We start from the raw sequence: 57,671 nt of genomic DNA on the forward strand, positions 1-57,671 counted from the left end.
AAATTACAAACGAGAATATAGTAAAAAATATAATGCGTCTGCCCTGGCACTTTATAAAAAGACGAATGTCACCTTATAGGGTGACATTTATCATTCTATAAGGTGACTAGCTATCCTCAAAAGGATGAAAATTACTAAAGATACAAAATTAATTAGTGAAAAGCAATAGTAGGGTAAGAAATTTATCTGTATTGCAAACAGGCTTAGAATTCAAATCCGAATCTAGCTCCTACTCCATGTAACTCCCATGTATCATTCCAACTGTTATGATAATAATGCCCTCCATAGCTGTAACTATAATCTGTTGTGGCGTCATAATCTTGGAAGTTATACATCAAAGCTAAATTCAAGGCCTTTTTCCCTTTTAAAGAAAAACGTACTCCTACTCCTATTGAAGCATACGCTCCTTCTATGTCTCCTACAGCATATCCGGCTTTTACGTCGGCGAACGGAGTCACTTTTTTGTTGATGAAGTTAGCTCTGAAGTTAGCATAGATGGGGGCTGCATAAAGATCTGCATCGGTATAGTAGTTGAAAGCAACGCCACCACCTACAAAGAAATAATTGTTGAATTGATAACCATGTGTGGTTGATAATTCAATTTTAGAGGCATTGTAGTCGCTCACATCGCCAATATATGCAAAGTCTACGAAACCCTTATAGCCTTTTAATGTATTTCTTGCGGCTTTGCGGTCGTTGGTATCCTTACGATAATCTCTTGTGTACCGCTCTTCTTTTGTGATTTTAGTCACATCACTCATCTGACAGATGATGAGGCTGCCATCACCTGTTTTGATTTTTAAAGAGACATTGGGCACTTGTTCAATGATTACTCCTTTAATAATGCTGCCATTCTTTAAATACACTACTTCTGTGTAATTCTGTGCTGCGACATACGTACTGATACTTAATAATAAGGTCAGTACTAATAGTAGTTTTCTCATACTTGTATTTTTATTGTTTATAGTTTCTTGAGTGCGCTATAGATAGAGCCTGCCCAATAGTTGCGTAATCCGAAACCACGTGCCTTGCCGTCGGTAATCCATTCTTCAATGATTTCCTTTGTTTCGGTATTGAAGAATACGACTTCATACGTACCTCTATTGTTTGATTTGTCCAGGAACTGTGCGATAAACACCATACCTACTCCGGGTGTTTTCTGGATAGGCAATGCGTTGATGGCTGCTTTGATTTGCTCTTTACTAAGAGTATATTCTCTTTTAGCAGTCATTAGCTCGGTCAGGTCGATGTTTTCGTTCACCTGATTAACGGCATCCCGTGAAATCTCTGTCACTTCTTTTTTCAATTGTTTTCCTACGTTATACTTCTTAGCTTCTGTGATGAACAGTTCATTGATACGTCTGAAAGCATCTTTGAATTGTGCCGGTGATTCATCTGCACCGAAAATTTTTACTTGGGAGTAGTCTACCCCATAGAACTTAATAGACTGAATGTCTTTCAATGCACTCTTGCCTTGTCCGAAACAGAACAGGCTCGTGCTCAAGAATAAGAATAGAATAAGTTTTTTCATATACGTTAATGTTAAAGTGATATAGTTGGTTACTAACTTCCAAAAGTAGAAAATAATTATCGTAAATCAATGAATTTTATCGTTTTTCGACTCATTGGAGGCATTTGTATCTTGGCAATGTACTCTGCCGATTCAAAATTGATGCTTGGCGCCACTCTGACTTTCGAACGGAACAGATCTTTAATCTCTTTGGCAAAGGCTTCGCTACGGTTCTCGCTTCCGATACGAATCAGAATCTCATCCGTTCCCAATTCATTGGTATAAACTTCAATGATATAGTTTTTTACCGAAGGTATATTATCCAGAATGTCGAATAATGCAGGCGGATACAACGTCGTTCCTTTGTATTTAATCATTTGTCCTTTCCGGCCGAGGATGGAGCTTAGGCGGATGGTATTTCTCCCGCAACCACAGGGATCGGTGTGGTGGTAACAAATATCACCTGTTTTGAAACGGAGCAACGGCATACCTTTGACTCCGAGCGTCGTGATCGTCACTTCCCCTGCTTCTCCCTCTTCCACAGGACGATTGTTATCATCCAGAAACTCTACAATGATAAGTTCCGGTTGCAAATGCCCTCCGTGGAATTCATTACACTCGGTAAAGGACGACTGCATTTCGGTGGAGGCATAAGTGGAATACAACTGCAAGGCAGGCCATTTATCGTGTATTTTCTGTCCGAGCGTATTCAACTGGAATTCCTGATTGCGCAATGCTTCTCCGATACAGATGCACTTCTGCATGGAACAGGTATTATGGTTGATATGATTCTTTTCGGCAAACTCTATCAGTTTGATAAGGAAAGAGGGGACTACCATTCCACAAGTCGGATGTATCCGTCGAATTGTGTCCCATTGCAGTTCCGGGATGCCGTTGCCTACACGGATCACTCCCATACCCAGTTCGCGGGCTCCCATATAATATGCCAAGCCTGCCATGAAACGGCGGTCGATGGTAGTCATCAATTGAAGAATATCTTGCTTGGTGCATCCGGTGGTGGTGAAAGATAAGTATTCGTTGTAAGAAAGACGGTCCAGGTCTTCAGAGGTGAGAACGAAAGTGACCGGATCTCCCAATGTGCCCGAAGTCGTCACATAGTCGATAATTTCCTCTTTGTCTACGCAGATGAAATCATCGTTATGGAGTTGCAGGTCCGTCTTGGTAGTGACGGGGATCTGTTGCAAGTCTTCAATCGTCTTTATTTGATTGATATCAATGTGATGTTCGGCAAACATCTGTTGATAGAACTTGGAATGTGCTTGCAGGTAGGCTAACACTTTGGCTAACTGTTCTTCCTGATAGCTTTTGATATCTTCCGGTGAGCGGAACTGAATTTCAGGATTCTTTTCCATCTTTGGATTGTTTTTGAATTTTCTGTTGGATACGTTCTTTCTCTTGCAACTTGGGAATGGATTTCTTCAATGCCTGTTGCCAGTATGCAATGGCCTGTTTAGATTGCTGCATGGCCTCGTAGTAATCTCCTATTACTTCATATACATAGTATAGGGAAGGATTGGAGGCTTGGTATGTTTTTAAAACAGATTCCTCTATCTGTTCCTTTTTTCTGATTTTCTTCAATAAAAGCGGAGTCAGTTTCTTATACGTGAGAAGATGCTGGAACTCCGGTGTGTCGATGAATTTATCTTCCGGAATGGTCAGGTCGGAACTGTATATTTCGTGTTGCCAATCAATCGTGTCTTTGAATATCTTATTCAGGTCATAGGCTACGTATTTCCCACATTGCCAGGGAGAGGTCGATACCCACATCAGCCGTTTCTCCGGTTGGAAGATGACGGAATGATGGGCAATAAACTGATTGATGGCCATTTCGTTGGCCAGTCCCAGGTCTGTGTTTTGCAGGCCTTTGTGGTCACGCAGGATAGAGGCGGCTTTGGAGACATCGATCGGAAGATCCTCATTAATGAGTTCCGTTAATCGTGCAAAACGGTATGGGCTGTCGGAAGTGCGGATATTTTCCATGTTTCGTTCGTCCTTGCTGAATTCTTCCGATTGGTAATGGTTGGTGCAGATGAGCCGATTGGCTTCTTTTCCGGTGAAAAGCACAGTTTTCTCCGGAGATTTCTCGATAATCGCGGCTTTGCCATCTTTGGCAGAACCTATCAATATGGATTCGGAGACGAATGTTTCCCGTTTTTTGGCGATGGCAAAGGCTTCATCAATAGTGGCTGCATATTGCAGAATCTCTCTGGTCAGGATGGAAATGGGGGTGGCGGAACCTGTGGGGACAGCAGATTTGGCAGCATTAATTGTCACGGTAAGACCTGTCTCGTTCATGCCGGATAACACTCCTATCATACCGGGCCATCCGACGGAAGCAAACCTGTATCCTTGCTCCGGTACATAAAAAGCCACCTGCTTGTTCTCTGCGAAGGCATCTCCTACATAGAAATCGAAGTTACGTCCGATCAGCAGGGATGAATCTGCACTTTGTGTTCCCCAAGTGGCGAACGAACTGCATCCCACTAACATATAATCTTGCATGGCATGTCCCAGGTCGTGTGCCGAATGGTAATTCAACTGGCGTTCGTAAGGAGTGCCGATGAAGTCGTATTCATGCGTACATGATAGCGAGATTCCGTAGATCTCGTCGCGGTATTCTTCGAGGACGTTCTCACCCAGATTACGGTTGAATAATACAATGAAGAACCGGAGGAATTTCAGATAACTGTCTGAAGGAACAATCTCACGAATCTGATCCACGAACACTTTCTCTTGATGGTGGAGCAGGTCGGAAGACAGTTGCCCGATAGCTTCTCCTCTCTGGAAAGCATCCCCTTTCACAAACAATTCCCATAAGCCGCTGTCGCTGTGCCGGAGAAAGTTATCTCCATAATGCCGGAGGTGGAGACTGTCTATATCAATCACTTTGTCTGTGGTCATGCTTTGCTCATGTTTGGGCGTTTGCATATCCGCAGAAAAGTAGAGATAGCTGATTCCGGCTATCAATAGAACGATGAGCGACAGGAAAAGGAAGCCCGTGTATTGGAGTGTCTTTTTGACTATTCTATGCATTTCCTACTTTTTTAGCCAGATATTCTTGTCCTACAAACTCCGCACAAGTCAGCATGGCAGTTAGTGTTACCCCTAATGCACCATGCACATTCAGGTTTTGCCCGGTGAGAAAGAGATTTCCCAAGCGGCTTCTTGTAGATACGAAACCAATTTGCGGACATTTATAATCTTTGATAATCCCATACGCGGAACCATCCACTGTTCCTGTATAGTCCCGATAGCTTAATGGAGTAGTGGTATACATCTCTTCTATGTTTTCTGAAAGGTCAATGCCATGTCCTCGGATGAAGCGGAGAATCTGTTCTGCTTTCTCCTTTTTGAAGGATTGGTAGTCTTCTCCCCGATGTTCGGGAGTCGTGTCCTTCCAGGCAGACAGTTCATCTATATACATAGGTGTCAGGATGGAAATGACACTGGCATATTGACTGTCCTCGGAAGACGCTTGCATGGAAATCATACAGTTGGTGGTCCGTCCCGGATAGAGCAGTTTGTCATACCACACTTTATTGTTCGCATGCAGATACAGGTTGCGGTTCTGATAAGGAGTGCTTTTTTTCTTCATTACCAGGTAGAGCGTAAAAATGCCGTAGGTATTTTCCAACGAACGGATGCGGGAAATATAGGCATTCTTGATGCTACGGTTTTTATCCAGTATCTCCAATGTCCGTTGGGGATGCATATTGGAGATGACGAAGTCGCTTTCCAGTCGCTCTTCTCCATTGATGATAACCCCTTGTACCTTTTCGTTTTCAACGATGATGCGGGTGGCTTCACTGTTATTGAGCACGGTCCCTCCGTTTGCCCGGATTACATTGATTAGCTCCAGACTGACTTGCATACTTCCGTCTACAAAACGGTAGGCGCCTTCAATATAGGAGTGATTAATCATGGCATGCTGGTAGAAAGTGGAGACATCTTTCAAACCTCCGTAGAGTAAAGCTGAACCTGCCAGTACATTTCGTAAGGCGGGGTCCGGAGTGATATCCGCAATCAGATGGGCGGCAGAGGTACAAAAGTATTTCATACCCTCCAAAGCGAGTGTGCCTTGTTTCAGGTGGTCTACGCTAATCAGGTTTCCGACAGCCTGAAGCTGTTCGGCATAGCATTTCAAGTTTTCTTTCTCATGCGGGAAGGAACGGCAGATGGTTTCAATAAACTGCGGGTATCCCATTGCATAATCGTATGTTTTTCCTTTATAGTAGATCGTATCAAAAGCAGCATCGTCCAAGCGTTTTATTTTCAGCTTGTCCATGATACCGAAATAGCGGAAATACTGGTTCATCACTTGACCCTCATCCAGGCTTCCTACATAATGAATACCCGTATCCAACAGATGCCCTTTTCGTTGGTAAGTCTGGAAGCATCCGCCGAATTGCGCATTTTTTTCTACTACGCATACGTTGAATCCCTCTTTGCTAAGAATCGCTCCGCATTCCAGTCCGCCAAGGCCGCTGCCGATAATGATGATGTCATATTTGCTCATACTAGTTCGGTTTTCTAAATATGTAAATGGTGTTTGATGTATATTTGTCATTAGGAATGATTTCGACAGCCATTCCACAGGCGACTGCTATTTCCCGTAATTGGGTTTCAGTGGTGAAATACAGCTCTCCGGTTGTCCGGTTGAAGTTGAAGATACGGGTGGATAGTAATTCCGTGAACCGGGTTAACCGGTGCTTGGAAGCGTTGGCTGAATTTCCGTCGCGTATGATAATCATTCCTTGTGAACGCAAGCGACCGGCACATTTCAACAATAGGGTTTGTTGATGTTCGTAGCTCATATAGTGAAGCATGTCGTTCAGGATAAAGACATCACTTTCCGGCAGGGGATATTCCAATGCATTGCCATGCTTGAACTGGAGATGCTCGTTGCGTAACCATCCGTGCTGCGCCAGCGCTATCTTGTCTTCATCGTAATCAATACCCAGGATTTCCCGGTCCTCGGAAAGCAGAGACAGCATATAGCATAACGGGCCGAAGCCGCAACCGATGTCTGTGATTTGCCCTTGGACGGGAATCAACCGGTTGAATAGCCGGTAATTCTTTTCCATCTTTACTTTAATACGGATATACCATTCTACGACGGGACCTTTATAGATATAGTTCTGGATAAGAGCTTCGTAGAACGCCGGATTGTCCGTCGTGTTCTGTTCACGGCAGATACGGGCATAAACCTCTTTCATGTAAGCGGATATGCGTTTGGTACGCTCCTGATAAGTACTTCCGAAAGACAGATCGTCTAGTGGTATACGGGGAAGTATTTCTGTATAGATGATTCCTTTCCGGATATTGAAAGGCTGTGCTTTGGCAATGATTTTGTTATTACCGTAAAGCAGGATCGGCAGAATATCCAGTTTCAATGCTTCTGCCAGATAGAATGCTCCTTTGTGGAAACGTTTCATCTTTCCGTTATAGGTACGTGTGCCTTCCGGGAAAATGGCGATGGAGTAGCCCTCCTTCACTTTTTTCCGCATCCGTTCCATATATTGCTCGTATCCTTCGCCTATATAATAGAAGTCGACATAACGAATGATGGCTCCGAAGAAAGGAGAGTGCCATACCCAATGGTTGGTTACCATCAGGATTTTAGATGAAAGAGACAGCAATACCAGAATGTCGATGAACGACTGGTGGTTGGCAATGATAATTGCCGGATGCCGGAAGCGTTCGTTGGCTTTGTTGATATGTTCTTTTTTGACGGCGGTGGCCAGTAGCAAAATTCCTTTGCAGGTGATTTGTATCAGGCGGCACACCAAACGCTGCTTGCTGCTTTTGCGCACAGGCACCGGATAAAGCAGGATAATCAATATACGGAGGACGATGCAGCCGATAAAGAAAAGCAGGAAGAGCAACACGGTACGTATCAATCCGATAAGCGTATAAGGCGGTAATCCTTTGGAAGCGGGGCCTGCGATGAAGAACCGGAAAATGAGTGGCTGAATGGTATAGGCCACCAGTACTACTGCTATCATACCCAGAATGGAAATCAGGGAAATGGATTGCAAAGCCGGGTGTTTGGCAAACACAAGTGCTCCCATACCGACCACTGTGGTGAAGGCGGAGAAGAAGATAGCCGTTTTATGGGAATTCAACACCTTCTGACCTGTACGGTATTTGTTTTGTAGCCCGTCCATAATGAAGATACTGAAGTCATCTCCAATGCCAAAGATAAAGGTGGACAGGATGATGTTGATAATATTGAACTCAATCCCCAGAATTCCCATCAATCCCAAGATGATTACCCAGCTGATTAGCATCGGGAGAAAGCTCATTAGGGTAAGTTCGATACGTCCGTAGGAGAACCATAGTGCAAAGAATATGAGGAAAGAAGAGATGTACAGAATCAGGTAAAAGTCGTCATTGATGGCCGATACCCATTTGTTGGCAAAATAGGAACGGTCGAAGATGACTACATTCGGGTCTTTATTAAAGTTCTGGTACACAGCTTCCTTATTCGGTTCGCTGATCCGTATCTGGCTGATAAGCATGGTGATGGAATCGGCAGAGGTTTGCCATTCATTCAATAGCTTGCCGGATAAATCGTCTCCTTGTGCGGTGTAATGATATTCACTGAAAGGTTGGTTCATCCATTGATAAAAAGAATCAAAGCTTCCCGGACGGAAACGATATTCGGCGGCGGCTGTTTCCAGCTGTTCACGGACTTGTTGCAGTTTTTCATCCGTCCAGTAATCTTTCCATTTCTTCAGGCGTTTCTGCTGCTCTTGCGGAGAGATCAGAAACTGTGAGGCGGAGGCATACTCTTTGATGAGTCCCTGCTCTTTCAGTGCCGATAACTTCTGATTGGTCGTTGCATAAATTTCGGTAGCCTGATTCATGTCTTTGCCCACACTGACAAAAAGCACGGTCTTTTCGTCGTTGTCGAAGAGTTGCAGTAATTTTTCTTCCGATTGTTGGAGATGGCGGGGCTCATAGTTGAGACTCATCATATCGTTGTTGAAGCCTACCTTTTGCGAAGTAAACAAACAGATCACTGTAATGAGGAGGATGCCGCCTACCAGCCATTTATTCTTTTCGTAAGAATAAGCATTTATTTTCTCGATGATGCGTAGTATGCGTCCCTGTTTGACGTCTGCCTGTCCTTTCAGAAAATGAGGCAGGTAAATGAGACAGAAGAGGGTGGTGCCCACCAATGCCAGAGAGGCAAACAATCCGAAGTCGCGTAACAGATCGGAACTGGTGAATATCAATCCCAGAAATGCGCCGATAGTGGTGAAACTACCTACCGTAAGCGGATAGGCTATCTCTTTAATAAGTTGTTGAACGGTGGAAACATGGTTCTGGTGTGCCAGCATGTGAATGGAATAGCTTAGTGCAATACCCATCACTGCCGAACCAGCTCCCACTGCAATGGCGGAGATACTTCCTTTGATAAAGAAAATGAGAAACAGGGCAAATAATCCTCCGAACAGTACCGGAGTAATAATCAACGGTATCGATCTCTTTCGTTTAAAAACGAGTGAGATAAATACAATGATGATAAGCAGTGCCAGGGAGGAGGTCAGGATGGTATCTTTCTTAATCTGACGGGCGTTGTAGACTCCCACGGAGGGACCGCCGAAGTATTCAGCTCGAATGGTAGGAGATTTTTCCTGTACGTGCTTGAGCTCTTCTTCGAGTATCTTTATCAGTTCGTCGTTCTTTCCGGTGCTGCCTGTACTGAATACCGGGGTAATGAACATAAGTAAGGTGGAACCGTCTTTGGAGAAGATATGTTCGTCATAAATCTCGTAGTTGGCTTCCAACTGGAAATCTTGCAAATGTTTCAGGGTTTCGCTTCCCAGTCCGAGCGGGTCCCGGAGAATATAGTTTCTTAATGCAATTCCGGCAGGAGAGAGGAGGTTGGTATAATTCTTCTGCATGGTAGCCTGTATCCCTTTATCCGTCAGTAAGGAATCGAAGCGTTGATAGTCCGTATCTGTCAGGAAAAGCGGGAGATGTTCATAAACGAAGTCCGTGGCTCCTTGGATGAGGCTTTGGTCTACCTGTGCGAAAATTCCTTTAATCAGTTTTCCTCCGGCTTTTTCTGTCAGGTTTTGTTGCAGTTGTCCGGCTGCTTCTATCAGGGAGTCGGGTTCTACGCGGTGGCAGGTATCTGCAGAGGATAACATGATGATAATCTTATCCTTAATCTTGAGATTGTCGAACACTTTGATTGTGTTCTGGGAATCTTTAGTGTCGGGGAAAAATTGTGTGATGTTCTCTTCGAACCTTACTTGTAGTGCAAAGAATCCCATTAACAGGACACAACTGATGAGTGACAAATAGAACAGAATCTTGTGCCTCTCGAAATAATCATATAGTCCGATAAAAAACTGGGTCATATCTTTTTTTTCCTACACGCCGTGAGCAGAATGAACGCGATGGTTCCTGCCAGTATGCTGCATACGACTGCAAAGATAACACTTCCTATTAAATATTGCTCTATGACTGATTTTACATTTTCAAAAGAAAGTTCGTTTAAATGCAGATTGACAGGATCTCCCAGCACTTTACAGCCGGTTACGTAACTGCCGTACAGCAAAAATGGAATCATCGGAGGGATACTAATATTGGCTGCTACAATAGCTATGACTTTATTCAGTCTGAACAAATGTGCCAGAAATAACGTGATTAGCATTTGATATCCCCACATCGGAACGATACCCATGAATACGCCGAGTGTGATGGCAGCCGTGATCCGCAGATTAGATTCGGGGGAGTGGGTGACATGATCCGAGAAAAACTGCTTGCAGTTCTTCCAGGTCAGTTTACGGAAAAAGTTCCGGGGGATGATCCAAAGGAAAGTGACGAGCACCAGTACTGTGTTCAGGATACTGATACGGGTGAAATCGCGAAACGGTCGGAAATGAGAAACCCGTTCTTCCTGTGGCGGATAATAAACATGTACCGGAATGTTTTTAACGGTAATGCCTCCCCAGGCTGCAAAGACAAGTGCTTCCAGCTCAAACTCGTATTTGGCGGTGTAATACCACTTGTCCACATTCATTCGTTGGATGGGGTACAGGCGGTAGCCGGATTGTGTATCTTGCAGTTTGATACCTGTTTCGAGGGTAAACCAGAAGTTGGAAAACTTATTGGCAAATGTATTCTTTCCCGGCATATTGTCCGAGGCGAGGTTACGGGCACCTACCAATAATGTGTCCGGTTCCTTTTCTATGGCTTCGATCAATGCAGGGATATCCGAAGCGAAATGCTGTCCGTCAGAATCAATGGTGATAGCATACCGGAATCCTTGCTTTTTGGCAAAGGATAGTCCATGTCTCAAAGCTACTCCTTTTCCTTGATTGACAGGGTGGGTGATGGTATGTAAGTTAGATTCCCGGCTAAGTATTTCGGCAGTTTCATCTGTAGAACCGTCGTTGACAACAAGGATATCGGGGGCGTAGAAACGTACACTTTCTATGACGTCCGCCAGTGTCTTTCCATTGTTGTAACTTGGGATGATAACGATGATCCCTAATTGTTTCAACTTCTCGTGCCAATAGGCTGTACTTATTTGTTCCTTCATACTGTCGGGGTAAGTGCAGCTTTTAGTTTGATGAAACATTCGTTCTTTACGGTATTTTCCTCTACAGTGCTCTCTTTCACAGTACTCTTTTTTACAGCTTCCTTCTTTATAGTCCCTTCCGCTTGCAACTGAAGTGTACCTTCTTCTGTCTCTTTAAAAGTCAGTGCCACCGAAATATGCGGTGTTTCTATAGGATTGATAGCCGAAAGAAACTTGCAGGAAGACACTTGTGTTACTTGCAATTTTTGCTGGCGAATGTCTTCTACACATTCCTTGATAAGTTGTAACAGGCAAACTCCCGGAACTACCGGATGTCCGGGGAAATGTCCCTGATAAACAGGATGCCCGGGATTCAACTTTACCTGGATAGTCCAGATCGTTGAGTCCGATGATTCGGAGGAAAGGATGGTATAGAAGTTATCAAGTAGCATATATTAAATCTCTTTAGATAGTTTGTCCAGACGGATCGTTAACCGAATCCACGGATGTTTGATTTTTATTTGTGCGGGATCGCCCGGAGTATTGCCAATGATGTAGACCACTGACTTTCCAAAGCCTTTTCCACTGGTTCTTTTTTCAGTAGCACTGTCTTTAGTCGTTTTCACACGAATATCTTTCCCACTTAAGAACAGACGTCTGAAATCCATCTCCAGAAGTTTCAGCACCTTTTCCTTTTTCATGGGTTCAATGCAACTGTTGACAGTAAACTGATCGTTGCGTAGAGAAAAATCGAAAAGGCTTAGTCCGAAGTAAGTAGACGCTACGATCCGGATTTCGTTATCAGGCATACGGCGTACTATTAGCATACCGCTCATGTGATGTTTCATGAAATCCAGTTGGATATTGTATTTTTGCGAGCTTTCTCCTTGTGTTAGTTCGATAGCGGGGAGCACAGTACTTCCTTCCCCGCTCATCCGTGGAGAGCAGGAAGTCTGGATCTGTATCCATAAGAACAGCAGAACCATCAGACTAACGAATCGCAAACTTCGTCTCATTCTTCAGGGAGTTGAACTTTTTATTATAGAATTCGTATTCTGTATAGTTTGTGGCTGTTTCGGACAGACGGAGTTTGTGTACCGACATATCTTTCTTGTCCAGATAGATTTCTATACCGGCAATATAGGCTTGTACCGCTTTGTTGGTCGGTTTTATTTTAACCAGATAGTATCGTGCGTCTTCAAAATACTCCAGCAGGTAGTTGGACGACATTTTAGACAGGTCGCCTATCATACACGCGGTCAGCATATCCTGCATCTGTGCCATCATTTTGTTCGAACTAAGATTCATGATACTTTTCTTGCCATCCGAAACGATTTTGAGCTTACTGCCGTTTATCACGATGAGATAATCCATCGGGCGGAAATATTCCATGCAGATTTTATGGGTCTTCTGGTAGTAGAACTTCCCTTTGGAAGTAACCTTCTCATCGAATACATCGAGATATTTCACTTGGGTGAAATCGCTTTCGATGGACTCTACGGTTTGCGCCTCCTTTGCCAGGCGGCTTTCAAACTCTGTCTTTTGCGCCATCTTTTTCATGCTCTGGGCATGGATAGAGGCTATTGACAAGAAGAAAAGCGATAAATATATTAATAAAGTTCTCATACCTTTTTTTATTTTATGCCAATAGTTTGTCCGGACGGACAACGGTATATCCTTGTTCTTTCAGCAAATCCAAGATTTGTTTCACTAGCTGGTCGCTGTCAGGCATCCGGTCGTGCAACAGAATAATGGCTCCCGGTTCAAGATGTTTCCGAATCCTGGCAAGGACTTTATCCGGTGCTTGTTGTGTATCCAGTGTACGGATGCTCCATCCTATAGGGGTATATCCTAACTGTCGAACGGCTTTCGCAATCGTTGGATTAGTGACACCGAACGGCGGACGAAACAAACTAACCGGCTGCGAAGTTACTCGTTCTAGTTCACACTGACAAGTTTGCAAGTCTTTTTTCATCTTGGAGAGCCCGTATAGCGGGAATAAACCGGAATGGGTATGCGAATGATTTCCAATCAGATGACCTTCTGCCACCATTTTTTGCAAGATTGCTTCATTCCCTTTTACCTTATGACCGATACAGAAGAAACAGGCGGTTACCTGATATTCTTTTAGTACCTGCAGAACTTTGGGAGTCTGTAGGGAGTCGGGGCCGTCATCAAAAGTCAGGGCGACAATCTTTTCCGCAGTATGCTTTTTGCAAAATGACCGGAGGTAAATTCCCGATTGAATGCTATAAGAGGCATAAACGAGAAAAGACAGGAGCAAGAGCAAGCAAAGAAGGAGGCAAACGATTATCATACGCTTTTCCGGATTAGAATCAATGAATGATTGATGGAGTGGTGATGATTATAAATCAATATATGGGTCGAGGTAGTGCAGTTGGCCGATTCGTTCACTGCTTTCCATACCGCATACGATGTTGCGGTAGGATATTCACCACATTCATTCTTAAAACTAAGATGAACACTTTCCGGGAAAAGGTTTGTTTCAAGCTCTTCATAAATAGAGTTGCCATTGTCAACAGTTTGCTCGTGAGAGTCATCTTGATTGTGTGGCTTCTTGTTTTTCCCGGTAACCAACCACTGAATATCCTGACATTCTAAACCATTTCGTTGCAAAAAACGGATGATTCGGGAGCTGATTTCTTCTGTAGTCTGTTTCCCTATGAAAGTTTCGATTCCCTGTATTTCAGCCAACGGATGCTCTCCGGCTTCCCGACTTAACAGGAAGAATTGAGCACCTTCTCCTGCTGCTATCCCTTTCAGCACTCCCAGCCGTTGCTGAATCGTGTAACTGGTTTCTGTCATTTCATCGATGGCTCCCACAAGTATATTCTCGCTTCCTTCTCCTATTTTCATCATAGCGTCCAATAAAGCACTTTCAAAACTAAGACCACGGTGGACATAAGTCATGTTGTAGGCATGTATTTGATGAATCAGAGCTATTTGTGCACCGATTGTATTGAATGTCGACTGGATAAAAGGAGTAGGATTCAGCATCCGCTCTTCATTATCCAATAGGTTGTTCAGGAATTTTTCCGTATCTGTCAAGCAGCCCAATCCTGTTGCTGTGATGATTCCTTGTATCTTTTCAGGAGATAGTTCACCCATACATTCCAATCCGCAAGCCACCCCCATTTTTACGATACGGCTCATGCGTCTGCGCAAGGTCGCATTGGTGATAATATCCTTATAATCGGGTTCGCAAGCCTGAAGATAAGGGCGATTATTTCCTGGTGAATGATCCTTTGGCGGATGAATGGAAGCGATGCGTTGAATATAAACTGGCTGCATAGGCTTAAATACTTAAAGGTGCGTTTATGCTGGAAAATTCGTTGCGGAAAAGAGGAGCGATGAATCGTTTCCTCCGAAACCGAAAGAGTTGGATAACACATGTCGGATGGGGATTCCTTCTTGAAAAGAGGTTTCCGGTATCAGTCCTGTTTCCGGCATCGCATCCGTAAAGTTCAGGTTGGGATAAATCAGCCCTTTATCTATTGAAAGAACGGAGTAAACAGCTTCAATTCCTTCGGAAGCTCCTAAGGTATGTCCGATAAAAGCTTTTACCGAACTAAATGGCGGAACGTGTTCTCCAAAGATTCTTCGGAGCGCCATGCCTTCTGACGCATCATTGCCGGGAGTACCTGTTCCATGTACATTGATATAATCGATTTTTTCAAGGGAAATACCACTGGAAGCGATAGCTTCACTCATTGACAGAAAGGCACCGTCCCCTTCAGGAGAACTTCCTGTTTGATGATAAGCCTCATTCGTATTGGCGTAACCGCTAAGTTCGCAATAAGGAGTTCTTTGGAGTGAACTTTCCGATTGAAGCACTAAGTAACCGGCACCTTCTCCCAGATTTAATCCGGTACGTGAGCGGTCAAAGGGACGGCAATGTGTTTTGTCCAAAATCATCAGGGAGTTGAATCCATTGAGCGTAAACCGGCAAAGTGCATCCGTACCTCCCACGATAGCAGCATCCAGTAGCCCGTGTTTAATCATTCTTGCTCCCAGCATGATGGCATTGGCTGCTGACGAGCAGGCTGTACTGATGGTGGTTATAAAATCATTGATACCCAAATACGAAGCAATCAATTCTGTACTGGCTCCGCAGTCGTGTGAAATTACTTCCCGTAACCGTCCCTGTCCCGGGTTTTTCTTGAAAGATTCATAGAAGTGCTCGCTCAAATCCATGCCGCCAACGGAAGTGGCGGAAATAAAACCGATACGTAATGGTGGTGTGAGTCCCGCATCTTTCATTGCTTCTTTGGCTGCTATCATTCCCAACAAGGCCGTACGTGATACAGTGCGTTGCGGAGGTAAAGAGATCAGTTGCTTTAGTTCCTCATTGCTACGTTTCACTTCGGATACGGGCACATCGAGAGCAGTCGGAAAAAGAGTTACTTTTCCGATGCCATGCTTTCTTTGTCTCAACGCTTCTATATTTTCGGAAACTCCGATACCGATGCCCGAAACAACTCCCAATCCGGTGACGTATATCTTCATCGGTTAAGCTTTGCGATTAGCAATGATGTAGTCTGCCAGTGTACGTACCGAGTAGAAGATTTGTTTTCCTTCACTGGGGTTCTCTATCTTTATACCGTATTCGCGTTCCAGAATCAGGATGATTTCGAGTGCGTCAATGGAGTCAAGGCCAAGACCTTCGTCGCCAAACAGAGGGGCTTCATTGTCAATATCTTCCGGAGTGATTTCTTCAAGGTTCAACTCTTCGATTAGTTTCCCTTTCACTTCGTCCATCAGTTCTCTTTTGGTTTGATCTAAATTATCCATAAATCGTTGATATATTATTAAGTTGTTTAAATTCTGCTTGATAATGTCCGTCCAGTAGTTCGCACCAGCCTATGATACAGGTGCGTAACTTGCCTTTTGCCATCACAATCCTTGCATAATCCTCTAATGAGGCAGCATCGGATTGCCGACGGACAAAGAATGTATTCTCTCCCTGAATCTTGTGCCGGATACAGATTTCTCCCAATACTACATTGGGGAGAGTGTAGACAAACACGGCAGGACTGGCTGCTTTGTCCCCTTCTTTACTGATGATTGCCTGATGTTTGCAGTCCGTATCCAGAGAGGAAGAAGCATTGGCAAGAATGATTCCAATCTCTTCCGGACGGTGGTGTGTATTTTTCAGTAAATATTCGGCAGCTACATATCCCAGCTTACAGAGGTTGTCCATCTTATAGAACTTCATATTGTTTTCTCCCAGATGCTTGTATGCTTCCCGGATGAACGGTGCAAAGTCAGTTTCCGAAGAGCTGAATACAGTTGTTCCTTTACTTTCTACTGCTCCTGGCCTGATTGTGACCATGTTGCCCGATTCCACCACTGCTTTGCAAACTGACGGAGCACTCGCTTTGTCGGTTGCCTGCAAGTTTACTTTCTGTTTCAGGTGAGCATCGGGGAGGGATAATACCAGTGCGGCATTACAGCCTCCGAAACCGGAAGCGGTTTTGATGCAGCATTTCATCGGCATCGGCTGATGAGTGGTATAGACAGTGATAGGCATGGGAACACCGAGTGTTTCATACCCTAAAGTTCCGTAGTATCTTCCTTCTTTTAGTTGCTCTATGCAAAGTATGGTTTCGATAATGCCCGAAGCTCCTAATGTATGACCGAAATAGGGCTTGAGGCTATTCACCGGAACTGCAGCTAATCCCGCCAGATGTATGGCTTTGGATTCCATTTCATCATTGTAAACCGTAGCTGTTCCGTGTGCATTGATAAAGCTAATGTCTTCGGGGAGTGCTCCGGCTTCTTCCATTGCCTGATTAATGGCTAGAGCTAAACCGTCCCCTGTTCGGGAAGGACCGGATATATGGTTGGCGTCATTGCTGATTGCTCCTCCGGAGAGAATAATATGATTCGCGTTTCCTTGAGTTTCTAAAAGAACAGCTCCACAGGCTTCGCCCAGACTTAATCCATCCCGTTGTATATCGTATGGTCGGCAAAGGTGTGCGCTGACAGATCGAAACGATAGAAAGCCGCTGGTAATGAAATGAGAAAGAATATCCCCACCTGCCACAATCACTCGTTTGTAACGTCCTGATTCTATCCATCTCTTAGCGACGATTAGTGCCGAGACTCCTGATATACAGGCATTGGAGATGACCTCTACCTGATTTGTCGCTCCAAAGAAATCTCCGATTCGTTCCGCCATTTTCCAAAGAAAAACCGGACTGTCAGCAGGTAATTCACTCAATAAATCTATATTTCCTTTAGTGGTAGATAATAACAAGGTACAATCCGGCTCCCGCAAGTCGGCTCCCGATTGAGAAATAACCTCTTGGATAGCCAGTATGAATAATTGCTCCATTCGGGTATAATCCGTAATCTGCATCAGCTTCGCCCGTTTTTCCAATTCCACAGAATCAATCATTCCCGCCAATAGGGGATGATCGGAAATTAGGCCGGCTTCTTGCATACGGATTCCGCTTCGGTAGTTATGGATGGCCTCCAGGTTTTCCGGGATGCCGAAACCTAACGAACTAATCAGCGTATGGGCTGTGATGTATATATTTAAAGGATATTCCATTTCTTTTTCCATTCCAGATAAAACGGAGGATTCATAAGCTCCAATTCTTTATTCAGGTTCAGGAACACTTGTATGGTGCTTCCGGTGGCTACTATACTCTGGTCGGTAGCCCGGTAGATAATGTATTCAAATTTTATCTTGGCTGCTTCACAGGCAATATAGCGCGTTTCGACAATCGCTTCTTCACCAAAAGATAGTGATTGTTTGAACTGACAGGTTAAATCCACGATAGGAACCATGTATCCCTCCCGGTAAATACTCATATAATCCAAACCATACTGTTTGCCAAAAGCTTCTCTTCCATCTTCAAAATAGCGCACATACTCACCATGCCATACAATCTGCATGGAGTCTATTTCGCTGAACCGCACTCTGAAGGTAGTCCGGTTAGTCAAAGCTGCAACCTGTTGATTCGTTTTCCGTTTCATTCTTTTTTTATAAATATTTTCATCCTGCATTCAGCTATCAGCTTGTCTTCCACTTTCACTTGTGCAGAAATCAATGTAATGTCGAATACCTCCTGTACAACGGTAATCTCCGTAAATAGTTTCATCCCGTTCTTTGGCAAATCGTAGATTTTAAGTTTGTCTACCGAGCCGATAAACCCTAACGGTACTTTTTCACCCTGCCGGGTATAAAGAAATCCGATACGTGCCGCTGCTGATTGAGCGATGTGTTCAATAATTCCTGCCTCTTGCAGTTTTCCGGTTTCGTAGAAAATATTATCAGCAGTAACAGTCAGTCCGGAATAAGAATGATTCTTTTCGATACCAAAGAAACTGTCCACCATCACGATGGGCGGACGCTGTGGAATCAAATTGAGTATTCCTTCTCCTTGTATGATAACTTCCCTGTTGTTCATTTCAATCTGCATTGTACAATGCTGTGTCCCATTCCTAAATGGTCATCTATCTTTTCAACTTCCAATCCCGCTGCTTTGATGCACCGTTCCATATCATCCGAATGATACATTTTGCTGTTACCATTTGCCATGGCTGTGAAATAAAGACTGATTTGTGTCAGGCAATAAGCGGCTGTGTCAAACTTTTGCCGGTTCCAGAAAGTTTCCATGATATAGAGGCGACTCTCCCCACTCATAGAACGGGCTGCACGGGTCAGTATGCTGGTTACTTCTTCTTCCGAGAAACAATCAAGGAACTGGCTCATCCAGATAGCATCGAACCCTGTCGGGAAAGGTACTTCGGGATCGAGCAGATTGGCGCCATACCCGTGAATACGCATTGCTCCGGGTAGGTCTTTAGTTTGTTGACGCATCATCTCCAATTGTTGCGGAAGGTCCATAATAGTTACTTCCACTGCATCGTCATAGCTTACGCATTTGGTCGCCCATCGACCGGTATTACCTCCCACATCCAGTAAAGTCTTGGGATGACGGGCGAAAACAATTGCCAAAGCTTCGTCAAACGAGCAATCCGAGTAATAATGATCGAAACCGAACCAGCTCTTTTGTACCTGTGAGGGCAAGCTTGACAGCCCTTCATAGATAGTGCTCCATTCGCCGAATACTTTCAGCCCTCCGGGACGTCCGTTGGTGAGAGCCTCTTCGAGATGGAACATTCCCAGATAGTTGACATCGTGGTTGAAATCCATATTGACACGTACCATCCTGTCGTTGAGCAGGAACCATCCGGCTTTGGCAAGGCGGTAAAGGTTTTCGTGCCGCAATACGGTACCGATCGTTAATGAGGCTTCCAGCAAAACTTGTGTTGCATAAGAAGACAGGCCACAAGCCTTGCTGATTTCTTCTTGTGTCATGCCTGCACGTTCGTCGGCTAGTAACTGGAAAATACCGAATTTGAGCATAAGGCGTGATACCTGAAACACGATGGGCCCGAAAGCTATTTCTTGTGCCAAGCGTTGTGCCTCTACCGCGGTCAACGGTTCCTTATCATATTGATTCTGTTGCATCTTTATTTTGTTATATCTTTATTTCAATCCTTTGGAGGGCGAACCGTCACTCGTGGTTTTCCAGAATGAGTAATAGTTGAACCATTGTTCCGGATGGCGTTTCAGTATTTGGTCCAAAGCGGCCGTATATTGTTCGAGCAGAGCGATCTCTGCTTTCTTTTCTTTGGTTCGTATGACTGGTTCCGTCCTTATAAAATGAAAACGGTAGGTTCTGCCCGGCTCTCTCATGGCAAAGTAGAATACCACCGGAACTTTCATTCGCGAACCAAGCAAGAAAGGACCGGCAGGGAAAGGAGCTTTCTGTCCCAGGAGTGTTCCTGTCAGCAGTTTCTCTTTATTCAGATAACGGTCGCCCTGGAAGCATACATATTCTTTCTTGTTTAACGCCTCGGTAATACGGAAAACGTGTGTCAGGTTATCTTCGTTGACGGGGATAATCTTAAAATCCTTGTCCTGACCATTTTTCTCCAATATCTCTTTGATTCTACGATGTTCGGCATCATACATCACGATATTGATTTTCTTTCCGTAATCGTCGAAGAAAGGAACGCCTATTTCCCAGTTTCCCACATGGGCACCAATCATAATTACTCCCTGTTCGCTGTTCAGCAATTGCAGAAATTCCGGATACCGTTCGAACTCAAACCGGTATTGATCGACTTTTCCGTTACCAATAGCTACTTTGTCAATCAGGATTTGCCCTAACCGGTAATAGTTGCGCAGCAACATACCCAAAGAGCGTATTCGGTTGTATTTCAGAATGTGGCGGGCATAAAACCAGGTGCTTTTAGTGGCTTTCGGAGCAAACGGTACGAAGTACAATACTACCAGACTTAGAAATATATAAGCGGCAGTAATGCCCAGATACTTAATCAGGTAAATAAAGAATAAGTATCCGAATGTTCCTCCCCGGGTTTTGCCTTTCCACGTCGACATATTTACTTGGCTTCCTGCATACGGGTGATAACGAGATCGTAGAAGTCCTGGAAGGTTTTGATACCCGCAAAATCTTGTCCGGTTACGTTGAAGCCGAAGTTCTTTTCTACCAGTACCACCATATCGACCAAGTCCAGGCTGTCCAGTTCAAGAGTTTCCATTAACGGTGCATCCGGCTGGATGACGTCGATGTCTACTTCAAACTCTTCTGCCAGAGTGGTTCTTATCTTCTCGATGATTTCTTCATTTGTCATATATCTGATTTCTTTAGTAAATTATGGATTGATTTTACGTATGATTAGCGTGGAATTGGTTCCTCCGAATCCGAATGAGTTGGAAAGGAACGTATCAAATTCCAGGTTTACCCGTTGGGTAGGTATATTTAATTGTGCAGAGGCCTCGTCCGGTTCCTCGAAATTGAGGTTGGGAGCGATGAAACCGTTGTTCATCATGAGGGTGGAATAGATCACTTCACTGGCACCGGCCATCCACATTTCATGTCCTGTCATAGACTTTGTGGAGGTCACATACGGGTGATGCCCTTCAAATACTTCCGCAATGGCTTTCGCTTCGTTCAAGTCACCTACCGGAGTTGAAGTGGCGTGTGCATTGATATAATTGATCTGTTCGAGTGCAATCCCTGCATCTTTGATAGCCATTTGAAGAGAACGTTTCGGACCGTCCACATTAGGCACGGAGATGTGATCTCCATTGGATGAAAAACCGTAACCGATGACTTCGGCCAAAATGGGAGCTCCTCTTTTTACAGCCGATTCATAACTCTCTAATACCAGACTGGCGGCTCCTCCACTCGGAATCAGTCCGTCACGTCGTTTATCAAAAGGTTTCGAGGCTTTCTCGGGGACTGCTTCCTGGGTGGAAAATGCGCTTAGTCCGTCGAAACTTCCTACTGCATAAGGATTGACTTCTTGTGCGCCACCGCAAAGAATACAATCCTGTAATCCCGATTTTATAAGCAGGTAACCCATACCAATAGCGTGAGAACCGCTTGCACAGGCTCCGGCAATGGTGAAGTTGACCCCTCTTAGTTTGAAAATAACTGACAGGTTCATTGTCACGGTGGAATTCATCGACTGGAAAATAGAACCGGAACCTACCAGTGCAGTGTTTTTCTTTTCACGAATGATGTCCACTGCATTAATAACAGGAGCGGCACTACTATCATTGCCATACAAAATACCCACTTCATTGGCTTCGAGAAAATCCTCATTAATACCGGCATTACGGAAAGCTTCTAATGTAGCGAGATAAGCATATTCTCCCTGCTCCGGTAGACAGAGACGTTTACGGCGGTCCAACAACTTCTTCAAGTCGGGACGTTCCAATATCCCCGTTAATGCAGAAAAATAACCCAATTCTTTCCGTACTGGGTCTATGCCAATTCCCGATTTCCCATTATATAGTGAGTCTTTTACTTCATCCAGATTCTTGCCGATGCAAGAGTAAATCCCCATTCCCGTGATAACAACTCTTTTCATTATTTTGTCTATTCTATGCTTTTATTTTAAGTATATAGTCCTCCGTTGATGGAAATCACTTCTCCTGTGATGTAGGATGAGGCTGGAGATGCCAGGAAACCGACCAGGTCGGCAACCTCTTCCGGAGTGCCGAAACGTCCCGCGGGAATATGTTTCTTCCATTCGTTCTCATCAATTCCTTCCGTCATATCCGTACGGATGAATCCCGGAGCTACTGCATTGACTGTTACTTTCTTCTTGGCAACTTCCTGTGCCAGTGCTTTGGTAGCAGCTATTACGCCACCTTTGGCTGCGGAGTAATTGGCTTGGCCGGGCATTCCCTGAATGCCCGACAATGACACGATATTTACGATACGTCCATAACGTTTGACCAGCATATTCTTCAATAAAGGCTGTGTCACGTTGAAGAATCCGTTCAGGCTGATATCGAGCACTTTGCTCCATTCTTCTCCTGTCATCCAGAGCATCAGGTTGTCTTTGCGGATACCTGCATTGTTTATCAGTACCTCGATATATTCGTCAGGGTGTTGGGAAGCCCAGTTGCCCAAAGCAAGGGTGATAGCGGCAGGGTCGGTCACATCGAACTTCATCAACTCGCCATTACTTCCTTTTTCCTGTACTAACTGCAACGTTTTCTCCGCTTCTGCGTCATTATTCTGATAATTTATCAGTATAAAGTAGCCCATTTCCGCCAGTTTACAACTGACAGCACGGCCGATACCTCGGCTTCCTCCGGTTACTAATGCATATTTCATTTTATTTATCTTCTTTTTTGAGATAGTCTATCATCATTTCTATCTCTTTATATTTAGGTGTGTCATTGGTAAATACAGGGAAGAAACTGCGTATTTCTTCATAAACCTGCCTGCTTTTGGAACTTAGGCGATCCTGTATTTTCAGGTAGTCGATAGCTTGTGCCATTCCCATAAACTGGATAGCCATCACCTGATAAGAATTCTCAATGACTGTTTTTGCTAATAGAGCCGAGTTGGTTCCCATGCTGACAATATCCTGATTATCATTGTTGTTGGGGATACTGTGTACATACATCGGATTTGATAATGTCTGACATTCCGCTGTGGTGGAGGTTGCAGTGAATTGTGAAGCCTGTAAACCATAGTTCAATCCAAGCACTCCCAAATTTACAAACGGAGGCAGGATGCCATTGATACGGTCGTGGAACAGATAGTTAATCTGTCTTTCGCAAAGCATAGTCAGCTTGGTCACGGCAATTTTCAACTTGTCCATTTCGAAAGAAATGTAATCTCCGTGGAAGTTGCCGCCATGATAAATATTTTGTGTATCCGGATCGACAATCGGATTGTCACAGGCGGAATTTATTTCGTTTATTAATACTTCTTCCGCATTCTCCAGTTCATCGTAAATAGGACCGAGTATTTGCGGAACACATCGCAAGGAATAATAGGGCTGTACTTTGTGTTCGAAGATTTTCTCTTTATGCACCTGGTTGTATAGCTCGTTCTCTCTTTGAAGCACGCATTTACTGCCTGCCACCCATTCTCTCATCATAGCAGCTATCTCTTGTTGACCTTTATGATGCTTGGCCTCGTTTAATGACTGTGCCATAAAATCATCATAAGAGGCGGCAATCTCATTCATCATTACAGAGGCAGCCACCGACCAACGGAGTAGTTTTTTTGCATAAATCAGATTGACAATACCGATGCCTGTCATTACAGAAGTACCGTTTGTAACGGATAAACCTTCACGAATACGCATGGAAAAAGGTTTCAGGCCGTTTTCCTGAAGCACCGTAGCTGCGTTACACAATTTACCCTGATAAAAAACTTCCCCTTCCCCTATTAACGTCAGGGCGATATGGGCCAGTTGTACGAGATCGCCGCTGGCACCTACACTTCCGTGTTCGGGTATGAACGGATAAATTCCGCGGTTGATAAATTCACAGAGGAGAGAAACCAGTTCCAGATGCACTCCTGACTTCCCTTGTAGAAAAGTGTACAAACGGGCAATCATAGCTGCTTTTACATAAAGTTCGGGAAGCGGTTTGCCGGCACCGGTGGAATGGCTTCGGATGATATTATACTGAAGGTCGATCAATGACTGATCTTCTATTCTGTATTGTGCCATTGGGCCGAACCCCGTATTGATACCATAAATAATCTTATCGCTGGAAAAGGATTGCAGAAAATCGAAGCTTTCCTCTACTTTTCGAATACATTCTTCAGAGAGTTCCAGCTTCTCATTATCAAACAATACTTTATGAAGGGTATCTAAATTTATACTTTTGTCAGCTATCATTTTCTGTACTAGATATTTTATGCCTTAATAATAAGGTGCAAAAATAGGCAATTTCTGTTATATAGCGGACATGAATCAGGATAAAACTTTTTCTAAGGAATTGGTTTTGCTTGTTTTGTTTCTTATTCGTGGGAGATTTGTTCCCCGGTACCGCTCGATGCTTTCATTGGTGCCGGAGGGTGTCTTCATCGGTGGGGGGGAATCAATCTATGCTTTTTGCAAATCCCGTCCTTCATACTTGCAGATCGCTTCTATCCATTCCTTGGTTAGTGGCATGGACTCATGTCTTTCAAGATTGAAAGTAACCATGATGGACTTGCAAACACATTTCACCTCATTGGTTTTCGTGTCAATGACTTGTTGAACCAGATGAAAGCTTTTGGTACCTATCTTAGAGACGGCGGTTTGTACAGCGATGTGGTCCGATGCGAAAATTTGCTTAACGAAATTCGCTTCAATATGAACAACGACAATGCCAATCTTTTCCCAATCTACTCCCGGACATACCGAACCGAAGTATTCAGTCTTTCCCAAGTCGTAAAAGGAGAAGTAAACTGTGTTGTTGACGTGACCAAATTTGTCTACATCATTGAATCGCAATTGGATAGGTAATGTGTGATGAAATACGATTTCTTCCATTGTTTTCTCTTAAACGTTTTAAATTCGACACAAAAATAGCACTTTTGCTTTCTTGCTTGAAATTGGGGCAAAGATAGATATTTCTGATGATTCTGTTCTCGGAGACGGGGGAGAAATTAGTTAATAATCGTTTAAACTGGAGTTTTGGAACGTTTATTCTGACTTCTGATATGTGGAAACAATCAGAAGGATGGAAAGGAACTTTTAAATACGGATTATTCTTAACTTATTATCTTGTGGAATATGTCCACATTTCTGTGGAATTTTTGCACAGGATCGTGCTTGAAACTTAATCTGGTTATTAATGCTTTTTTTCTTTATTGCAAATTGTTTATGTATTTGAAAATTAGTGATATAATCTCTTTTGTTAAACTTGATAAGTCTCGTTGTATCAGTCTTTTGTTATGCTTTTGGCACATAAATTGCCCAATATTGATGGTAATCTATCCTAATAACTATTCTAATTTTAGAACAATAATGGAAGTAATAATGAAAAACAAATGGCTATTATGCATTCTTTTAATGCTGTTTCTGCCTTTCGGATTATTCGCGCAGGTTGCTCCTCCTCTTGAAAAACAGAAGACAGAAACACAGGAAGCCCCGGAAAATAACAATGAAGTTACGACAAACAGCGATACTAATACCGACGGGGATGCTGGAAAGACAATCAAAGGAGTGATTAACGACGAACAGGGAGAGACAATCATTGGTGCTTCCGTCATTATCAAAGGTGAAGACACCGGAACTACCAGTGATATGGATGGTAGGTTTACTCTCGAAGCTCCGGAAGGAGCGATTTTAGTGATCTCTTACATCGGCTATCATACGCAGGAAGTGAAAGTCAGAAAGAGATCTCTTCTTCGTGTTGTGTTGAAAGAAGACAATCAGTTATTGGATGAAGTGGTAGTGGTAGGATACGGAACCGTCAAAAAGAGTGACCTTACGGGTGCTGTGTCCGGTGTATCCAACAGACAATACAAAAATCAACCAGTACAACGGGTTGAAAATATACTCCAGGGTCGTACTCCCGGTGTAGAAGTCACTGCTACGAGTGGTATGCCCGGAGCAAGTATGAAGGTGCGCGTTCGTGGAACTACCTCTATTAATAAAAGCAGTGATCCTTTATATGTGATTGACGGTATCATCTCTTCCAGTGGCTTGGACGGTATTAACCCTTCTGATATCCAGTCGATGGAAATATTGAAAGACGCTTCCTCCACTGCCATTTACGGTTCCCGTGGTTCGAATGGCGTTATCCTGATAACCACCAAACAGGGTAGTGAGGGAAAAGCACAGGTAACATTCGATGCATCGATCGGGCTTTCGACTGTCAGAAAACAGTATGACCTGCTGAACGCCTATGAATATGCAACTGCACTGAATGATATTCGCGGATCGTCCACTATCTCTGCCGAAGACCTTGAGGCTTATAAAAATGGAACGAAAGGAATCAACTGGACTGATCTTCTGACTCGTACAGGTATCACTCAGGATTATCGGCTTGCCATATCCGGAGGAAATGAAAAAGTGAAATACCTTATTTCGGGAAATGTGCTTGATCAGGAAGCCATCACGATCATGTCCGATTATAAACGCTATGGAATTCGGGCAAACATCGACTCGGAAGTGAAACCCTGGTTGACAATCTCTGCAAAATTAAACGCATCCAGTCTTCACAAACACAATGAAGGTGGGGCGAACTGGTTGCATGTCACTAACTTTTCGCCTACCATGGAGCTGAAAGATCCCGAAACCGGCGTGTACAATACAGACCCGTATAATATGATCGGTTCCAGCCCTTACGGTGAAATGATAGTGAACAATAGCGATAGCTATAGCTATAATTTAAACGCCAACCTGACATTGCTGTTTAAGATCATGAAAGGACTGACGCTTTCCGTTCAGGGAGGTTATGACTACGATAATAGTCCTTCTTATTCTTTCCGGTCGAAACTGGATTCACCGGGTGCTATCAATAGCGCAAGCAATACCAACGCATTGCATAACTATTGGCAGAATACTAACAATCTGACCTGGCAAAAGCAATTCGGAGATCATAGCTTCACTGCCATGGGTGTATGGGAAATAAGTCGTTCGTGGGACTCACAACTAAAGGGAACCGGTTCCAATCTGAACAATGAAAGTGTTGGGTACTGGAATCTTGGCAATGCTGCTATCAGAGATGCGAGCAATTCATATACGGAATTTTCTTTGGCTTCCGGCATCGTGCGTGCTAATTACGATTATAAGAAACGATATTTTATTACTGCTGCATTAAGAGCTGACGGTTCTTCTAAATTTCAGGGAGACAACAAATGGGGATATTTCCCTTCCGCAGCTGTGGCTTGGGATATTGCACAAGAATCTTTCATGAGCAACCAGCACGTGCTCGATCAGCTGAAGCTGCGTGCCAGCTTTGGTGTCACCGGAAATCAGGATATTGCTGCTTACAGCACATTAGGTATGTTGTCGGGGGCATCTTACGGCTGGGGAACTTCCACTTCCTCTACGGGATATTGGGGATATCAGTTTGCTACACCCGGCATTACCTGGGAAAAAACTTACCAATATGATTTGGGATTGGATATGAGTATCGGAGGCTTTAATATTACAGTGGACTGGTTCAAGAAACAAACGAAAGATCTGCTTTTTCAGAAACAGGTGCCTAAATATAACGGAGGTGGTACTTATTGGGTGAATCAAGGAAAACTGAACAATACCGGAGTCGAATTATCCCTTACCACTTTCCCTGTAAAGGGGGCTGTGACGTGGGAAACCAGCCTGAATGCTTCTTATGTGAAGAATGAAGTAGCAGATCTCGCAGGAGATGACTTTGTACTCACTGCTAACTATAGCGATTTGGGAGGTCCTATGCAGATTATGAAGCCCGGTTATCCTATGGGATCTTTCTATGTCTATCAATGGAAAGGATTCGATGATAAAGGCACCAATCTTTATCAGAAAGCAGATGGTAGTCTGACAACGAATCCGACTTCCGATGATTTGGTTGTGAAAGGACAGGCAAGTCCCAAATGGACAGTAGGTTGGAACAATACTGTTACTTGGAAAAACTGGACGCTGAATGTCTTTTTTAATGCTGCCACCGGATATGACCGGTTGAATATCAGCCGTTTTATGGCGGCATCCATGACTGGCGTCTCTCGTTTCGTAACCTTGCGTGATGCTTACTTCAAAGGATGGGATCATGTTGCCAACAAAGCGGACGCTCTTTATCCGAGCCTTACCAATACCGACAACAAGAGTTATGCCAATTCAGATTTCTGGCTTGAAGATGCTTCTTTTATTAAGTTGAAGAATATCAGTCTCTCGTACCGCATTCCTCGCCGTGTATTAAAGTTTGCAAGTGTACAATTGTCTGTCAGCGCACAGGATCTCTTTACGATCACCCGCTATAAAGGAATGGATCCCGAAGTGTATACCAGTTATGACGGACTGGACTATGGCGCTTATCCGATTCCGCGGACGATTACTTTCGGTGCTAAAATCAGATTTTAAACCACCTATTAAGACAATAACCGTATGAAAATAACATATACCTTTATAATGAAAGTTTTGCCTGCTCTTCTGGCAGCTTTGTGTTGGACTTCGTGTAGTGATTTCCTGGAAGAAGATCCGAAAGGACAATTGCCTTCGGATACCTATTTCAGCAACAAGGAAGATTTGGATGCTTCACTGACGGCTCTCTATTCCGTGATAGCAAGTTCACAGGCTAGTAATAACCTTTGTGGTACGAACTTCTTGGTGGGAGACGATATTTCCACTCATCCTTCAAGTAATAAGCAGCCTCTCCGTGAGCATGATCAGTTTGATGTGAAAGACAATAACTCGTGGTTGTCCAGTATGTGGGAACAGCGTTTCAAAGTTATCAAGGCCGCTAATTTTATCATTAATAATGCGGAGCGTACGCCGGAGGTGTCGAAAGAGGATATTAAGGTGGCTATTGCACAGGCGCATTATTGGAGAGCCTACTCTTATTTTTATCTGGTGACGACTTGGGGACGAGTTCCCATTATGCTGAAAGAAGAAATAGATTATAATGCTCCCTTAAAGACAGAGGAAGAAGTGTACGAACTGATCCTGTCTGACCTGAAAATAGCCGAAACCGGTTGTCCCGCAATGTATACAAAAGAACCTTATGCCAGAAACGGAATGAATATTGCCGTAAGTGAAGGAGCTGTGAAAGCAACAATGGCTTATGTTTATATGTGTATGGCGGGGTGGCCGCTTAATAAAGGAGTTGAATATTATAAACTGGCTGCCGCTAAAGCCAAAGAAGTGATAGACGGTGCAGATAATGGCACTTATTATTATAAACTGCTACCGGAATATAGTCAGGTATATTCGTGGGAGTACAATAATAAGAATACGGAGCTGCTGTTAGGTATCTACTATAACAGGGATGCGATGGGGCAGGCCGCTCCTTTAACTGATTTCCTTCAGGATATGAAACAGGCCGGTTGGGGAGATACGAATGGGGAAATCAAATTTTGGAAGAACTTTCCTGAAGGCCCTCGTAAAGATGCTACGTATTTCCCTAAAATCATGTTTAGCGACGGGAAACTATATGATTGGTGGTATGATACCGATCCTGCTTCTCGTGAAGTAGTCGCCCCCGTCTTTATGAAAACTGCAGAAGGAGCGGTGCGTGGAACAGAATTTGATTATACAAATCCTACCGTAGTCAATGCGTCGGGTGAGAAAACATTCCAGTTGTTACGTCTTTCGCAAGTATATTGCTGGTATGCCGAAGCGACAGGGCGTGCGGGAGAGATCAATGATCAGGCGGTCAAAGTTCTAAACGAGGTACGCAACAGGGCAGATGGTGAAGATACTGATAAATATACGACGGATATGTCTCCTGATAAACTGGCGGAAGCGGCTTACGATGAACATGGCTGGGAAATGGCGGGATACTATTGGGGAGGAATCGCCAGCAGAGCCAGGGATATGTTTAGAATGTACCGTTATAAGGATCATTTTGAATCCCGTAAGCTAAATGAGCCTATTGAGGTGGCGCACGATGTTTTCAGGAAAGAAGCTGTAGCAGTCACCGGAACTTGGGATGACAGTAAGATGTATGTTCCTTATCCTTATGAAGACGTGATTTTAAATCCGAACCTGGATAACAGTTGGAAAAACTGACAGTATTTAGTATGACTTATTGAATGATCTGTTTTTATAGAACGATGTAGATTCTCACAATGGATTACATCGTTCTTTCTTTTTGTATGGCTTGTGGTATCAACCTATATCATTGTTCGATAGTTAAACTCTTGTCTTGTGTGCGAATAGCTGATTTGAAAGGGGAATTTAAAAACGTCGGGCTAGATTTCACTAAATGGAATAAAAGTGTTATTTTTGCATCTTGTTCTTAACGGAAATTAATCAAGAAATGATAGAAGATATTAAAAAAGCCTGTCAGGTGATGAATGAAGGAGGAGTGATCCTTTATCCCACCGATACCGTATGGGGTATAGGCTGTGATGCGACTAATGAAGAGGCTGTACGCCGCGTGTATGAGATTAAGAAACGCGCTGACAGCAAGGCTATGCTGGTCTTGGTAGACTCTCCGGTTAAAGTAGATTTTTATGTACAGGATGTGCCTGATGTTGCATGGGATTTGATTGAAGTTGCCGACAAGCCGTTGACGATTATTTATTCCGGAGCACGTAACTTAGCATCGAATTTGCTGGCCGAGGATGGCAGTGTAGGGATTCGGGTGACGAATGAAGACTTTTCCAGACGACTCTGTCAGCAGTTTCGTAAAGCAATCGTTTCTACTTCGGCTAATGTCAGCGGGCAGCCGGGTGCGGCTAATTTTAGTGAAATCAGTGATGAAATCAAATCGGCGGTAGATTATATCGTTGGCTTTCGCCAGGACGATATGAGCCGGCCGAGACCCTCAAGTATTATTAAGTTGGAAAAAGGTGGAGTGATAAAGATAATTCGCGAATAAATGAAGGGAGAAAAACTTAGTTTATTACAGCGTTGCATCAAATGGCGGGAAGCGAATATAAAGGAGAAGCAATTTATTCTGATATTAAGTTTCCTGGTCGGAATTTTCACAGCGTTTGCCGCATTAATATTGAAATTCTTTATCCATCAGATACAGAATTTCCTAACTGATAATTTTAATGCAACGGAAGCTAACTACCTGTATTTGGTATATCCGGTAGTCGGGATTTTTCTTGCAGGTTGGTTTGTTCGTAACATTGTTAAGGATGACATCAGTCATGGAGTCACCAAAATTCTATATGCTATTTCCCGTAGACAGGGACGTATCAAGCGACATAATATCTGGTCCTCTACCATTGCCAGTGCGATCACCATCGGGTTTGGTGGATCGGTTGGAGCAGAGGCTCCGATTGTACTGACAGGTTCGGCAATCGGTTCCAATTTAGGGAGTGTATTCAAGATGGAGCACCGCACGCTGATGTTGCTCGTCGGCTGTGGCGCGGCAGGTGCGATTGCCGGCATTTTTAAAGCTCCGATTGCGGGATTGGTATTTACATTGGAAGTCTTGATGATCGACCTGACCATGTCCTCTTTACTTCCCCTGCTGATTTCTGCCGTGACAGCGGCAACCGTTTCATATATAATCACCGGTACGGAGGCTATGTTTAAGTTTCATCTGGATCAGGCATTCGAACTGGAGCGTATTCCTTTTGTTATTTTACTGGGAATTTTTTGCGGACTGATTTCATTGTACTTTACGCGTGCCATGAATTCGGTGGAAGGTGTCTTTGGTAAACTCAACAACCCTTATAAGAAACTGGCTTTCGGTGGTGTGATGTTGAGTATATTGATCTTCCTTTTCCCGCCTCTTTATGGTGAAGGATATGATACCATTAATCTTTTGCTGAATGGAACGTCTGCGGCAGAGTGGGATACGGTCATGAACAATTCTATGTTTTATGGCTATGGCAATTTGCTGCTGGTTTATCTGATGCTGATTATTCTGCTGAAGGTCTTTGCTTCCAGTGCAACGAATGGTGGCGGTGGTTGTGGTGGTATCTTTGCACCTTCGCTTTATCTGGGATGTATCGCCGGGTTTGTCTTTTCTCATTTTAGCAATGACTTTGCTTTCTCCGCTTATTTGCCGGAAAAGAATTTTGCATTGATGGGGATGGCGGGAGTGATGAGTGGCGTTATGCATGCTCCGTTGACAGGGGTGTTCCTGATCGCCGAATTGACAGGGGGATATGACTTATTTCTTCCGTTGATGATTGTATCTGTAAGTTCATATCTGACCATTATAGCTTTCGAACCTCATAGTATCTATTCGATGCGTTTAGCTAAGAAGGGACAGTTGCTTACACACCATAAGGATAAAGCCGTGTTGACGTTGATGAAGATGGAGAATGTGGTGGAGAAAGATTTCGTTGTCGTACATCCGGAAATGGATTTGGGCGAATTAGTGAAAGCAATTGCTGCTTCCCATCGAAATGTCTTCCCGGTGACAGATAAAAAAACGGGTGAATTGTTAGGTATTGTACTTCTTGACGACATTCGTAACATTATGTTCCGGCAAGAACTTTATCACCGTTTCACTGTTAATAAATTAATGACATCTGCCCCTGCCAAGATATTCGATACGGATGGAATGGAGCAGGTGATGCAGACGTTTGATGATACGAAAGCCTGGAATCTTCCGGTAGTGGATGAAGAAGGGCGATATCAGGGGTTTGTTTCTAAATCGAAGATATTTAATTCATACCGGCAAGTATTGGTACATTTCTCTGAAGACTAACTGACAATCGGCAAGATGCCGGAGCCGGGTTTATGCAGATAACAGGTTGCTATGCAGATTATAAGACGATTATGAAAAAAGAAGATTTAAGAATAGTATATATGGGGACTCCCGATTTTGCGGTAGAGGCCCTGCGTCAATTAGTAGAAGGCGGTTATAATGTAGTGGGTGTGATTACAATGCCCGATAAGCCTGCCGGACGTGGACATAAGATCCAGTATTCTCCTGTAAAGCAATATGCGCTTGAACAAAATTTACCGTTACTTCAACCGGAAAGGTTAAAAGATGAGGTTTTTGTAGAAGCATTGCGTGAATGGAAGGCGGACTTGCAGATTGTAGTTGCTTTTCGTATGTTGCCGGAAGTGGTATGGAATATGCCACGACTGGGTACGTTCAATCTTCATGCTTCTTTGCTTCCTCAATACCGTGGAGCTGCCCCCATTAATTGGGCGGTTATCAATGGTGATACGGAAACAGGAATTACTACTTTCTTTTTGAAACACGAGATAGACACCGGAGAAGTCATTCAGCAAGTACGTGTACCTATTGCAGATACGGATAATGTGGAAGTGGTACATGATAAGTTGATGGTACTGGGAGGAAAACTGGTTCTTGAAACGGTAGACGCTATATTGAATGGAACGGTAAAACCGATTCCTCAAGAAGAAATGGCGGTTGTCGGTGAACTTCGTCCTGCTCCGAAGATCTTTAAAGAAACCTGTCGGATTGACTGGAATCAGCCGGTGAAGAAGATATATGATTTTATCCGTGGATTATCACCTTATCCTGCTGCTTGGAGTGAACTGATTACTTCTGAAGAAGGAGCAGCAGTGGTCGTGAAGATATTTGAAAGCGAGAAGATTTATGAATCACATCAATTAGCTACAGGAACAATTGTGACCGATGGAAAGAAATTCATGAAAGTAGCTGTACCGGATGGATTTGTATCTATTCTTTCTTTACAGCTTCCCGGTAAAAAACGTCTGAAAATAGATGAATTGCTTCGTGGATATCACCTGGAAGATGGTTGTCTGATGAAGTAATTAATCGGATGAGCAGATTAAAACGAGCAAGCCATTAGATTATAAATAGAATAAAGCGTCTCGAATAAGAGATGGCTAGAACCTAAAATAAAAGAATTATGAAACCGATTATCGCTCCTTCCATTCTTTCTGCCGATTTTGGATATTTGGCAAAGGATATTGAAATGGTAAACCGCAGTGAAGCGGAGTGGGTACATATTGATATTATGGACGGAGTATTTGTTCCGAACATTTCATTTGGCTTTCCGGTACTGAAATATGTAGCGAAGTTAAGTAAGAAACCGTTGGATGTGCATTTGATGATTGTGAATCCGGAAAAGTTTATTCTGGAGGTAAAAGCGTTGGGCGCTCATACGATGAATGTACATTATGAAGCTTGCCCGCATCTGCATCGGGTGATTCAACAAATCAGAGAAGCCGGGATGCAGCCTGCTGTAACTATCAATCCGGCCACTCCTGTAGCTCTTTTACAAGATATTATCCGGGATGTATATATGGTGCTTGTCATGAGCGTGAATCCAGGATTTGGCGGACAGAAGTTTATCGAACATTCAGTAGAAAAAGTTCGTGAGCTGCGTGCCCTGATTGAACGGACAGGTTCGAAAGCGCTCATTGAAGTAGACGGTGGGGTGAATCTGGAAACAGGTGCCCGCTTGGTTGAGGCGGGAGCCAATGCGCTGGTGGCTGGAAATGCTGTCTTTGCGGCACCCGATCCGGAAGCGATGATTAGTCAGTTGCACGAACTGTAACTCATCAGTTGAGTACTTTTTACATCCATCGATATCCCTATATACGCCTGATTATCCCTTGGATAACAGGCGTTTTTTGTGGAGATCATTTTTTTGACCGTTCATGGGAACTTTTTTGGAGTATTCTAGCCCTTGGATTTTGTATTGCTTTATTATTTGTGCTTTATTTCCTGAAACGCCATTCTTTGCGATGGTGTTTTGGATTAGCAGTCTCTATCCTTTGTTTTATAGGAGGATGGCTTGGAATAACTTGGCAATTACAACACGCTGTCTACTCTTTTCCGGAAGAAGAAACAGTGTATCGGGTTTTAATAACGGATGCACCTCAAGCGAAAGAACATACCTACCTCTGCCAGACATTATTAAAGGAACGTCGTGATACTGCCGGCACATATCCGATAGAACGTACTGCAATCCTTTATCTACAGCAAGATTCGGCCGTCACCCGGTTGAAAAGTGGAGATGAACTGCTGATTTCTGCCCGTATTTCTCCCCCTTTCAACAATCGCAACTTTGATGAATTTGATTATGCCCGCTTCCTGATGCGGAAAGGAATCAGTGGAACAGGATATGTTGCATCCGGGAAATGGACAAAACAGGACGGAATGAATAACCTTGATCTCAAAAGTATAGCCAGCTCTTGCCGAAGAAAGATGATTTCACTTTATCAGAAACTAGGGTTTTCCGGCGATGAACTGGCTGTACTTTCAGCACTGACCATAGGAGACAAAACGGAATTAAGTGATTCGGTTCGTGAGAGTTATTCGGTGGCCGGTGCAAGTCATATTCTAGCTCTATCCGGTTTGCATATCGGGCTTTTATATACATTGCTCTTTTTCATACTGAAACCTATTGCCCGAAGAGGAAATATAGGTAGAGTTATACGTTCTGTTCTTCTTCTTATCCTATTATGGGCTTTTGCCTTTTTCACAGGACTTTCTCCTTCGGTAGTACGCTCGGTCAGTATGTTTTCAATTTTAGCAATGGCAGATATGGTTGGTCGCCAACCGCTATCTCTAAATACATTGGCGGCAGCTGCATGGTTGATGCTATTCTGTAATCCGGCATGGTTGTTTGATGTTGGTTTCCAGCTCTCTTTCCTTGCTGTTGCTTCCATCCTATTGATTCAAAAACCAATCTATCACCTGATTACGGTGAAAGGTAGAATAGGAAAATATATTTGGGGACTGATGAGTGTGTCTGTTGCTGCACAAATAGGAACGGCTCCGCTTGTTATGTTTTATTTTTCCCGGTTCTCTGTACATTTTCTATTGACGAACTTGGTTGTTATTCCTTTCATTACGATTATCCTGTATGCTGCTGTCATTATGCTTCTTCTGACTCCTCTTTCGTGGCTTCAGATCGTAGTGGCCGAAGGTGTTAAGAAACTATTGGAAGGACTTAATTTCTTCGTCCGATGGGTGGAACAGCTTCCTTACGCTTCTATAGATGGAATCTGGCTTTATCAGTCAGAAATATTGGGTATCTATATCGTTGGCTTTTTGTTAACCTATTATTTCATGAACCGTCGATACCGGAATTTATTGATTTGTCTTTTTTCTATCTTATTACTGGGGACTTATCATTCAACATTATATTGGCTAGATCGTCCCCGGACAAGCCTGGTCTTTTATAACGTGCGCGGTTGCCCTGCAGTACATTGCATTGAGAGCGATGGACGTTCCTGGATAAACTATGTAGATACTATCTCCAATGAAAAACGTCTGAAGCGCATGGCTGCTAACTATTGGAAGCATCATCATCTTCTGCCTCCCAAAGAAATAACTGCCGATTGCCGGTATATGGAACTTAATCGTCAGCAGCAGATTATATCCTATCATGGCTGTCATATTTGTGTAATAAATGATAACCATTGGCGGAACAAAACCACCGTTTCTCCGTTATATATTCAGTATCTTTACTTATGCAAAGGATATGACGGACATCTGGAAGAGCTCACCCGAATCTTTTCTATCTCTTACGTCATATTGGACGCATCTCTCTCGGAATACCGCAGACACCTCCTTGAAAGCGAATGCAAGCAATCCGGTCTGCGGTTTATCTCGCTATCCGACGAAGGTTCTGTCCGCTTTTTGCTCTAAGTACAAAGATTTATCGTACATTTGCACCTTGATAAAGTATAAGAGTATGTTGACGAAAGTAATTGAACAAGCCAAAATAGATCATTTCACCAAATGGTTTGAACGAGCTGACAAAATAGTAATTGTATCTCATGTTTCTCCTGACGGCGATGCTATCGGTTCTTCACTGGGATTATATCATTTTTTAGATTCACAAGAGAAAACAGTAAACGTAATTGTGCCGAATGCTTTTCCCGATTTTCTGCGGTGGATGCCGGGCAGTAAGGATATCCTGCTGTATGACCGTTACAAAGACTTTGCAGATAAATTGATCGCCGAAGCAGATGTCATCTGTTGCCTCGATTTCAATGCACTGAAGCGTATCGACGATATGGCAGATGCTGTGGCCGCTTCTCCGGCACGTAAAATAATGATCGATCATCATTTATATCCCGAAGATTTCTGTAAGATAGTAATGTCCTATCCCAAAATATCTTCTACTTCCGAACTGATATTCCGTCTCATCTGCCGTATGGGATATTTCAGTGATATCTCTAAGGAAGGCGCAGAATGTATCTACACAGGGATGATGACAGATACCGGTGGGTTCACCTATAACTCGAACAACCGGGAGATTTATTTTATCATTAGCGAACTCCTTTCTAAAGGAATCGATAAAGATGATATTTATCGTAAGGTGTACAACACCTATTCGGAGAGCCGTTTACGTTTGATGGGATATGTATTATCGAACATGACTGTGTATTCGGAATCTAATTCGGCTCTAATCACCCTGACAAAAGCAGAGCAAAGCAAATTTAACTATATAAAAGGCGATAGCGAAGGCTTTGTTAATATTCCCCTTTCCATTAAAAATGTCTGTTTCTCTTGCTTCTTGAGGGAAGATACCGAGAAACCGATGATTAAAATATCCCTTCGTTCAGTAGGAACCTTCCCATGCAATCAGTTAGCTGCCGAATTCTTCCATGGAGGAGGTCACTTGAATGCTTCAGGCGGTGAATTTTTCGGAACGATGGAAGAGGCAAAAGCGGTCTTTGAAAAGGCGCTTGAGAAATATAAACCTTTACTAACAGCGAAAAGCTAAAGATGGAAGGTTAAAAGTGAATATGGAAAGGTTAAAAGATACGAACTTTCAACTTCCCCCTTTCAACTTTTAATGATTTTGAGATACATTTGTGCGGAATATAGCTAAATAACAGATAATGAAGAAACTTGTATTTTTATTTCTCTCTTTGTTAACCGCCGGAAGTCTGTTCCAGGCATGCGACAATTCGAAGACTTATGCAGAAATGCTGGAAGACGAGAAAAATGCGGTGAATAAGTTCATCAAAGATAATGATATTCGTGTCATTTCATTGGAAGAGTTTGAACGGGATACGATTACAGCTTCTAAAGAAGCGGGGAATGGATATGACGAATACGTTGCTTTCTCCAATGGCGTATATATGCAGATCGTAGATCGTGGAGGAAAAGAGGATAAGAATGGAGTTGAAGTTATTAATGAGGTAGATACTTTTGCTAACAATAATGTCATTTGTACCCGCTATGTAGAACAGGATATGATGACAGGAGATACTACATGTTTCAATGTTCCTTTGGAAAGATGGATGGATGTTCCTGATTATTATAAGTTTCCATTAACATTCCGTTATGTGCAAAACACGTCTACTGTTTATGGAATCGTTTTATCCGGTAGTTTGGATTACGATTTATTATGGAATAGTAAAGGTTATGGAACTGCAATTCCATCCGGATGGCTGATTGCCTTACCTTATTTGCGTAATAATGCCCATGTACGCCTGATTGTGCCTTCTAAGATGGGACATACAACTGCACAACAATATGTCAATCCTTATTTCTATGATATCCGGAAGTTCGAGAAAGCAAAAAGCTAAAGCACTAACATTAGATAAATCAAATCTTTAACTAAAGAACCTATGACTCTAATCAAATCTATCTCTGGAATCCGCGGAACTATCGGCGGAGGAGCGGGAGAAGGACTGAACCCGCTTGACATTGTAAAATTCACCTCGGCTTATGCTACTTTGATTCGTAGAACCTGCAAGGCAAAGAGTAATAAGATTGTTGTGGGACGTGATGCCCGCATTTCCGGTGAAATGGTAAAAAACGTAGTAGTCGGCACATTGATGGGAATGGGCTGGGATGTAGTAGACATTGATCTTGCTTCTACCCCGACCACAGAACTTGCTGTAACAATGGAAGGCGCCTGTGGCGGTATTATCCTGACAGCTTCTCATAACCCGAAACAGTGGAACGCACTGAAATTGCTGAATGAACATGGTGAATTTCTGAATGCAGCCGAAGGCAACGAAGTACTTCGTATTGCTGAAGCTGAAGAATTTGACTATGCCGATGTCGACCATCTGGGATCTTACCGCAAAGACCTGACTTATAATCAGAAACATATCGACAGTGTATTGGCTCTCGACCTGGTAGATGTAGAAGCTATCAAGAAAGCCAATTTCCGTGTAGCGATTGACTGTGTGAACTCTGTAGGCGGTATCATTCTTCCCGAACTTCTTGAACGTTTAGGTGTGAAACATGTAGAGAAACTCTACTGTGAACCTACCGGAAACTTCCAGCACAACCCCGAACCACTTGAAAAGAACCTCGGTGACATCATGAACTTAATGAAAGGTGGAAAGGCCGATGTAGCTTTTGTTGTAGACCCCGATGTTGACCGTCTGGCAATGATCTGCGAGAATGGCGTAATGTACGGTGAAGAATATACACTGGTTACTGTTGCCGACTATGTACTGAAACATACCCCCGGTAACACTGTTTCTAATTTGAGCTCTACTCGTGCTTTGCGTGATGTAACTCGCAAGTATGGAATGGAATACAGCGCTTCTGCCGTAGGCGAAGTAAATGTTGTAACGAAGATGAAAGCAACCAATGCCGTTATCGGCGGTGAGGGAAATGGTGGAGTAATTTATCCTGCTAGTCACTACGGACGTGATGCATTGGTAGGCATCGCATTATTCCTTAGCCATCTGGCTCACGAAGGAAAAAAGGTTAGCGAGCTCCGTGCTACTTATCCTCCTTACTTCATTGCTAAAAACCGTGTAGACTTGACTCCGGAAATCGATGTAGATGCTATCCTTGCCAAAGTGAAGGAAATCTATAAGAACGAAGAAATCAACGATATCGACGGTGTGAAAATAGACTTTGCCGACAAATGGGTGCATTTGCGCAAGAGTAATACAGAACCGATCATCCGTGTGTATAGTGAAGCTTCTACTATGGAAGCTGCCGAGGAAATCGGTCAGAAGATAATGGATGTGATTAATGAATTAGCAAAATAATATCCTGTAAAATAGGATTTTATTTATAACATTTGAGTCTCGTATATCATAAAGATAACTGAATAAGTTGTCTCATTGATATACGAGACTTTTTATTAGGATGATATCCACTGAATAATGATAGTTACTCTTCTCCTTGAGTATTAACAATAAAGTTTCTTTTGATTAAGTCTAAACTTCCTTTCGTCCAATAGTAAACTTCTCTTTTGTTATTTACAAACTTAAAATGCAAGCTTCATTTTTATAAATGCAAGTTTTGTTTTTAAAAACGGAACCTTTGTTTTTATAAATGAAGCTTGCATTTATAGATTGGAAGGGATGAAAAGCAACTTTACTGTTAATAAAAAGAAAGTTTGGACTTAATCAAGAGCAACTTTTCTATTAATAGATTACATGAGAAGTAAGCAGTATTGAGAGGAAACTAATCTATATAGCTTACTTCTCTACTTCGTTAGAATAGATATAGTATAAGGAGGTTAGTGATATACAAAGGTTTATAGGTCTTATATCAATGATAAACACATGGCTTAATTATACAGAATTGATATATGAAAAGCACAATTGAGGGAAAATTGTAGTATATTTGTACTGTTCTTTGAGGCGTCTTTATTATTAAGGAAGCGTTTAGTGCTTTTTCTCAAGTGCGAATCTGGACAATTCGAGCTGTGTTGAGGAAATAAACAAAACGTTCTTCCTTTGGTTTGTATGTTGCATCTAGGTACTGATATACAGTCAAGGGCGTGAGCTGTTTTTGCTTGTATCCAACACAGAGGTAGTTCAGAACCTGCACTTGGATATAAGTTTAGCGGTCTCGCGCTTCTTTTGTGTATACACTTCTGTTGAGACTAGGAAGGAACTAATAAATTGAAAAACATACAAACAGTACAAGTGTTGCCAGTAATGTTGCTAATGTCCGTAACAGTATCAGCAAGAGACCTAACAGGTTTTGAACAGCTTATTGATAAACGTACGACATGAAAATAAAACTGATTGCATTATTTATAATGATGGGATCGTTGGCTGCCGTAGCTGATAATGATACTTATTTCTTTTCAAAAGTAGATTATGGTTCAGTGTTCGTTGTTCAAACAGCCGATGGATTCTTGTATCAGATAATTTTAATTGGCAGGATTTTTTTCCGGTGTGGGGTGGTGAGACGGAGGCAAAGATTGGCTGTTTCGCGGATGGGAATTGGCAAGAATGAAAGAGGCGGAATCCTTGGATTGTGCGAATTAGTAGTGAAGTAGTTGCTGAAAAATAGAGGTACTTGATAAAATAGAGTTGCATTTTCCGTATAAAAACGTATCTTTGTGTAAAGAGAATTAAAGACATCGATTATTAATGGCTATTTTTTTCGCACTGCGAAACAAAACATATAAGCGATTGCCTGATATTTAATAGATGATATTAATGATTAACACAATGAAAATGCGCTTGATTTTTCCTTTTGTTCTATTGATTTATTCATTGATCTGTCAGGCAGATGGCGGTAAAGATTCATATATCTTCCGGAAAGTAGATTATCAGCAAGGATTATCTAATAGCGCTGTGCTTTGTCTTTTTCAAGACAATACAGGGTTGATGTGGTTCGGTACTTACGATGGCGTCAATTGTTATGACGGCAGAAGCATGGAAGTTTTCCGTTCCGATTTTTCAGCTCCCAAGGCTTTGAGTAACAACGTAATCCATTCTATTCAGCAGGCGGATAATAATTGTTTGTGGATTTCTACCCATTTGGGGATCAATCGTCTTTCACAGGATTCACGGCAAGTTGTCGGATATTATGACTTTACAGATGATTATTATCTACATTCCAATTCTAAAGGAAACACATGGGTGGTGAGTCATGGTGGAATTTTCTACTATAATACATCTTATAAACGATTTGTACAGATTAAGAATCTGAAAGTACCCGTAGAGGATATGGATAAACGGGCGTTCGTCACGGATGATGGTGTTTTGTGGATTTTCACTCAACAAACAGGGGAGCTGTTACAGGTTTCGCAGGATGCTTTTGATTGTGACACATTATCAATTCATTCAACTGTTTTATCTACTAATTTTCATGCGAAACCTATTGAAGATGTCTTTTATCAGAATGGCGTTCTTTGTTTCATCGATAGTGAGCATGATCTTTATGTTTATGATATTTCCCGACAATCTAAAATTTATATTCGTAACCTTTCTTCATTAGTGCAGAAGAATGGAACTATTGCAGGAATAGCCCTTTTCTATGAAGATATTATTATTGGTTTTCGAACGAATGGGTTAGTCCGTCTCCGTACTTCACAAAAATATAAAGAAGAAGTGGTCGACCGGAATGTGCGTATATATAGTATTTATCGAGATCCTCATCAGAATGTCTTATGGGTTGCTTCGGACGGACAAGGAACGATTATGTATGCTAAGAAATATTCTATTGCCACCAATTTGATGCTCAATCAACTGTCATCTAACTTAAGCAGGCAGGTACGTTCTGTTATGACAGACGATAGTGGTGGACTATGGTTCGGGACGAAAGGTGATGGACTGCTGCATATACCGGATTATCGTGAGAATGAGGAGGCTTCTGCCGTTACAGTTTACTCTCCTGAAGGAAAGCAAAATGTTGTGTCTTATATACGATGGAATAAAGAATTTCCTGTTTATAAATTGGTTCAAAGCCGTTATATGGATGGCTTTTGGATAGGATCTGGAGATCCGGGACTATTTTACTATTCTTTTGAAGACAAAGCTTTGCATTCTGTGGAGAATCTGCCGGCACAACCCACCGAGATACATGGCATTTATGAGGAAAATGATAGTGTACTTTATGTGGTGACAGCCGGTTCCGGTTTTCATAAATTAATACTTGAGAAGCAGGCAGGTACCATTCGTTTCAAGTCGCAGAAAAGTTATCATTTTTTTCACGGTCAGCGAGAAATTACGATGTTCTATCCAATGTTGCCCGAAGGGGATTCTATTTTGTGGCTTGGCAGTCGGGAGAAAGGACTCGTACGGTTTGATAAGCGGACTGAAGAATATAAAGTGATTTCTTTGAAAGAAATGCTTCATAAGTCGGTAGACGATGTGCTCAGCCTGTATCGGACCAAAGAAGGGTTGTTATATGTAGGGACAACATCAGGATTGGTATGTTTGAATTCTAATGGCAAACAGATGAAAGCTACCTATATCGGACGGGAGCAAGGTTTGCTCAATGATATGATTCATGGTGTACTTGAAGATGAGAACGGACTCTTATGGCTTGGTACGAATCGGGGGCTGATTAAATATAATCCGATAAATGGCTCATCACATGCCTACTTTTACAGTGCAGGTGTTCAAATCGGTGAGTTTAGTGATGATGCTTATTACATGTGTCCATATACACAGGAGCTTTTTTTCGGTGGGATTGACGGGTTGCTTTATTTGGATAAAGAGGTGCAGGCTGCTCCGGAATTTTATCCGGATATTTTGTTACGTAAGTTGACTGTTGGACATACGCAAGTGGTTCAGGGGGATGGAGATTACTATACAGACGATGGTAAGGCATTACAGTTGAAGGGGACGGAGGTTTCATTTGCACTTTCTTTTGTTGTTCCGGATTTTTTATCAGGAGAAGATATAGAATATTCTTACCAGTTGGAAGGATATGATAAGGATTGGACCTCTTTTAGTAGTATTAATGAAGCCTCATATACAGGAGTGCCGGCAGGTGATTATATCTTTAAGGTACGCTATAAGAGGGATGTATTTGATACAGAATATCGGCATTTTTCTATTCCGGTATATATCCTTTCTCCCTGGTATCGATCGGTGGCGGCTTATTTTGTTTATTTGATCATTTTTTTGTTGTTGTTAGGGTACGTGATATATTTGCTACGTAAAAACTACCTTCAGGAACGGATGATGAAAACACTGATGGGGACAGAAAGTTGCCGGAAATCCGAGACTGTATATACAAACCGTAGGATGCTTGAAGATTTTACTCTTATTTATAATTATTGTGACCAATTGCGTGCAGAGAATCTTTCTTATGAGCAATGTCTTGAGAAAGTGTCACTGATACGCGAAACTGTGATGAGCGCACTTCTTAATCCTGACGCTCTGTTTTTGGAAGAACTTAAACAATTCTTTCCGGATCGGTTTATTGTTTCTGCGCGTATGAGTATACAGGGAGTTTCTCAAGAGGTGTTGCGTACGTTGGAAGAACAAGGGATTGATCATTCTTCTATATCGTCAATGATTCCGGAACACTTAACATTTCCAGTTTACAAGAATGCGTTATACAGTATTCTTTATTGCTGCTATCTCCGGATTACTGAAATGAAGGGTACTCATGGCGTAATAGTAGAAATGTCAGAACAGGATGGTAAGATGCAGCTACATTTTTCTTCTAAAGATGCTACTGCGAAAGCGTTGTATGAATATCTTTCAGATAAAGCTTCTTCAGTGACGGAGAAAGATTCCGATCATGTGTTTGTTGTGCATTTACTTTTAGGTTTTGTACGGTCAGCTTTGGAACGTATTCATGCCGTTCTTCGTTATGATGATGATGAGAGTGGTAGTCGGTTGACGATTATCTTTGAACCGGCGGTCTTGACAGTAGCAGGTGAACAAGGGAAAAAAACTGTGCTTTTGTTGGAAGACAGAGATGAAATGACTTGGTTGATTAGTAATTTCCTGGCTGATGAATACGTGGTTCATCAAGTAAAGAGTGTGCAGCTTGCTTTTGACGAAATTCGTCGGTCGGCTCCGGCTCTATTATTAGTGGATATGACAATGTATGCCAATGCTGAAAGTACTTTTATGGAGTATGTTAGCCGGAATCGTACTCTGCTTTCAAAGACAGCTTTTATTCCATTGTTAACCTGGAAAGTTGGTTCGGCCATTCAGCGGGAACTGATCTTGTGGTCTGATTCTTATATTGTACTTCCTTATGATATATTATTCTTGCGGGAAGTTGTCCATAATGCTATTTATGGAAAGCGGGAAGCGAAGCAGATATATATGGAGGAACTGGGAGATTTGGCGGGACAGATTGTCTGTACAACTACCGAACAAGCTGATTTTATTCGTAAATTGTTAAAGGTGATTGAAGAAAACCTGGACAAGGAAGAACTGGGCTCAACGTTGATCGCTGATCGTATGGCAATGAGTTCCCGTCAGTTCTATCGTAAATTCAAGGAAATTTCCAATACTGCTCCCGGTGATTTAATAAAGAGTTACCGTATGGAAAAGGCAGCCCGCCTGTTACTTGATGAAGAACTTTCTATTCAAGATGTTATTATGGAGGTCGGTATTTCCAGCCGGTCTTATTTTTATAAAGAGTTTACCCGTCGGTTCGGGATGACACCGAAAGATTATCGGGAACAGCGAAAGGTATGCTGATTGTCAGGTTAAATTCTTTCGTATAGGTGATTAGTTGGGAAACATTATTATTTATTTGTTTGTCACAACCTTGTGCTCTAAATTCCTTTTGTCGATTTTATTGTATTGATTATTAGTGTGTTAATCTGTGCTCTAATTTACCATTCTGTGCTTTAGATATGTGTCTTTATTTTGCCGTTTTTTTGGCAAGGTAGAGCATTGGACTTTTATTCGAATAGCCTTTATTTGCAACAATCTTTTTAAAGGGAATTAACCTTATTACTAATCAAATTTAAAGGAATTATGAATGAAAAACTAAAGTATCTTACCTTATTTGTAATAGGTATGATGTTGAGTTTGGGCATGAATGCTCAATCTGTAAAATCAATCTCCGGTACGGTAACCGATGATCAGGGAGAGGCGGTTATCAGTGGTACGGTGAAAGTTAAAAACGGTAGTACAGGAACAATCACTGACATTAACGGTAAATACACTCTCTCTGTTCCTTCCAATGCCACCTTGGTGTTTTCGTATATTGGTTATATCACACAAGAATTTAAAGTCTCGGAATTAAAGAGTAATGTTCTGAACGTAGTTCTGCAATCGGATACGAAAGCACTGGACGAAGTAGTCGTTGTAGGTTATGGTACCATGCGCAAATCAGACTTGACGGGTTCCATTTCCACAGCCAAAGGTAAAGACATGCTGAAAGCACAATCATTCAATGCGCTTGACGGATTGAAGGGTAAAGTGGCCGGTGTGAATATCTTCTCTAATACCGGTCAGCCGGGTGGAGAATCGCGTGTCATCATTCGTGGTATTTCTACTATCAACGCGTCGGCATCACCGCTGTACGTAGTAGATGGAGTGGTGATGTCAAACTTCGAATTGCTTAATCCGAATGATATCGAATCTATCGAAGTATTGAAAGATGCTTCCTCTGCTGCCATCTATGGTGCCCGTGGTGCGAATGGTGTTATCATGGTGACTACCAAGCGCGGTAATGCAGGAAAAGGAGTCCATGTTTCCTATGATGGTTCATTGTCTATCGGTAAGATGGCTAGAAAAATAGATGTAATGGATGCTAACGAATGGATGTCTACCTTCAAGCAGGGATTGGAAAATGCCAACGAATTTCAAGGCAAGAACTTCACAACTGATCTGTCACAGATATTCACAGACGAACGTTTGTTCAATGCAGACGGTTCTCCGAAATATAATACCAACTGGCAGGATGAAGCATCCCGCACTGCCATCTCTCATAACCATCAGATCAGTATCCAACGTACAGGAGAAGGATCTTCTATCGGAGCATTCATCAATTATACCGATCAACAGGGTATTTTGTTGAATTCTTACTTCAAACGTATCAATGCAAAATTGGCGTATGATGACAAACCGACTGATTGGCTGTCTACTTCCGCTAATTTATTAGTAAATCATACTTGGGGTAATAGAACTTCTGATAACCCTTACGGACAAGGCGCATTGCGTACGATGATCGAACAGTTGCCTTTCTTACCGGTTAAGCTGGATGGTGAATATACGCAGACGAACATTATTAATACAAGCTCTATTCTCAATAATCAGACTGATCCTAATAGCGGAAAACAAGGATTCAGCCCGGAAGGTGTAGGTAATCCCGTTGAGTTGCTCGAACGGATGCAGGCTATGCAATATCGTACGCAGATTTTTGGTAATGCTGCTTTGACTTTCCATCTCATGAAAGGATTGGATTTGAAGACCCAGTTCGGTATCGACTACCACAATAATCGTGATGCTAACTATACGCCGTTCACTCCGCGTCCGATGATTAATCAAAGTTCCGAGGGAGCAGCTTCTGCAAATAACTCCAACTCTTTGTATTGGCAGGAAGAAACCTATTTGACTTATGTGAAAGATATAAACAAACATCACATTAATGCAATGGCGGGTATGTCTTGGCAAGAGTATAATTATACCAAATTCGAAGCTTCCGACAGTAAGTATATTGATGACTTCTACGGATATTATAATTTAGGTTCCGGAACGAACCGTCCTTCTGTAGGCAATGATTACGACAAGTGGGCGATGAACTCTTATTTCTTGCGTCTGGCATATTCTTATGACAACAAGTATATGGCTACCGTAACCGGTCGTTATGATGGCTCTTCCAAATTCGGACAGAACAATAAATATGCATTTTTCCCGTCAGTCGGCTTGGGTTGGATGATTTCTAATGAAGACTTTTTGAAAGATAACTCATTGATCAGCAAGCTGAAATTACATACTTCTTACGGTCTGACAGGTAATTCGGAAATTGGTACATATAAATCATTGGCTACGGTGAGCCAGTCGAATACGATCATTGGTGATGCTCTGCATGTAGTGTCTTATCTGGACAATATGCCTAATCCGGACCTGAAATGGGAAAAGACAGGACAGTGGGACTTAGGATTCGAGTTGGGTTTATTCAATAACAGACTGAATTTCGATATTTCCTATTATTATAAGTATACTTCGGATTTGTTGCTCGACCGTCCGGTTCCTGAATCAACAGGTTACTCTTCCATTATGGATAATATTGGAGCCGTTTCCAATCGTGGTGTAGATATTCTGGTTACAGCATATCCTATTCAGACACATGATTTCCAGTGGACTTCCACTCTTAATTTAGGTTTCAACAAAAACCGTGTAGAGAAGTTGGATGAAAGTGCATCTGTTGATCCTGTCACCGGTAAGCGTCAGATTACGACCGACGGTTTTGTGGGTTACGATATGTTGATTCGTGAAGGTGAAGAGCTTTCCTCTTTCTATGGTTATAAGCGTGCCGGTATTTACGATGGTATTCCGTCTAACTGGGATCCGGAGACAATGAACATACCTTCCACTATTGGTGAAAAGGTAACTTATAAGAAACGCGAAATTATCGGTAACGGATTACCTGACTGGATGGGCTCATTCATCAATACCTTCAATTATAAAGGATTTGATTTGACTTTAGACTTCCAGTTTACATGGGGGGTGGACGTGATGCAAGAATATTATCACTCTACTGTAGCCCGTTTCCTAACTAACGGTATAGACCGTCTTTATAAGGAAGCATGGCATCCAACTCTCAATCCGTCGGGTAAAGAACAGGCAATTCGTCTGAATAACTTTGGTCAGGGAGCTAATAACCAGGCAGATGATGACTGGGTTTGCAATGGTTCTTATTTGCGTTGTAACATGATTCAGCTCGGATATACCTTCAATCCGACACTGATTAAGAAGATCGGTCTGTCTTCATTGCGTTTGTATGCGAATGTGAATAACGCATTCCTGATTACTTCTAAGGACTATAACGGATATGATCCGGATAACTCATCTCGTTTAGGTGACAACAAATGGGGGGCTAACCGCCAATTCTTCACCTATCCGCGTCCGAGAACGTTTACGTTCGGTCTTAATGTAGCATTTTAATTCACCGTTATAAAAACTATAAGAATTATGAAACTATTAAAAGTATATATATCTGCATTTTGTATGTGTTCACTTTCTGTGTTGCTGAATTCATGCGACGATTTCCTGAAAGAAGAACCATTGGATATGAAGTCATCTGACCAATTCTGGAAGACGAAAGCTGATGCGGAGTCGGGTGTGAACGCATTGTATTTCGGTGGTGTACCTTATTTACACAACACTGATGTAGGCGGTGGCTGGACTCCTAAAGCGACAATGTGGGGTGGTATTGTGTCCGGATTGTACGTTGATAAGCGTAAGGATAGAACATTTACTACGGCATCCGAAGGGTGTAATTTCAATATTGAATCTTTTGATGATATTGCAATGAAATACTGGCATGAGTTTTATAAAGGTATTTCACGTGCCAACTTTGTTATTGCCAATATTCCGACAATGACCGGTGTGCTGGATGAAGCTACTATTAATAATTATGTGGCTCAAGGTAAATTCTTCCGTGCATATGGATATTTCTGGCTGGTCAAAGAATTTGGTGGTGTTCCTTATATTTCAGAACCTTACACATCTACAGAAGGTATGTACAAAGAACGTCTTTCTGCTGAAGAGGTTTATAAGAAAATTGAAGCCGACTTGCTGGATATTGTCAACGGGGATGCATTGCCGAATAAAACGTTTTATGATAATGGCTGTTATGTCACTAGGGCAATGGCGCAGACTTTGCTGGCACAAGTTTATTTGCAATGGGCTGGTGCACCGTTAAACGGTGGAACAGACTATTATGGAAAAGCAGCGCAGATGGCTTTGAAAGTGATCAATGATAGTCCTCACGAACTTATTCATCCAAATGGAACGACTGATGATTTGAGCTCGGCATATAATGTAATCAAGACTACGAAAAGTTCTGCAGAAATCATTTATGCTAAAGAATATAATTATAGTGATTATAGTGTAGGTAACTCTTATGCTTGTCGTTCTATTGGTACAGATGCTTTCCAATGGGGAGTGTTCCATCCGGGAGGAGACGTGCTGTATAATGCATACCTTCCCTGTGATATGTTGCTTAACAGCTATGCCTCTAATGATATTCGAGGACATGAGAAACAGTTCTTCTTTAAGCAATATACCGATGCTGAAGGAAATACTCATACTTTGAATAATGCAGGCAACTGGGCATGGTTTGATGAAAATGCTTTGATTAGCGGCCACGACGGTGATTATAATATGCCGGTATTCCGTTTTGCGGAAGTCTTGCTGATTGCGGCCGAAGGTCTGGCACGTACAAATCATGAAGATAATGCTGTCGGTGGAGCTAAATATTATCTCAATCAAGTGCGTAAACGTGCTGGATTGGCAGATGAGACGGCTACAGGAAACGATTTAATACAATCGATTTTGACTGAACGTTTGCATGAGTTACCGTTGGAATTTAAGATTTGGGACGACATTCGCCGTACTCGTTTGTATCCGGAAGCATCTACCGAATCAGGAAAATTGAAATGGACTGCTCTTGCATCGGCTCAAATCCAAAACAAGCCAGATGGAAGCACAAGAGCCGGTGCCATTCCTGAATATGCTTTGTTATGGCCTATCCCGTTAGATGAAATTCAGGCTAATCCTGCGTTGGAAGGACATCAGAACCCGGGATGGAATTAATTAGGTAATAATAAATATTTGTTTCTGATAGAATTGGAGAGAGGGTAAAGGCTAATTATCCTCTCTCTATTGCTTAAACGGTTAGTCTTTCGGTTGTACTCTCATTGTATACACATAAATATTATGTTTTGATTCTCAGTTGTTTAACTTGTACTCTCGTTGACACTCGTTTCCTTTGGTTGACTATACTGCTATTTTTTCTTATTTTGGCGTATCAGAGGACTGATAATTGCTGAAAGATGCTTTAATTTGTAACATAAATAAAAAAGACTTGATAATCTAGTATTAATAGTTTAATTCGTAGACCATGAACAAAAAGAAACTACTATCTTTCGCAATAGCCCTGCTATTGGGAGTTTCCTCTACCTTTGCACAAAAGCAACCGGTAGACTATGTGAATCCTTTAATGGGAACTGATTCGAAAATATCACTATCTAATGGGAATACATATCCTGCCATCGCGTTGCCTTGGGGAATGAACTTCTGGATGCCACAAACCGGAAAGATGGGTGACGGTTGGGCTTACACTTATGCATCCGACAAAATCAGAGGTTTCAAGCAAACCCATCAGCCTAGTCCGTGGATCAATGACTACGGTCAGTTCTCAATCATGCCGATGACTAAACAGTTGAAGATCGATCAGGACAGTCGTGCTTCCTGGTTCTCTCATAAGGCAGAGAAAGCCACTCCTTATTATTATAGTGTTTATTTGTCAGAGTATGACATGACAACTGAAATAGCTCCGACGGAACGTTGCGCATATTTCCGTTTCACTTTCCCTGAAACCTCCGATGCCTATGTGGTGGTAGATGCTTTCGACCGCGGTTCGTATGTGAAGGTGATTCCCGAAGAAAATAAAATAGTTGGTTATACGACACGCAATAGTGGCGGTGTTCCTCAAAACTTTAAGAATTACTTTGTGATAGAGTTCGACAAGCCTTTTACTTTCAATAAAGTATGGGCAGACTATCATTTGGTTGAAACACATCTCGAACTACAATCCAATCACGTGGGTGCTGCTATCGGATTTTCAACGAAGAAAGGAGAACAGGTACATGCAAAGGTGGCATCCTCATTCATCAGTCCTGAACAGGCTGAACTGAACTTGAAAGAAATTGGTAATAAGACCTTTGAACAGACAAAAGAGGCCGGTCGTAAGGCATGGAACAATGTCCTGGGGCGTATCAAGGTTGAAGACAGCGATGAGAACCGTATGCGTACGTTCTACTCTTGTTTGTATCGTTCGGTGTTGTTTCCCCGTATGTTTTACGAGGTAAACAGTAAGGGGGAAACTGTGCATTACAGCCCCTATAATGGTGAAATCCGTCCGGGATATATGTTTACCGACACTGGATTCTGGGATACTTTCCGTTGCTTGTTTCCATTTGTTAATTTGATATATCCTTCAATGGGTGAGAAGATGCAGGCAGGTCTGTTGAATACCTATCTTGAAAGTGGATTCTTTCCTGAATGGGCCAGCCCGGGCCATCGTGGTTGCATGGTTGGGAACAATTCTGCTTCTGTAGTGGCGGATGCTTTCATGAAGAATATAACCAAAGCGGATGCAGAAAAAATGTATGAAGGTCTACTGAAAGGGGCCAATAGCGTACATCCGAAAGTTTCTACTACCGGACGCCGTGGATATGAATATTATAACAAACTGGGCTATGTGCCATACGATGTGAAAATTAATGAGAATGCGGCACGCACATTGGAATATGCATACGATGACTGGTGCATTTACCGTATGGGTGAAAAATTAGGTCGTCCGGCAGAAGAACTGGATGTTTATAAGAAAAGGAGTCAGAACTACCGTAATCTGTTCGATCCAGAAACTAAGTTGATGCGGGGAAAGAATTCCGACGGAACTTTCCAGACTCCTTTCAATCCTTTTAAATGGGGAGATGCCTTTACGGAAGGAAATAGTTGGCATTATACATGGTCGGTATTCCACGATGTACAAGGACTGGTTGATCTGATGGGCGGCAAGAAGATGTTTGTCAGTATGCTTGATTCTGTGTTCAATCTTCCTCCTGTATTTGATGATAGCTATTATGGAGGAGTGATTCACGAGATTCGTGAAATGGAAATTGCTAACATGGGTAACTATGCACATGGCAACCAACCTATCCAGCACATGATCTATTTGTATAACTATGCTGGCGAACCTTGGAAAGCCCAATATTGGTTGCGTGAGACGATGAACCGCCTCTATCTTCCTACTCCGGACGGTTATTGTGGAGATGAAGATAACGGTCAGACTTCGGCTTGGTATGTATTTACTGCATTGGGATTTTATCCGGTATGTCCCGGCAGCAATGAATATGTAATGGGAGCTCCTTACTTCAAGAAAGCAACGATTACACTGGAGAACGGCAAGAAACTGGAAATCTCCGCCCCGAAGAATAACGATGATAATCGTTATATTCGTTCATTGAATTATAATGGCAAGAATTATACAAAGAATTATCTGAACCATTTCGATCTGTTGAAAGGCGGTCGTCTGGTGTTTGATATGGATAACAAACCGAATAAGGGAAGAGGTATCAACGAATCAGACTTCCCGTATTCATTCTCTCGTGACGCAAAGTAAGCTGATATGAATAATTTGAGAAAGAAAGTATTGATGATGACTATGGCGGCAGCAACTTTGTCCGCCATAGCTCAACAGCCGGTAGACTATGTGAATCCGATTATCGGGACCAATGGGATGGGGCACACTTTTCCCGGTGCTTGTACTCCTTTCGGATGGGTACAGTTGAGTCCGGACACAGACACAATTCCGCATAATATAAATGGAGCTTATCAGAAAAATGCCTACGAGTATTGTGCTGGTTACCAATATAGGGACAAGACCATTGTTGGCTTCAGTCACACTCATCTTAGTGGTACGGGACATTCTGACTTGGGAGACATCTTGTTGATGCCTGCTGTTGGCGATGTGAAGTTAAATCCCGGTCGGGCGGATTATCCGGAAGAGGGATACCGTTCACGTTTTGACCATGCTACAGAAAAAGCTGTTCCCGGATATTATGAAGTGATACTGGACGATTATGGCATTAAGGCCCAACTGACAGCAACACAACGGACGGGTATACATAAATATACCTTCCCGAAAGGAAAAGATGGTCATTTGATTTTGGATCTGGTGCATGGTATTTATAATTATGACGGCAAAGTTCTATGGGCCAATTTGAGAGTCGAAAACGATACTCTGTTGACCGGATATCGTATCACCAATGGATGGGCGCGTACGAATTATACCTATTTTGCTATCTCTTTGTCACAGCCGATTAAAGACTACGGATATAAGGATAAGGAAAAAGTATTGTACAATGGCTTTTGGCGTCGTTTCAAGATGGAAAAGAACTTCCCTGAAATCACAGGTCGAAAAATTGTGGCTTACTTTAATTTCGATACGGCTAACAATTCGGAACTGGTCGTAAAAGTGGCATTGTCGGCAGTCAGTACGGAAGGGGCCATTAAGAATCTGCGTGCCGAGGCTTCCGGAAAGAGTTTCGAACAGTTGGCGGAAGCTGCTCGTACAGATTGGAATAGCGAACTGGAGCATTTCGAGATCGAAGGTACGCCCGATCAGAAAGCAATGTTCTATACTTCCCTTTACCACACCATGATTAATCCGTCTGTGTATATGGATGTAGACGGTTCCTATCGTGGGCTGGATCATAACATACACCGGGCGGAAGGATTTACCAACTACACTATATTTTCCCTTTGGGATACCTATCGTGCGGAACATCCTTTCTTGAATCTGGTGAAACCGGGACGCAATGCGGATATGGTGGAATCCATGATTAAACATGAGCAACAAAGCGTGCACGGAATGTTGCCGATATGGAGTCTGATGGGAAATGAAAACTGGTGTATGAGCGGTTATCATGCTGTGTCTGTACTGGCGGATGCAATAACCAAAGGCGTCTTTTCGAATGTGGATGAGGCATTGGCGGCAATGGTCAGTACATCCACCGTTCCGTATTATGAAGGTATAGCTGATTATATGAAGCTGGGATATATTCCGCTTGACAAAAGTGGTACAGCAGCCTCTTCTACTTTGGAGTATGCATACGACGATTGGACTATCTATCAGACAGCTTTGAAGGCAGGTAACAAGGAAATAGCGGAGACTTACCGAAAGCGTGCCCTCAATTATCGTACTATCTATGATACAAGTATTGGTTTTGCACGTCCCCGTTATAGTGACGGTTCTTTCAAGAAAGAGTTTGATGTATTGCAAACCTATGGTGAAGGTTTTATCGAAGGCAATTCATGGAATTTCTCTTTTCATGTGCCACACGATGTATTTGGCATGATCGACTTGATGGGAGGAGAAGGGACGTTCGTGCAGAAACTGGATGAACTGTTCTCCATGCATCTGCCGGAGAAGTACTATGAGCATAATGAGGATATTACGGAAGAATGTTTGGTCGGCGGATATGTGCATGGTAATGAACCGAGCCACCATGTTCCTTATCTATATGCGTGGACTTCCCAGCCGTGGAAATCACAGTACTGGCTGCGTGAGATTCTGAATAAGATGTATAAGAATGATATTAACGGATTGGGTGGAAATGATGATTGCGGACAGATGTCAGCATGGTATCTTTTCTCTGTGATGGGCTTCTATCCGGTTTGTCCTGGTACAGACCAGTATGTATTGGGAGCGCCCTACCTGCCTTATCTGAAGATGACACTTCCTAATGGAAAGACATTGGAGATCAAAGCGCCGGGTGTCAGCGATAAGAAACGTTACGTGCAGTCGCTGAAATTGAACGGTAAGGTATACGACAAGATGTACATTACACATGAAGACATTTTGAAAGGAGGCGTGCTTGAATTCAAGATGGGGGCGTCACCTAACAAACGTCGCGGATTATCACCGGAGGATAAACCTTATTCATTAACTAACGGAATCAACGAATAATCAATAAAGGAGTATGAAAAAGATACATTTAATCTATGCAGCCTGCCTGCTGGTAGGTATGGGGGCTTGTGCTGCAAGTGTGCAAAAACAGGTGAAGGATAATTCTGATGTATGGAAAGAGTACAATACAGGTGCTGTGTTGTTTGAGGATAAAGCACCGGAAACGCTGGGATCGGACATTTACCACCGGATCATTCCCGATGCTGAATCGTACATCAAGGAACAGGCACGTACTGTATTAGCTACTCTTTACAATTCTCCGGAAGATAGTATTCCCGCAGTGCACAAGATACATTATACTTTGGAAGATATCAACGGTATTTCTGCTAAAGGCGGTGGCAATGGTGATGTGACGATTTTCTACAGTACACGTCATATTGAAAAATCTTTTGCAGCGAATGATACGGCAAAGTTGTTTTTCGAAACGCGCGGGGTATTGTTGCATGAACTGACACATGCTTATCAGCTGGAACCGCAAGGAATCGGTTCTTATGGAACCAATCGTGTGTTCTGGGCATTTATCGAGGGAATGGCAGATGCTGTGCGGGTTGCCAATGGAGGATTTGACGGACCGAATGCCCGTCCGAAAGGCGGGAACTATATGGACGGTTATCGTACAGCCGGTTATTTCTTTGTCTGGTTGCGTGATAACAAAGATCCTGAATTCCTGCGTAAGTTCAATCGTAGTACGTTGGAGGTGGTGCCTTGGTCGTTCGATGGTGCTATCAAACATATTTTAGGGAATGAATATAGTATTGACGAATTATGGCATGAGTATCAGGTCGCTGTAGGTGATATACAAGCATAATAATGTAAATATGGTGAGTGTTATGGGTAAAAGAGGATTGTTTTTAGTATGGCTGTGCCTGGTGAATATTTTGCCGGGCATGGCTCAAACCGAGAAACTGATTGATTATGTGAATCCATTTGTGGGAACAGATGGTTATGGTAATGTGTATCCGGGTGCGCAGATTCCTTTCGGGGGAATTCAGATGAGTCCGGACACGGATAGTAAATACTATGATGCGGCTTCCGGTTATAAATATAATCATTCCACTTTGTTGGGGTTCAGTCTGACTCATTTAAGCGGGACTGGTATACCTGATTTGGGAGACTTCTTGTTTATTTCCGGAACAGGAGAGATGAAACTGGATCCGGGGACACGTGAGGAGCCGGAAAAGGGATACCGTTCACGTTATTCTCATGAAAAGGAATGGGCATCACCTAATTATTATGCGGTGGAACTGTCAGATTATGGAGTAAAGGCTGAAATGACGTCAGGGGTACGTAGTGGTATGTTCCGCTTCACCTATCCTCAATCGGATAAAGCTTTTATTATGATCGATATGAACCATACTTTATGGCAATCTTGTGAATGGGCAAATCTGCGCATGGAAAATGATTCTACCATCACCGGATATAAACTGGTGAAAGGTTGGGGACCGGAACGGCATATTTATTTCACGGCTACTTTCTCTAAAAAGTTGACCGGCTTGCGCTTTATGCAGAATAAGAAACCGGTGATTTACAATACCTCCCGGTTTCGTAGCAGCTATGAAGCTTGGGGAAAGAATCTGATGGCTTGCATCTCTTTTGATACGAAAGCCGGAGAGGAAGTGATTGTAAAAACTGCTATTTCATCGGTCAGCACAAACGGGGCAAAAAACAATATGGCGGAACTTGCTGGACTCACTTTCGATGATCTGAAAGCTAAAGGAGAAGCACTATGGGAAAAAGAACTTGGAAAATATACCCTTACTGCCGACCGTAAAACGAAAAGAACATTCTATACGTCGGCTTATCATGCGGCTTTGCATCCGTTCATCTTTCAGGATGCAGACGGGCAGTTTCGCGGATTAGATAAAAATATAGAGAAAGCCGAAGGATTTATCAACTATACGGTATTCTCTCTTTGGGATACCTACCGGGCTTTGCATCCCTGGTTCAATCTGGTGCAGCAGGAAGTGAATGCCGATATTGCCAATTCCATGTTGGCTCATTATGATAAGAGTGTGGAGAAAATGCTTCCTATCTGGTCGTTTTATGGAAATGAGACTTGGTGTATGATTGGTTATCATGCAGTTTCCGTATTGGCTGACATGATTGTGAAGGGAGTGAAAGGATTCGATTACGAACGTGCGTATGAGGCTATGAAGACCACGGCGATGAATCCGAATTATGACTGTTTGCCGGAATATCGTATGATGGGATATGTGCCTTTTGATAAAGAGGCGGAGTCAGTATCTAAAACATTGGAATATGCGTATGATGATTATTGCATGGCACAGGCTGCCAAGGCTTTGGGTAAAGAGGATGATTATCGTTATTTCTTGAATCGTGCACTCTCTTATCAGACTTTGATT

42 protein-coding genes (1 of these 42 running past the window's edge) are annotated in these 57,671 nt (G+C 42.7%); 18 read left to right on the forward strand and 24 right to left on the reverse strand.

The window, feature by feature from the left end; genetic code table 11:
- Window positions 1–203: 203 nt before the first annotated feature.
- The 24 genes from DXA54_RS18085 to DXA54_RS18200 form a co-directional block, all read right to left on the reverse strand.
- Entirely contained in the window at window positions 204–944 is a 741-nt protein-coding gene (locus DXA54_RS18085; RefSeq protein ID WP_004323596.1) for a hypothetical protein, read from the reverse strand.
- Between the two features lie 17 nt (window positions 945–961).
- Complete coding sequence (locus DXA54_RS18090) at window positions 962–1,531, reverse strand: hypothetical protein (RefSeq protein WP_120080243.1); 570 nt, start codon at window positions 1,529–1,531, stop codon at window positions 962–964.
- Between the two features lie 56 nt (window positions 1,532–1,587).
- Window positions 1,588–2,883 (reverse strand): phenylacetate--CoA ligase family protein, encoded by a 1,296-nt coding sequence (locus DXA54_RS18095; RefSeq protein ID WP_004311051.1) that lies wholly within the window; start codon window positions 2,881–2,883, stop codon window positions 1,588–1,590.
- The gene (locus tag DXA54_RS18100) at window positions 2,867–4,564 is read right to left on the reverse strand and encodes a C45 family autoproteolytic acyltransferase/hydolase (protein ID WP_004311050.1); all 1,698 of its coding nucleotides are present in this window, start codon (window positions 4,562–4,564) and stop codon (window positions 2,867–2,869) included. Before DXA54_RS18100 ends, DXA54_RS18095 begins: the two co-directional genes overlap by 17 nt.
- The gene (locus DXA54_RS18105; protein WP_004311049.1) at window positions 4,557–6,047 is read right to left on the reverse strand and encodes a phytoene desaturase family protein; all 1,491 of its coding nucleotides are present in this window, start codon (window positions 6,045–6,047) and stop codon (window positions 4,557–4,559) included. The genes DXA54_RS18100 and DXA54_RS18105 overlap by 8 nt, the downstream gene beginning before the upstream one ends.
- 1 nt (window position 6,048) lies before the next feature.
- Entirely contained in the window at window positions 6,049–9,906 is a 3,858-nt protein-coding gene (locus DXA54_RS18110) for a trifunctional MMPL family transporter/lysophospholipid acyltransferase/class I SAM-dependent methyltransferase (RefSeq protein WP_120080245.1), read from the reverse strand.
- Window positions 9,903–11,093 (reverse strand): DUF2062 domain-containing protein, encoded by a 1,191-nt coding sequence (locus DXA54_RS18115; RefSeq protein ID WP_008650511.1) that lies wholly within the window; start codon window positions 11,091–11,093, stop codon window positions 9,903–9,905. Before DXA54_RS18115 ends, DXA54_RS18110 begins: the two co-directional genes overlap by 4 nt.
- Window positions 11,090–11,524 (reverse strand): 3-hydroxylacyl-ACP dehydratase, encoded by a 435-nt coding sequence (locus DXA54_RS18120; protein WP_004311046.1) that lies wholly within the window; start codon window positions 11,522–11,524, stop codon window positions 11,090–11,092. The genes DXA54_RS18115 and DXA54_RS18120 overlap by 4 nt, the downstream gene beginning before the upstream one ends.
- Before the next feature lie 3 nt (window positions 11,525–11,527).
- Complete coding sequence (locus tag DXA54_RS18125; protein ID WP_004305461.1) at window positions 11,528–12,088, reverse strand: hypothetical protein; 561 nt, start codon at window positions 12,086–12,088, stop codon at window positions 11,528–11,530.
- A complete protein-coding gene (locus DXA54_RS18130) occupies window positions 12,063–12,698 on the reverse strand; it encodes a LolA family protein (RefSeq protein WP_004323602.1) in 636 nt (211 codons plus the stop codon). The genes DXA54_RS18125 and DXA54_RS18130 overlap by 26 nt, the downstream gene beginning before the upstream one ends.
- A gap of 13 nt (window positions 12,699–12,711) precedes the next feature.
- Window positions 12,712–13,389 carry a polysaccharide deacetylase family protein gene (locus DXA54_RS18135; protein ID WP_004297286.1) on the reverse strand — a complete coding sequence of 226 codons (678 nt, stop codon included), beginning with the start codon at window positions 13,387–13,389 and terminating at the stop codon, window positions 12,712–12,714.
- Window positions 13,386–14,384, reverse strand: coding sequence for a beta-ketoacyl synthase chain length factor (locus DXA54_RS18140; protein WP_004297287.1), 999 nt, complete (start codon window positions 14,382–14,384; stop codon window positions 13,386–13,388). The genes DXA54_RS18135 and DXA54_RS18140 overlap by 4 nt, the downstream gene beginning before the upstream one ends.
- Before the next feature lie 24 nt (window positions 14,385–14,408).
- On the reverse strand, window positions 14,409–15,599 hold the full coding sequence (locus tag DXA54_RS18145) for a beta-ketoacyl-[acyl-carrier-protein] synthase family protein (RefSeq protein WP_004311043.1): 1,191 nt from the start codon (window positions 15,597–15,599) through the stop codon (window positions 14,409–14,411).
- 3 nt (window positions 15,600–15,602) lie between these two features.
- The gene (locus DXA54_RS18150) at window positions 15,603–15,884 is read right to left on the reverse strand and encodes a phosphopantetheine-binding protein (RefSeq protein ID WP_004297289.1); all 282 of its coding nucleotides are present in this window, start codon (window positions 15,882–15,884) and stop codon (window positions 15,603–15,605) included.
- A complete protein-coding gene (locus DXA54_RS18155) occupies window positions 15,877–17,649 on the reverse strand; it encodes a beta-ketoacyl-[acyl-carrier-protein] synthase family protein (RefSeq protein ID WP_004311041.1) in 1,773 nt (590 codons plus the stop codon). The genes DXA54_RS18150 and DXA54_RS18155 overlap by 8 nt, the downstream gene beginning before the upstream one ends.
- Window positions 17,634–18,077 carry an acyl-CoA thioesterase gene (locus DXA54_RS18160; RefSeq protein ID WP_004324733.1) on the reverse strand — a complete coding sequence of 148 codons (444 nt, stop codon included), beginning with the start codon at window positions 18,075–18,077 and terminating at the stop codon, window positions 17,634–17,636. The genes DXA54_RS18155 and DXA54_RS18160 overlap by 16 nt, the downstream gene beginning before the upstream one ends.
- Window positions 18,074–18,511 (reverse strand): hypothetical protein, encoded by a 438-nt coding sequence (locus DXA54_RS18165; RefSeq protein ID WP_004305453.1) that lies wholly within the window; start codon window positions 18,509–18,511, stop codon window positions 18,074–18,076. Before DXA54_RS18165 ends, DXA54_RS18160 begins: the two co-directional genes overlap by 4 nt.
- Window positions 18,508–19,578, reverse strand: a complete 1,071-nt coding sequence (locus DXA54_RS18170; protein ID WP_004311039.1) for a class I SAM-dependent methyltransferase — start codon at window positions 19,576–19,578, stop codon at window positions 18,508–18,510. Before DXA54_RS18170 ends, DXA54_RS18165 begins: the two co-directional genes overlap by 4 nt.
- A gap of 18 nt (window positions 19,579–19,596) precedes the next feature.
- Window positions 19,597–20,514, reverse strand: coding sequence for an acyltransferase (locus tag DXA54_RS18175; RefSeq protein ID WP_004305451.1), 918 nt, complete (start codon window positions 20,512–20,514; stop codon window positions 19,597–19,599).
- Between the two features lie 2 nt (window positions 20,515–20,516).
- Entirely contained in the window at window positions 20,517–20,768 is a 252-nt protein-coding gene (locus DXA54_RS18180) for an acyl carrier protein (protein WP_004305450.1), read from the reverse strand.
- 21 nt (window positions 20,769–20,789) lie between these two features.
- A complete protein-coding gene (locus tag DXA54_RS18185; RefSeq protein WP_120080247.1) occupies window positions 20,790–22,013 on the reverse strand; it encodes a beta-ketoacyl-[acyl-carrier-protein] synthase family protein in 1,224 nt (407 codons plus the stop codon).
- A 26-nt stretch (window positions 22,014–22,039) separates the two neighbouring features.
- Window positions 22,040–22,768 (reverse strand): 3-oxoacyl-ACP reductase FabG, encoded by a 729-nt coding sequence (gene fabG / locus DXA54_RS18190; RefSeq protein WP_004297297.1) that lies wholly within the window; start codon window positions 22,766–22,768, stop codon window positions 22,040–22,042.
- A 1-nt stretch (window position 22,769) separates the two neighbouring features.
- On the reverse strand, window positions 22,770–24,293 hold the full coding sequence (gene hutH / locus DXA54_RS18195; protein ID WP_004305448.1) for a histidine ammonia-lyase: 1,524 nt from the start codon (window positions 24,291–24,293) through the stop codon (window positions 22,770–22,772).
- Window positions 24,294–24,500: 207 nt separating this feature from the next.
- Entirely contained in the window at window positions 24,501–24,932 is a 432-nt protein-coding gene (locus DXA54_RS18200; RefSeq protein WP_004297299.1) for an acyl-CoA thioesterase, read from the reverse strand.
- A gap of 489 nt (window positions 24,933–25,421) precedes the next feature.
- Here DXA54_RS18200 and DXA54_RS18210 point away from each other — a divergent pair, with 489 nt between their 5' ends.
- The 18 genes from DXA54_RS18210 to DXA54_RS18295 form a co-directional block, all read left to right on the forward strand.
- Window positions 25,422–28,448, forward strand: coding sequence for a SusC/RagA family TonB-linked outer membrane protein (locus DXA54_RS18210; protein WP_232284369.1), 3,027 nt, complete (start codon window positions 25,422–25,424; stop codon window positions 28,446–28,448).
- Window positions 28,449–28,472: 24 nt separating this feature from the next.
- Entirely contained in the window at window positions 28,473–30,095 is a 1,623-nt protein-coding gene (locus tag DXA54_RS18215; protein ID WP_004305446.1) for a RagB/SusD family nutrient uptake outer membrane protein, read from the forward strand.
- 250 nt (window positions 30,096–30,345) lie between these two features.
- The gene (locus tag DXA54_RS18220; protein ID WP_004297304.1) at window positions 30,346–30,909 is read left to right on the forward strand and encodes an L-threonylcarbamoyladenylate synthase; all 564 of its coding nucleotides are present in this window, start codon (window positions 30,346–30,348) and stop codon (window positions 30,907–30,909) included.
- Complete coding sequence (locus tag DXA54_RS18225) at window positions 30,910–32,703, forward strand: chloride channel protein (protein WP_004297305.1); 1,794 nt, start codon at window positions 30,910–30,912, stop codon at window positions 32,701–32,703. It begins immediately after the preceding gene.
- A gap of 71 nt (window positions 32,704–32,774) precedes the next feature.
- Window positions 32,775–33,746, forward strand: a complete 972-nt coding sequence (gene fmt, locus DXA54_RS18230; protein ID WP_008650541.1) for a methionyl-tRNA formyltransferase — start codon at window positions 32,775–32,777, stop codon at window positions 33,744–33,746.
- Window positions 33,747–33,844: 98 nt separating this feature from the next.
- The gene (rpe, locus tag DXA54_RS18235) at window positions 33,845–34,495 is read left to right on the forward strand and encodes a ribulose-phosphate 3-epimerase (RefSeq protein ID WP_004305443.1); all 651 of its coding nucleotides are present in this window, start codon (window positions 33,845–33,847) and stop codon (window positions 34,493–34,495) included.
- 8 nt (window positions 34,496–34,503) lie between these two features.
- On the forward strand, window positions 34,504–36,597 hold the full coding sequence (locus DXA54_RS18240) for a ComEC/Rec2 family competence protein (RefSeq protein ID WP_004305442.1): 2,094 nt from the start codon (window positions 34,504–34,506) through the stop codon (window positions 36,595–36,597).
- A 46-nt stretch (window positions 36,598–36,643) separates the two neighbouring features.
- Complete coding sequence (locus DXA54_RS18245; RefSeq protein ID WP_004297310.1) at window positions 36,644–37,681, forward strand: DHH family phosphoesterase; 1,038 nt, start codon at window positions 36,644–36,646, stop codon at window positions 37,679–37,681.
- A 118-nt stretch (window positions 37,682–37,799) separates the two neighbouring features.
- The gene (locus tag DXA54_RS18250) at window positions 37,800–38,492 is read left to right on the forward strand and encodes a DUF4827 domain-containing protein (protein WP_004305441.1); all 693 of its coding nucleotides are present in this window, start codon (window positions 37,800–37,802) and stop codon (window positions 38,490–38,492) included.
- A gap of 42 nt (window positions 38,493–38,534) precedes the next feature.
- On the forward strand, window positions 38,535–39,923 hold the full coding sequence (gene glmM / locus DXA54_RS18255) for a phosphoglucosamine mutase (protein WP_004305440.1): 1,389 nt from the start codon (window positions 38,535–38,537) through the stop codon (window positions 39,921–39,923).
- Window positions 39,924–40,897: 974 nt separating this feature from the next.
- Window positions 40,898–41,170, forward strand: coding sequence for a hypothetical protein (locus tag DXA54_RS18260; RefSeq protein WP_004305439.1), 273 nt, complete (start codon window positions 40,898–40,900; stop codon window positions 41,168–41,170).
- Between the two features lie 163 nt (window positions 41,171–41,333).
- Window positions 41,334–45,293, forward strand: coding sequence for a helix-turn-helix domain-containing protein (locus DXA54_RS18265; RefSeq protein WP_120080271.1), 3,960 nt, complete (start codon window positions 41,334–41,336; stop codon window positions 45,291–45,293).
- 282 nt (window positions 45,294–45,575) lie between these two features.
- Window positions 45,576–48,713 (forward strand): SusC/RagA family TonB-linked outer membrane protein, encoded by a 3,138-nt coding sequence (locus DXA54_RS18270; RefSeq protein ID WP_004311032.1) that lies wholly within the window; start codon window positions 45,576–45,578, stop codon window positions 48,711–48,713.
- Window positions 48,714–48,740: 27 nt separating this feature from the next.
- A complete protein-coding gene (locus DXA54_RS18275) occupies window positions 48,741–50,366 on the forward strand; it encodes a RagB/SusD family nutrient uptake outer membrane protein (protein WP_120080249.1) in 1,626 nt (541 codons plus the stop codon).
- Between the two features lie 307 nt (window positions 50,367–50,673).
- Window positions 50,674–52,959: a GH92 family glycosyl hydrolase gene (locus DXA54_RS18280; RefSeq protein ID WP_120080251.1), complete on the forward strand. Its 2,286-nt coding sequence runs from the start codon at window positions 50,674–50,676 to the stop codon at window positions 52,957–52,959.
- A gap of 6 nt (window positions 52,960–52,965) precedes the next feature.
- On the forward strand, window positions 52,966–55,308 hold the full coding sequence (locus tag DXA54_RS18285; protein WP_120080253.1) for a GH92 family glycosyl hydrolase: 2,343 nt from the start codon (window positions 52,966–52,968) through the stop codon (window positions 55,306–55,308).
- Between the two features lie 13 nt (window positions 55,309–55,321).
- Window positions 55,322–56,116 carry a basic secretory family protein gene (locus DXA54_RS18290; RefSeq protein WP_120080255.1) on the forward strand — a complete coding sequence of 265 codons (795 nt, stop codon included), beginning with the start codon at window positions 55,322–55,324 and terminating at the stop codon, window positions 56,114–56,116.
- 10 nt (window positions 56,117–56,126) lie between these two features.
- Window positions 56,127–57,671: the 5' portion of a GH92 family glycosyl hydrolase gene (locus DXA54_RS18295; protein WP_165863268.1), read on the forward strand. 813 nt of this gene lie beyond the right edge of the window; only the first 1,545 of its 2,358 coding nucleotides appear in the window; the start codon lies at window positions 56,127–56,129; its stop codon lies beyond the right edge, outside the window.

Origin of the sequence: Bacteroides sp. OF03-11BH (genome assembly GCF_003604005.1) — a bacterium.
Taxonomy (GTDB): Bacteria; Bacteroidota; Bacteroidia; order Bacteroidales; family Bacteroidaceae; genus Bacteroides; species Bacteroides ovatus.

Excerpts from the sequence above, each read along its gene's own strand:
- DXA54_RS18085 (WP_004323596.1), bottom strand. The coding sequence starts at position 944 with ATGAGAAAACTACTATTAGTACTGACCTTATTATTAAGTATCAGTACG.
- DXA54_RS18090 (WP_120080243.1), bottom strand. The coding sequence starts at position 1,531 with ATGAAAAAACTTATTCTATTCTTATTCTTGAGCACGAGCCTGTTCTGT.
- DXA54_RS18095 (WP_004311051.1), bottom strand. The coding sequence starts at position 2,883 with ATGGAAAAGAATCCTGAAATTCAGTTCCGCTCACCGGAAGATATCAAA.
- DXA54_RS18100 (WP_004311050.1), bottom strand. The coding sequence starts at position 4,564 with ATGCATAGAATAGTCAAAAAGACACTCCAATACACGGGCTTCCTTTTC.
- DXA54_RS18105 (WP_004311049.1), bottom strand. The coding sequence starts at position 6,047 with ATGAGCAAATATGACATCATCATTATCGGCAGCGGCCTTGGCGGACTG.
- DXA54_RS18110 (WP_120080245.1), bottom strand. The coding sequence starts at position 9,906 with ATGACCCAGTTTTTTATCGGACTATATGATTATTTCGAGAGGCACAAG.
- DXA54_RS18115 (WP_008650511.1), bottom strand. The coding sequence starts at position 11,093 with ATGAAGGAACAAATAAGTACAGCCTATTGGCACGAGAAGTTGAAACAA.
- DXA54_RS18120 (WP_004311046.1), bottom strand. The coding sequence starts at position 11,524 with ATGCTACTTGATAACTTCTATACCATCCTTTCCTCCGAATCATCGGAC.
- DXA54_RS18125 (WP_004305461.1), bottom strand. The coding sequence starts at position 12,088 with ATGAGACGAAGTTTGCGATTCGTTAGTCTGATGGTTCTGCTGTTCTTA.
- DXA54_RS18130 (WP_004323602.1), bottom strand. The coding sequence starts at position 12,698 with ATGAGAACTTTATTAATATATTTATCGCTTTTCTTCTTGTCAATAGCC.
- DXA54_RS18135 (WP_004297286.1), bottom strand. The coding sequence starts at position 13,389 with ATGATAATCGTTTGCCTCCTTCTTTGCTTGCTCTTGCTCCTGTCTTTT.
- DXA54_RS18140 (WP_004297287.1), bottom strand. The coding sequence starts at position 14,384 with ATGCAGCCAGTTTATATTCAACGCATCGCTTCCATTCATCCGCCAAAG.
- DXA54_RS18145 (WP_004311043.1), bottom strand. The coding sequence starts at position 15,599 with ATGAAGATATACGTCACCGGATTGGGAGTTGTTTCGGGCATCGGTATC.
- DXA54_RS18150 (WP_004297289.1), bottom strand. The coding sequence starts at position 15,884 with ATGGATAATTTAGATCAAACCAAAAGAGAACTGATGGACGAAGTGAAA.
- DXA54_RS18155 (WP_004311041.1), bottom strand. The coding sequence starts at position 17,649 with ATGGAATATCCTTTAAATATATACATCACAGCCCATACGCTGATTAGT.
- DXA54_RS18160 (WP_004324733.1), bottom strand. The coding sequence starts at position 18,077 with ATGAAACGGAAAACGAATCAACAGGTTGCAGCTTTGACTAACCGGACT.
- DXA54_RS18165 (WP_004305453.1), bottom strand. The coding sequence starts at position 18,511 with ATGAACAACAGGGAAGTTATCATACAAGGAGAAGGAATACTCAATTTG.
- DXA54_RS18170 (WP_004311039.1), bottom strand. The coding sequence starts at position 19,578 with ATGCAACAGAATCAATATGATAAGGAACCGTTGACCGCGGTAGAGGCA.
- DXA54_RS18175 (WP_004305451.1), bottom strand. The coding sequence starts at position 20,514 with ATGTCGACGTGGAAAGGCAAAACCCGGGGAGGAACATTCGGATACTTA.
- DXA54_RS18180 (WP_004305450.1), bottom strand. The coding sequence starts at position 20,768 with ATGACAAATGAAGAAATCATCGAGAAGATAAGAACCACTCTGGCAGAA.
- DXA54_RS18185 (WP_120080247.1), bottom strand. The coding sequence starts at position 22,013 with ATGAAAAGAGTTGTTATCACGGGAATGGGGATTTACTCTTGCATCGGC.
- fabG (WP_004297297.1), bottom strand. The coding sequence starts at position 22,768 with ATGAAATATGCATTAGTAACCGGAGGAAGCCGAGGTATCGGCCGTGCT.
- hutH (WP_004305448.1), bottom strand. The coding sequence starts at position 24,293 with ATGATAGCTGACAAAAGTATAAATTTAGATACCCTTCATAAAGTATTG.
- DXA54_RS18200 (WP_004297299.1), bottom strand. The coding sequence starts at position 24,932 with ATGGAAGAAATCGTATTTCATCACACATTACCTATCCAATTGCGATTC.
- DXA54_RS18210 (WP_232284369.1), top strand. The coding sequence starts at position 25,422 with ATGAAAAACAAATGGCTATTATGCATTCTTTTAATGCTGTTTCTGCCT.
- DXA54_RS18215 (WP_004305446.1), top strand. The coding sequence starts at position 28,473 with ATGAAAATAACATATACCTTTATAATGAAAGTTTTGCCTGCTCTTCTG.
- DXA54_RS18220 (WP_004297304.1), top strand. The coding sequence starts at position 30,346 with ATGATAGAAGATATTAAAAAAGCCTGTCAGGTGATGAATGAAGGAGGA.
- DXA54_RS18225 (WP_004297305.1), top strand. The coding sequence starts at position 30,910 with ATGAAGGGAGAAAAACTTAGTTTATTACAGCGTTGCATCAAATGGCGG.
- fmt (WP_008650541.1), top strand. The coding sequence starts at position 32,775 with ATGAAAAAAGAAGATTTAAGAATAGTATATATGGGGACTCCCGATTTT.
- rpe (WP_004305443.1), top strand. The coding sequence starts at position 33,845 with ATGAAACCGATTATCGCTCCTTCCATTCTTTCTGCCGATTTTGGATAT.
- DXA54_RS18245 (WP_004297310.1), top strand. The coding sequence starts at position 36,644 with ATGTTGACGAAAGTAATTGAACAAGCCAAAATAGATCATTTCACCAAA.
- DXA54_RS18250 (WP_004305441.1), top strand. The coding sequence starts at position 37,800 with ATGAAGAAACTTGTATTTTTATTTCTCTCTTTGTTAACCGCCGGAAGT.
- glmM (WP_004305440.1), top strand. The coding sequence starts at position 38,535 with ATGACTCTAATCAAATCTATCTCTGGAATCCGCGGAACTATCGGCGGA.
- DXA54_RS18260 (WP_004305439.1), top strand. The coding sequence starts at position 40,898 with ATGAAAATAAAACTGATTGCATTATTTATAATGATGGGATCGTTGGCT.
- DXA54_RS18265 (WP_120080271.1), top strand. The coding sequence starts at position 41,334 with ATGATTAACACAATGAAAATGCGCTTGATTTTTCCTTTTGTTCTATTG.
- DXA54_RS18270 (WP_004311032.1), top strand. The coding sequence starts at position 45,576 with ATGAATGAAAAACTAAAGTATCTTACCTTATTTGTAATAGGTATGATG.
- DXA54_RS18275 (WP_120080249.1), top strand. The coding sequence starts at position 48,741 with ATGAAACTATTAAAAGTATATATATCTGCATTTTGTATGTGTTCACTT.
- DXA54_RS18280 (WP_120080251.1), top strand. The coding sequence starts at position 50,674 with ATGAACAAAAAGAAACTACTATCTTTCGCAATAGCCCTGCTATTGGGA.
- DXA54_RS18285 (WP_120080253.1), top strand. The coding sequence starts at position 52,966 with ATGAATAATTTGAGAAAGAAAGTATTGATGATGACTATGGCGGCAGCA.
- DXA54_RS18290 (WP_120080255.1), top strand. The coding sequence starts at position 55,322 with ATGAAAAAGATACATTTAATCTATGCAGCCTGCCTGCTGGTAGGTATG.